The sequence below is a fragment of the Paraburkholderia guartelaensis genome (assembly GCF_004353905.1).
Taxonomy (GTDB): Bacteria; Pseudomonadota; Gammaproteobacteria; order Burkholderiales; family Burkholderiaceae; genus Paraburkholderia; species Paraburkholderia guartelaensis.
On record NZ_SMOD01000050.1, the window covers coordinates 1 to 52,912 of the forward strand.

A 52,912-nucleotide genomic window follows, 5' to 3' on the forward strand; every position below is an offset into this window, starting at 1 on the left:
CCGCTCTTGCCGTTGCGCTGGTTGGTCGCGTTCTCGGGCCGCACGGCGCCGGCCGGATAGCCCAGATGGTGTCCAAGTTCGGCGCCCAGCGCCCGCTCGATCAGCGCCTTCTTGAACGCCGCTGAGGCGGCATGCACCGCTTCGGCCGTCATCGGCCCCTTCACGAACTGGTCGATCAGTTCCTTCGGAATGGACGGCAACGCCGTCAGGGCCTCGGGGGACGTCTTGGGTTTGCGTGGCATACATGCTCCTTGAGCTACATGTTATGCCTTACACACAAAATTTATGACAGGCCCGGGCCGGCTGTTCCGAACACCCGCTTCCGGGTCGAACCGAGCCCTACCCAAGCAATCTGCGAAGAGCTATGTTTGCTGCCCCAGCACGCCAACGCGCTACGCGTCCCGCCGATCATTCACACGATCAACTCACCGTCACGCACGACGACACATCCGTTCGCAACAACCAGCTTGCGCTTCGGCCGCGAAACGACGGCATGCGCGACGCTCTCCGCCTCCACGACCACCAGGTCCGCACGCGCGCCAACGCGCAGGCCATAGTCGGAGAAACCGCAGCCACGCGCGGCGGCATCGCTCACGCAATCGAATGCGATCGCGATATCGTCGTCGCGCCGCAAGTCGTAGCGCAAGCCGATCAACATGGCGCGCTCGAGCATGTCAGGCACGCCATACGGCGACCACGTGTCGCGAATGCCGTCGTTGCCGCCAAACACCGTCACGCCCTTGTCGCGGCAGACCTTGAGCGGCGGCACCGTGCACGAAGCCGGCGCGCTCGTCAGCAGCGCCACGTGCAGTTGCGCAATTCGGTCGATCAATGCGTCGCGCTCGCGCTCGGGCAACGCGCCCAGACAAAACGCGTGGCTCACGACCACCTGACCTTGCATGCCGTGCGCCTGCACGCGATCGAGCAGCAGTTTCAGCGTAAACGCCCCAACCTCGCCGGGTTCGTGCAGATGAATATCGATCGGCTTGCGATGGCGTTCCGCCAGTTCGAACGTGGCATTGAGCGAGGCTACGGGATCGCCGTCGATCAGCGCCGGGTCGAGCGCACCGAGCACGTCGGCGCCGGCCGCCAGTGCGCTGTCGAGCAGTTCGACCGTACCCGGCCGGATCAGCATGCCCGACTGCGGAAACGCGACGATCTGCATGTCGAGGACATCGCGCATCGTCTGGCGCGTAGCGAGCACGCCTTCGAGGTAGCGCAAACGCGCGTCGGTGTCGATATCGACATGGGTCCGCAGGCGCGTCGTACCGGCCTGCACGAATGCGCGCGCCAGCGCGAGCGACTGGGCGGCGGCATCGTGTCCAGAGGTCCTGCGCCATTCGCGCTCGTTGGCGATGCGGTCGGTGAGCCGCGGCCCAACCTCGTTGCGATACCACGGGCGGCCCCAGTTGCTCTTGTCGAGGTGCGTGTGGCCTTCGACGAAACCGGGCAGCAGCAGCCCTGCGCCGCCGTCCACGACCGGCACGCCTGGCTGTGCCGCGACATGGGGTCCGATTGCCTCGATACGGCCGTTGGCGAGTGCAACGCAAACGCGTTGGCCACCGGCCAGCCTGACGTTGGACAGATGAAGTGCGGAAGTCGTGAATGTCATGCCGATTCTCCTTGGAGCATCGCAGGATCTTATCGATTCGGCCGGATATTCAAAGATTAGATGTTCTACTACCTCTGCCCGCAAAAAAAACGGCGGTGCCGGTTATCAACCCGGCACCGCCGAACATACTGCTTTCGGAGCGTGAAGACTTCGATGTGTACTTAGAAGCGGTGAACGATACCGACCGCGCCCGCAACCTGGCTGCGCGACGATGACGGTGCGCTGTTCTGGCCGTCGCCGATGTCGGCAGTCGCGTTGATGATGCTGCTCGCGCCGGTCGTGCTAGGCGTGCCGAGCGTCTGGCCGCCCGCGCGCTGGTACGCTTCGACGAAATAAATACCCGTGCGCTTCGACAGCGTGTAGTACTGCGACATGTTGTACTGTGCGTACGAAGCCGAACTCTGGATGCCGTTGGCCTTGGTCGCGCGCGTGTAAGAGAAACCCGCCGCGAGGTCGAGCACGGTGAGCGGCTTGTAGTGCAGCACGACGCCGCCCGTGTTCCAGATCTGCGTGTCGACGAAGCGCGAGTTCACGCCCGGAATGTACTGGACGTTCGAGTAGGCCACCGAGATGTCCCACTGCGAGTTGAACTGGTAGCCGGCCGTCACGGCGAGGCGCTGTTGCGTCTGCGCCCACTGGAAGCCGTTGGTGAGCGCCGAAACGCCCGGCTCGCCGGCGCTGTTCGCCGTCGAGTTCGCATCCCATGCGCCGCCGCCGCTCGCCGCGTTGCTCAGGCGCTCGAAGCCCACTGCGATGCCTGCCGGACCGTGCAGATACTGCGCGGCCACGCTCCACGTCTGGCCAGCGCCGAGGCTGCCCGGCACGCCGCCCAGTGCGTACATGCCGCTCACGGTCAGGCCCGCGATGTTCGGCGACGTATAGACCAGCGAGTTGTTGATGCGATAGATCGTGTCCATCGAGTCGATGTCGCCCGGGTGCGCGCCGTATGCGCCGGTCAGCCACGTGGTCGGGCTGTACGGCGAGAGCAGCGTGTAGTACGGTGCGTACTGGCGGCCAGCCGTCAGCGTGCCGTAGTTCGCGTTCGCGACGCCAACCCACGCGGCACGGCTGAACATCAGGTTCGTGGTCGATTGCGCGCCGGTTGCCGAGTTATAGCCTTCTTCCAACTGGAAGATCGCGCGCGTGCCGCCGCCCAGATCTTCGCTGCCCTTCAAGCCGAAACGCGAGCCGGCCCACACGCCCTGCACCATCTTGACGACAGAAGCGCCGCCGGCATTGCTGCCGAGCTTGGCCGAGCTGCTCTGATAACCAATACCGGTATCGACGATACCGTACAGCGTGACGCTGCTTTGCGCGTGTGCGCCCAGCGCGGCGAGTCCAAGCGCGGAAGCGAGGATAGTTTTTTTCATCGGTAGTCCTATCTTTAGTCGTTGTGGTTTGATACTCGTTAAAACCCTGGTTGCTACATTGCCTCCTGTCCGGCAAGGAGCGCAACACCCCTGAAGCGCTCCTTGCCGAATTCGTCTCCTTAGTGAATCTCGGGTTCTCCGCCCGCGCTGGCGCACGAGCCGCCCACGCCGTCACGCTGCATGAAGTCGAACTCGCAGCCGTTGTTGGCCTGCATGACGTGCATCTGGTACATCGCGCCGTAGCCGCGCTTGAAACGCGGTTCCGGTGCGACCCACGCGGCCTTGCGGCGCGCCATTTCCTCGTCCGAAATCAGCACGTTCAGGCGGCGCTCCGGCACGTTCAGCTCGATCAGGTCGCCGTCCTGCACGAGTGCGAGCGGACCGCCGATGAACGATTCCGGCGCCACGTGCAGCACGCACGCACCGTAGCTCGTACCGCTCATGCGCGCGTCGGAAATGCGCAACATGTCGCGCACGCCCTTCTGGAGAATCTTTTGCGGAATCGGCAGCTGGCCCCACTCGGGCATGCCCGGCGCGCCAACAGGACCCGCGTGCTGGAGCACGATCACGCTGTTCTCGTCGCAGTCGAGGTCTTCGCTGTCGATGCGCGCAGCCATGTCGTTGTAGTCCTTGAACACCACGGCCTTGCCCGTGTGCACGTGCAGGCGCTTTTCCGCCGCGCCCGGCTTGATCACGGCGCCGTCCGGCGCGAGATTGCCGCGCAGCACGGCGAGACCCGTATCCGGCATGAGCGGCTTCGCACGGCGATAGATCACCTCTTCGCTGTAGATTTCCGCGTCGGCGATGTTCTCGCCGAGCGTCTTGCCGTTCACGGTCATCTGCGTGCCGTCGATCAGATCGCCGAGTTCCTTGAGCATCGCGCGCAGGCCGCCGGCATAGTAGAAGTCCTCCATGAGGTACTTGCCGGTCGGGCGGATATTCGCGAGCACCGGCGTGCGGCGCGCGATTTCATCGTACTGCGCGAGCGTGAGGTCGACACCGGCGCGGCGCGCCAGCGCGATCATGTGGACGATCGCGTTGGTCGAGCCCGAGAGCGCGAGACACGTGGTCACGGCGTTGTCGACCGACTTGCGCGTGATGATGTCCGAAGGCTTCAGGTCTTCCCACACCATCTCGACGATGCGCATGCCCGTCTTCGCCGACATCTGCGCATGGCGCGAGTCCGGCGCGGGAATCGAGGCGAAGCCCGGCAGCGTGAAGCCCAGTGCTTCCGCAGCGCTCGTCATCGTCGATGCCGTGCCCATCGTCATGCAGTGGCCCGGCGAGCGTGCGATGCCGCCTTCCACGCCCTTCCAGTCTTCTTCGGTGATCTTGCCCGCGCGCAGGTCGGCCCAGTACTTCCAGGTGTCCGAGCCCGAACCGAGCGTCACGCCGTTCCAGTTGCCGTTGAGCATCGGGCCCGCGGGCAGGAAGATCGTCGGCAGATCCATCGAGATCGCGCCCATCAGCAGCGCGGGCGTGGTCTTGTCGCAGCCGCCCATCAGCACGACGCCGTCGGCCGGGTACGAGCGGATCGTCTCTTCCGCTTCCATGGCGAGGAAGTTGCGATAGAGCATCGTGGTGGGCTTCTGGAACGGCTCGGAAAGCGTCTGCACCGGCAGTTCGATCGGGAAACCACCCGCCTGCCAGATGCCGCGCTTGACCTCTTCCACGCGCTGCTTGAAGTGCGTATGGCAAGGGTTGATCTCGCTCCACGTATTGAGGATGGCGATCACCGGTTTGCCCGCGTACTCTTCGCGGCTGTAGCCCATCTGCGCGGTGCGCGAGCGATGGCCGAACGACCGCAGGTCGTTCACGCCATACCAGCGGTGGCTGCGCAGTTCTTCGGGGGTCTTTCGCTTCTTGCTCATCTTGCGTTGCTCCAGGTGTTTCCAGTAAAGCCGCCGGCGTTGGCCTAGCGTTGCTCCTTCACGCGCGACACGAGTTGTGTCGGGCTGACGAACTGCAGGGCGACCAGCACCCACGCAAGCGTGATGGCCATGTAGATCATGGCCATCGCGTCGATGGATTGCGGCGCACGTACGCCCGTCGAGAAGACGGCGTAGTACAGCGCAACCACCAGCGTTTGCGTGTCGGGTCCGGCGGTAAAGAAAGTGAGTTCAAACATGCCGATCGTGCGCACCAGCACGAGCAGCCCCGCCGCCAGCATCCCCGGCACGAGGAGGGGCAGCAATACATAACGGAAATAGCGAAACGTGTTTGCGCCGAAAATGCGCGCGGCCGACTCGAGGTTCGGATCGATCTGCTCGATGAACGGCGTCATCACGAGGATCACGAACGGCAGCGCGGGCACCAGGTTCGCGAGGATCACGCCAGGCAACGTGCCCGCGAGGCCGATCTGGTACATGGCAGTGGCCATCGGAATACCGTACGTGACGGGCGGCACCATGAGCGGCAGCAGGAACACGAGCATGGCAATGCGCTTGCCAGGGAACTGCGCGCGCGCCAGCGCGTAGGCGGCGGGCACGCCCAGCGCGATGGAGAGCAGCACGACCGAGCCGACCACTTCGAACGTCACCCACAGCACGCTCGACAACTGGAAGTCGCGCCACGCCTGCGCATACCAGTGCAGCGTGAAGCCTTGCGGCAGCGGCGTGCCGAACCAGCGCGTGGCGATCGAGTTCACGCCCACGGTAGCGATCAGCAGCACCACGTTGAGCAGGAAGAACACCACGCCGCCCCAGACGAAGACTTTCCAGAGCACATCGGGCAGGCGCGAAGCGGGCTTGGCCTGCTCGACGTTGGCGGCGGATGCGGAACGTTGCTCGCTCGTCGTCGCTTCCGTGCCGAGGCCGGCCGCGTTGCGTTGATGGGCGGTCATCAGCCTTTCCCTCCGCTCACGGGCCCGGAGTAGAAGAAGCGCTTGGCGCTCAACATCGCGGCCACGACGATCAACTGCACGAAGCCCATCACGATGGCGATGGTCGAGGCGAGCGAGTAGTCATAGCTCTCGAACGCCGCCTCCGCTGCCGCAATGGAGATCACGCGCGTGGGACCCGCGGGCGCACCGAGCAGCACCGCCGAAGGGAACACCGAATACGCCTGCACGAACGACAGGCACGCGGCCATCGTGAGACCGGGCGCGAGCAGCGGTAGATAGATTTGCCGGAACTGCTGCCACGGGCCTGCGCCAAGCGTGGCTGCCGCACGCGCGAGCGTCGGGTCGATGCCGGTGACGTACGAGAGCGTGAGCAGAAACGCGAACGGGAAACCCGACACGATCAGCGAGATCAGCACGCCCCAATAGTTGTGCGTGAGACGAATCTCTTCGTTCGTATACAGATGCAGCGCGTGCAGCGCTTGCGGGAACCAGCCGTTCGGGCCGAAGTAGCTGAGCATGCCGTCGGCGATCAGCACGGTGCCGAGCGTGACGGGAATCACGAGCAGCGTGGTCACGAGCTTCTGGTACGGCGACTTGCGGCGCAGCGCGAAGGCCACCGGCAGCGAGAGCCCGACGTTGATGATCGTTGCGGGCACCGCCAGCTTGAGCGTGACGAACACCGTGGGCCACAACGAGAGGTCGTGAATGAACTGCAGGTAATTCGCGAACATGCCGCCGCCGTTCATCGGCTTGAACGACAGCACGAGACCGTAGGCGAACGGATAAAGGAACATCGCGATGATGAAACCGAGCGCGGGCGTGATGAGCCAGCCGCGCGAATCGCGCGGCGCCTTGACCAGCGACGGAATGAGCGTGCTCATGACGCACGCTCCGCGTAGGCCAGCACGTGCGAAGGCGCGACGCGCAGCGTGGCGCGCTCGCCGGCTTCGAATTCGCCTTCCACGCGCGCCCACAGCTTGCCGAATGGTGCGTTAGCGAGCAGCAGCGAATCGCGGCCGCCGTATTCGACCATTTCCACTTCGACGTCGAAGGCGTTCGCGTCGCCCGCGTTGGCGCGCTCGAAATCTTCGGGGCGCATGGCTACGGAAATTTCGCCGCCGTTGAGTTCGCCCATTGGCACGCCTGTGAGCGTGATGCCCGACGACGACATCGCGACATGGCCGCCCTGCTCGCCCGTAATGGCGAACGGCAGCACATTGCGAAAGCCCATGAAGCGCGCAACGTGCAGATTCGAGGGGCGGCTATACACTTCCTTCGGCGTCGCGACCTGCTGCACGACGCCCTCTCTCATCACGACGATGCGGTCCGCCATCGAAAGCGCTTCGTCCTGATCGTGGGTCACGTAGATCGTGGCGCGTTCGAGCTGCCCGTGAATGCGGCGGATTTCCGCGCGCATTTCGATGCGCAGCTTGGTATCGAGATTCGAGAGCGGCTCGTCCATCAGCACGAGCGGCGGCTCGATGACGATGGCGCGGGCAATCGCCACGCGCTGCTGCTGGCCGCCCGAGAGCTGGCCCGGCAGCTTGTTTTCATGGCCGACGAGCTGCACGAGCTGCAGCGCCTCGCGCGCGCGGCGCTTCGCCTCTTCGCGCGGCACACCTTGCATCTTCAGGCCGAAGCCGACGTTTTCCAGCACCGTCATGTGCGGGAACAACGCGTAGTTCTGGAACACCATGCCGAAGCCGCGTTTCTCGGGCGGCAGCACGTCGATACGCAGGTCGTCCAGCCAGATGCTGCCGCTCGTGAGCGGCTGCAGACCGGCGATGCAATTGAGCGCCGTGGATTTGCCGCAGCCCGAAGGCCCGAGCAGCGCGATGAATTCGCCGCGGCGAATGTCGAGGTCGAGACCGCGCAGCGCGGCGAGCTGCGTCCCCTCTGCGCTGGTGAAGCTACGACAAACCGAGTCGAGGCGCAGACGATCGAAAGAATGCTTCATGACACGTTCCTGACCAACAAGATCAACCTACATGAGCAGGGATCGGGGACGGCGCTCCCAAGGCGAAACCACGCAAGCACCGTCCGTCCATTGCTGATTCTTCCTCTCGTTACTGCGACTTCTGCGAACCGACTTCGCGGTCCCACTTCTGGAACGCCGCGACCATCGCCTGCGCCGAAAGCGGCTGGACATGCGGATAAGCCGCGAGCCACTTCGCGTACTCGGGGCGGCCGTATTTCGCGATCACGTCCTGGCTTTCCTTCGGCGCCATCTGCAGCGTGACGTCCTTCACTGCCGGGCCCGGATAGAAGTAGCCGTCGTCATACGTCATGGCCTGCTGCTGCGGCTCGAGCATGAAGTTCATGAGCTTGAGCAGCACCGCGAGCTTCTCTTTCGAAACGCCCTTCGGCACGACCATGTAGTGGGCGTCGTTCACCCACGTCATGTTGTTGAATGCCTGCACCTTGAAATCGGCCGGCACGATGCCGAGCGCGCGCGGGTTGATGTCCCAGCCCGTCACGGTCACGGTCATGTCGCGCGTGCCTTCGCCCAGTTCCTTCATCACCGCCGACGTGCCGCCCGGGTAGTACGGCACGCACGAGTTCAGTTCCTTCAGGAACGCCCAGGTCTTGTCCCAGCCGTTGATCGGGTCTTGCGGGTTCTTGTCGCCGAGCAGGTACGGCAGGCCCATCAGGAACGTGCGGCCCGGACCCGAATTGGCCGGGCGCGCATAGATCAGCTTGCCGGGGTTCGCCTTGCACCACGCCAGCAGTTCCTGCGGCGTTTGCGGCGGCTTCGCGACCTTGGCCGGGTTGTATTCGATCAGCGGACCGGCCGGCATGTACGACACTTCGAGGCCGTAGCCTTGCGCGAGATCCTGCATCTTGCGCGGGCCCGGCGCGTACTTGTCGAGCACGCCCGGCAGCGCTGCCTGCTGATCCGGCAGCAGCTTCATCCACAGATTCTGTTCGATGCCGGCGGCAAGCGCGTCCGTGCCCGTCAGCACGAGATCGATGTCGGCGCGGCCGGCTGCCTGCATCGCCTTGATCTTGCCAGGCAACTGCGGCGCGGGCGCGTTGGTGTAGGTGATGTTGGAGACGAGATTCGGGTTTTTCGCCTTGAACGCTTCGAAGGCCTTCTGCGTGAGCTGCAGGTTACCGGCCACGTCGACTATGTTTAGCGAAACGGGATCGGCCTTTGCCGCGCTCATGCCGAGCGCCGCGGCGGCCGCCACACACACGGCCAGCACGCTGGCCTTCAAACGTCCATCGAACATCGCATCTCCTCACATCTCTGTTTATGGAATTTGTTCTACGCGACCCGTTGATTCTTGTATTTTCAAAGCCGGACACAGGATGCCGAACCACGCATCAAGTTGTCAAGCAACGTCAGGCTCTTTGTGAGACTACTGTGAGCCTCTTGTCGGACTCCTCTTGGAGAAAGCGCCTGCAAGGCTTCTGCAGGCGCTTTCCTGACCGCTTTCGCGGGATTACTGCTTCACCAGCTCGCCGTCGCGCAAACGCCACAGCGCGAGCGGATTGTCGTTCTGCAGTGTGACCGGCAGAAGTTCGGCCGGCAGGTCCTGGTAGCAGACCGGACGCAGGAAGCGCTCGATCGCCATCGCGCCCACGGAAGTCGTGCGCGCGTCCGAGGTGGCCGGGAACGGGCCGCCGTGAACCATCGCATACGAGACTTCGACGCCCGTCGGGAAGCCGTTCGCCAGAATGCGGCCGGCCTTGCGCTCGAGAATCGGCAAGAGGCGCGCGGCCATCGCATAGTCATCGCGGTCGATGTGCAGCGTCGCCGTGAGCTGGCCTTCGAGGTGCTCCGCCACGCGCGCGAGTTCGGCTTCGTCGCGGCACGCCACGACAACCGAGGTCGGCCCGAAGATCTCGTCCGACAACGCGTGCTGGGCGAGGAACTGCTCGGCGCTCGCCTTGAAGAGGACCGGCAGCGCGTCGCAATGCGCGTCCGTCTTCGTGCCTTCGGCCAGATTCTCGATGCCCGGCAGCTGCTTGCGCGCCGCAACGGCTTCGCCATACGTCGAGGCGATGCCGGCCGTCAGCATGCTTTGCGAGGGCTTCTGCGTGAGCGCGGCGCTTGCCGCCTTCACGAAGCGGTCGAGTTCCGGCGAGTCGATCGCGAGCACGAGGCCCGGGTTCGTGCAGAACTGACCCACGCCCATCGTGAGCGAATCGACAAAGCCTTGCGCGAGCGCTTCACCGCGTGCAGCCAGCGCCGCGGGCAGCACGAACATCGGGTTGATGCTGCTCATTTCGGCGTAGACCGGAATCGGCTCAGGGCGCGCAGCCGCAATGTGCGAAAGCGCGAGACCGCCACGGCGCGAGCCCGTGAAGCCCACGGCCTTGATAGCCGGGTGCGCCACGAGCGTTTCGCCCGCTTCGTTGCCGCCGCCGAAGACGAGCGAGAACACGCCTTCGGGCAGGCCGACGTCAGCCACGGCCTGCTGGATCGCGCGGCCTACGAGTTCCGAGGTGCCCGGATGGGCCAGGTGCGCCTTCACGACGACCGGGCAACCGGCAGCCAGCGCCGAAGCCGTGTCGCCGCCCGCCACCGAAAACGCCAGCGGGAAGTTGCTCGCGCCGAACACGGCCACGGGGCCGAGCGGGATGCGATGCGCGCGCAGGTCCGAGCGCGGCAGCGGCTTGCGCTCCGGCAGCGCTGAGTCGAGCACGGCGCCGCACCAGCGGCCGTCGCGCACGAGCGATGCGAAAAGACGCAGCTGGCCGACCGTACGGCCACGCTCGCCTTCGAGGCGCGCCTTGGGCAGCGCCGATTCGAGATGCGCGCGCTCGATCAGCGCGTCGCCGATGCCGAGAATGCGTTCGGCGATCGCTTCGAGCAGGCGCGCACGCGTTTCGTGCGGGGCAGCGCGGAAGGCGTCGAACGCCTGCGCCGCGAGTTCACAAGCGCGCGCGACTTCGGCCTTGCCGCCGAGGCCGAACGACGGCTCGATTTCCTCGCCGAGCGCGGGCGCGAAGGCGCGCATCTCGCCTGCCGCGCCGCGCACCGCTTGCGCGCCGAGCAGCATGGCTCCAGTAATCTGCATGTTCGCTCCGTTCAATTGCTATCTGCCGATTTACGCGTTGGCGGTCTGGGCCGTTGCGGCCAGCTTCTGTTCGAATGCGAGCAGCGCCTTGGCTGCGTCGCCGATCGCCGGCAGCGCCTCAGCGGGCGACTGCGAGAGCAGCGGCAGGATCGGACCCATGTCGGCAATGCCCGAGAGCGTCACGGCGTCGTGCAGCACGCGGATGAGCGAGATGTTGTCGCGCAGCGTTTCGAGCGGCATGAAGGCATCGTAGAGGCGTTGTGCTTCTTCCGCACGGCCTTCCTTCGCGGCCTTCAGGAGCGCCATGATGGCGTTCGATGCGATACAGCCCGAGCCCGTGGTCCAGGCAGCCAGACCGAAGTCGCGCACGTGAACCAGCGCCGGACGCTCGCCCATGCCCGAGACGACCTTCGAGGCCGGCACGCTTTCCAGCAGGCGGCGCAGATACGGGTCGTTCGCCGGATCCTTGCGCACGATGGCGTACTTGACCGCAATGAGCGTGCCGCGGTCGATCAGGCGCACGAGCGTGTCGACGTCGACATAGTCTTCGCTCTTGATATAGAGCGTGAGCGGAATGCCAGCGGTGTCGGCGATACGCGTGAGACCGGTTTCGACGCCTGCGGGCGTGGTGAAGCCGGAAAGCGGCAGCACCATGGCCGTCTTGTACTGCGTTTGCGCGAGGATGCGCGCCTGGTCGAGCATCTTGCCGTAGTCGGGACCGATGGCCGGAATCACGCGCGTTTCGGGCGCGGTGAGGTCGGCGAGCATGTCAAGCAACTCGCGGAATTCGCTCACGGCGACGTGGTACAGGTTCGCATTGCCGCCGTACAGCAGCGTGCGGATACCGCCCGCTTCCATATGGCGGATCAGCTTGCGGTTCTCTTCGACGGCGAGGGAGAAGTCGGGGCGGCGTGCGAGCGGCGGCACTGCCATCACAGTCGAGGCGAATTCGCTCTCGACAATCGGGGACACGTTCATGAGGCCTCGTGCTGGGATGGTGGGTTGTCAATACCGAGCACAGTAGCACCGGCTCACCGTAGTTGTCAAACAACTTGTTCCATTTGTTAGGGTTTGTTCGGAGGGTATGACAACCGCGGTCCGGCCGCCCTTGCGCGGCCGGTACCGGCCCCGTAAAGGAATATTGTAGAATCGCGTTCCAATCGTGGAACCGGTTCCATTTGACATCTCCGTTCCGTGGCCGCCACGGCGGCGTGTCACGCGCAGCGCGCAGGATGGCTACGCGGACACGGTCGAATCACACCGCGCCGAACTCATACAGAATCCCACAATGTCTGAATCTCCTCTCACGACACGCCGCGGCTTCCTGCGCACGGCAGCGGTGCTCGTGCCCGCCAGCGCACTGGCGGGCTGCGAGGGCGGCAAAGCGCCGTCGAGCGAAACCGCCGCGGCGGGCAGCGCCGCCTCTGCGCCCAACACCAGGCCTGAAGCCGCGCAGGCCGCCTACAAGCCCCGCTTCTTCGACGCGCGCGAGTGGGCCTTTGTCGAAGCCGCCACCGACCGTCTGATTCCCGCCGATTCCGAAGGCCCCGGCGCGCTGGAGGCCGGCGTGCCCGAATTCATCGACCGGCAGATGGACACGCCCTACGCGCACGGCGCCCTCTGGTACATGCAGGGGCCGTTCCAGCAGGGTGTGCCCGAACTCGGCTACCAGTTGAAGCTCGTGCCGCGCGACATCTACCGGCTCGGCATCCAGGCCGTGAACGCGTACTGCGCGAAGGCCTACGGCAAGGACTTCGACGCGCTCGACGCCAGCACGCGCGACAGCGTGCTCAGCGCGCTCGAGGCGGGCAAGGTCGAACTGGACGGCGTGCCTGCCTCCGTGTTCTTCGGCCAGTTGCTGCAGAACACGCGCGAAGGCTACTTCTGCGATCCGATCCACGGCGGCAACCGCAACATGGCCGCGTGGAAGATGATCGGCTTTCCCGGCGCACGCGCCGACTTCATGGATTTCGTGAACCAGAACGGCAAGCCCTATCCGTACGGCCCGGTCTCGATCAACGGGGAGCGTACGTAAATGGCGATCAAAAAACCTCATGTCGATGCCGTCGTGATCGGCTTCGGCTGGACCGGCGCGATCCTCTCGAAGGAACTGACCGAAGCCGGCCTGAACGTGGTGGCGCTCGAGCGCGGCGAGTATCGCGACACCTACCCGGACGGCGCGTACCCCAACACCATCGACGAGCTCACGTACAACATCCGCAAGAAGCTCTTTCTCGATCTTTCGAAGACCACTGTCTCGATCCGCCACGGCGTGAACGACACGGCCCTGCCCTACCGCCAGCTCGCCGCGTTTCTGCCCGGCGAAGGCGTGGGCGGCGCGGGCCTGCACTGGTCGGGCGTGCACTTCCGCATCACGCCCGAAGAATTGCGCCTGAAGAGCCACTACGAGGAGCGCTACGGCAGGAAGTTCATCCCCGAAGGCATGACGATCCAGGACTACGGCGTCACGTACGACGAACTGGAGCCGCATTTCGACTTCGCGGAAAAGGTATTCGGCACCTCGGGCCAGGCGTACAAGGTGAAGGGCAACGTGGTCGGCGACGGCAATGTGTTCGAAGCCGCGCGCAGCGACAATTTCCCGTTGCCCGCGCAACTGAACACCTATTCGGCGCAGCGCTTCTTCGACGCGGCGAAGTCCATCGGCCTGCATCCCTACCGCCTGCCTTCGGCGAACACGTCGGGGCCGTACACGAACCCCTATGGCGTACAGATGGGCCCGTGCAACTTCTGCGGCTTCTGCAGCGGTTACGCGTGCTACATGTACTCGAAGGCTTCGCCGAACCTCAACATCCTGCCCGCGCTCAAGCAGGAAAAGCACTTCGAACTGCGCTCGAAATGCCACGTGCTGCGCGTCGAACTCGACGACACCAAAAAGCGCGCCACGGGCGTCACGTACATCGATCCGGCGGGCCAGGAAGTGTTCCAGCCCGCAGACCTCGTGATCGTCTCGGCATTCCAGTATCACAACGTGCACCTGCTGCTGCTTTCGGGCATCGGCAAGCCCTATGACCCGGTTTCGGGCGAAGGCGTGGTGGGCCGCAACTTCGCGTACCAGAACCTCTCGACCATCACGGCGTTCTTCGACAAGGACACGTGGACGAATCCGTTCATCGGCGCGGGCGGCAATGGCGTGGCCGTGGATGACTTCAACGCCGACAACTTCGACCACGGCCCGCTCGGTTTCGTGGGCGGCTCGCCGCTCTGGGTGAACCAGGCTGGCGTGAAGCCGATCAGCGGCATCGCCACGCCCGCGGGCACGCCCAACTGGGGCGCCGGGTGGAAGAAGGCCGTGAAGGACCACTACGCGCACACCATTTCGATGGATGCGCACGGGTCCAACATGTCGTACCGCGACGTGTACCTCGACCTCGACCCGACCTATCGCGATTCGTACGGCCAGCCGCTCCTGCGCATGACCTTCGACTGGAAGGACAACGACATCAAGATGGCGCAGTACGTGACGGGCCAGATGCAGAAGATCGCCGAGGCGATGGGCCCGAAGGCGATCAACGTCTACACGCGCGAATTCGGCGTGCACTTCGACTCGCGCCGCTACCAGACCACTCACCTCGTGGGCGGGGCCGTGATGGGCACCGACCCGAACACCAGCGTCATCAACCGCTATCTGCAGAGCTGGGACGCGCCCAACGTGTTCGTGATGGGCGCCTCCGCGTTCCCGCAGGGGATCGGCTACAACCCGACCGGCCTCGTCGCCGCCCTCGCTTACTGGAGTGCGAAAGCCATTCGCAACCAGTATCTGAAGAATCCCGGTCCCCTGGTGAGCGTGTGAAGAGCCGCATGAAGAAGAACATTTTTTCCATCGGCGCGAATGTTGCACGCGCAACTTTCGCGTGCGCGGCGTTCATGGCATTTTCGGCGCACGCGGCCGAGCAACCGAACGCGCTCGTCGCGCATGGCGAATACCTCGCTCGCGCCGGCGACTGCATCGCCTGCCATACCACGCAGGGCGGCAAGCCCTTCGCGGGCGGCCTGAAGTTCGATACGCCCATCGGCGCGATCTACTCCACGAACATTACGCCAGACGCCCGGAGCGGCATCGGCAAGTGGAGCTACGACGACTTCGCCAGGGCCGTGCGCCAGGGCGTGCGGCCGAATGGCGACACGCTCTACCCCGCGATGCCCTACCCGTCGTACGCACGCCTCTCCGATGACGACATGAAGGCGCTCTACGCGTACTTCATGCACGGCGTCGGGCCCGTGCAGGCGCAGAACCGCGCGGTGGACATTCCCTGGCCGCTCTCGATGCGCTGGCCGCTCGGCGCCTGGCGCGTGCTGTTCGCGCCGAAGGTGCAGGCGTTCGACGGCTCGCATTACAACGATGCGATCATCGCGCGCGGCGCCTATCTCGTGCAAGGCCTCGGCCACTGCGGCGCGTGCCACACGCCGCGCGCACGCACGATGCAGGAACTCGCGCTCACCGACCTCGAAGGCGACGACTTCCTCGCAGGCGGCGGCCCGATCGACGGCTGGGTACCTTCCAGTCTGCGCGGCAACCCGCGCACGGGCCTCGGCAGCTGGAACGAGGACGACATCGTGCAGTTCCTCAAGTCGGGACGCAATCTGCATACGGCCGCCTTCGGCGGCATGACCGACGTGGTCCAGCACAGCATGCAGCACATGAACGACGCGGACCTGCTCGCCATCGCGCGCTACCTCAAGACGCTGCCCTCTAGCGCCCCGAAGGAAACCACGTACGCCTACGATCCCGCCACCGCGAACAAGCTGCAAAACGGCGATGCGAGCGCACGCGGCGCAGCGGTCTATCGCGACAACTGCATGGCCTGCCACCGCAGCGACGGACGCGGCTATACGCGTGTATTTCCGGCACTCGGCGGCAACCCGGTCGTGCAGGGCAAGGACCCCACTTCGCTGATTCACGTGCTGCTCGCAGGCAGTGCGCTCGAAGGCACGAAATCCTCGCCCTCGTCGTTCACGATGCCGGCGTTCGGCTGGCGTCTGTCCGATCAGGAAGTGGCCGACGTGTCCACCTTCGTGCGTGCGAGCTGGGGCAACACCGGCGCGCCGGTCAGCGCCGATGACGTCGCCAAGGTCCGCAAGACCGTCACCGTGAGCACGCCGGAGCTGCCGCCCGGCGCAACGCTCAAGCGCTAACGCGCCCCGCGTAGCACTTTTCCCTCCCCGCGTTTCACGCCTGCCGTCTCGTTCGCGAGGCCGCAGGTGTGTGCGCGCATAACCAGAAATCGCTCACCAGGCGATCTTTAGTCGTTGAAACAACAAATGATGAGAAAACACCTGCTCGCCGCACCAGTCCTGTTCTCGCTCGCCGGCATCGCATCGGCGCAAGGCTCGGTCACGCTGTATGGCATTGCCGACGCCGGCATCACGTATCGCAGCAACGAGCGCACCGGCACCACCGGCGCTTACACGGGCCATTCGAACGTGGGCCTCTCCACCGGCAACCTCTCGGGCAGCCGCTGGGGCATCAAGGGCAAGGAAGATCTGGGCAACGGACTCGCGGCCATCTTCCTGCTCGAAGACGGCTTCGACATCACGAACGGCACCTCGGGCCAGAGCGGACGCCTGTTCGGCCGCCAGGCCTTCGTGGGCCTCTCGGACCAGCGTTACGGCTCACTCACCATGGGCCGCCAGTACACCTCGCTCGACGACTTCGTCGGGCCGGTCGCGCCCGTGAACTTCATCGGCGGCTTCGGCGCGCATCCGGGCGACATCGACGACCTCGACCAGACCACGCGCGTGGACAACTCGATCAAGTACACGAGCGCGAACTACGGAGGCTTCACGTTCGGCGCGCTGTACGGATTCGGCGGCCAGGCGGGCAGCATGAAGCGTAAGAACACCTGGAGCGTGGGCGCGGGCTATGCAAACGGGCCGCTGCGCATGGGCGTGGGGTATGAGCGCTCGGACAACAGCAAGACGGGCCTCGACGATCCCACCTACGGCAAGTGGCAAGGCACGTACGACGGCACGTTCAACTCGTCGATCAACGAAGGCTACGCGAGCGCGCAATCGCAGCAGGTGGTGGCCGCGGGCGCCACGTGGGACTTCGGTCCTGCCGTGGTGGGCGTGAACTACAGCAACGTGCAATATCGCTCGGGCGCGAATTCGCTGTTCTCGGGCAATGCGATCTTCAATATCGCAGGCATTTTCACGCAGTGGAACGTGCAACCGCGCACGCATCTGTTCGCGGGCTACAGCTATACGCGGGGCAGCGCCGTGGAAGGCGTGGATGAAGACGCGCAGTACCACAACGTTTCGGTGGGCGCGACCTACGACCTCTCGACACGCTCGACGGTGTATCTGCTCGCGGGCTACCAGCATGCATCGGGCATGACGCTCGACGCCGCCGGCAATCCGGTCGCGGCAACCGCTTCGGTGTCCGACAAGGGCAACGGCCACTCGTCGGCCACGCAGTCGCAAGCCATCGTGAGCGTGGGCTTGCGTCAGAAGTTCTAATACCCTGAATCTTCGTTGCTCGCGCAACGACATCCGCGGGTGCTCATGCGTTGAGCGCCCGCTTCTTTTTGGCGGCCGCGTGGCCGCTCAGTGCAACACCTCGGGCCGGTCCAGCAGGCCGTAAAACTCGTCGATCGTCACGGTCGGTGCGAACTGCGAGAGTGTGGCGACGATCACGTCGTCGGTAATCGCCGATCCTGCCGCCGATTCGAGCTGAACCCCGGCCGCGGCGGCCTGGCTCTCGGCCAGCTCGAGGGCGATCGACAGGATGAAGCGTGCGTCGGTTTGGGTGAGTAGGGCTTTCATGCCTGCACTAACGGCGCGCGCACGGGGAATCTTTAGGGTTTTGTGGGGTTTCGTAAGGCTTGGTAATCGATGCGCGCAGCCCTATGCTCAACGCGTACGCGCCACGAACTGTCCGGGACTCGTGCCCGTCAATCGTCGGAACATTGCGATGAAAGCCGACGAGGTGGCGTACCCCAAATCCAGCGCCACGGCCTCGACGCTGCGCCCCGCATGCAGCATCGGCAGCGCATTGACGAGCCGGATGCGCTGGCGCCATTCCGTCAACGACATGCCCAGCTCGTTTTGCGCGCGGCGCATGAGCGTGCGCTCGCTCATGTGAAACGCATCGGCAAGCTCTGCAAGCGAGCGATTGTCGGCGGGATTCTGGCGCAGCACCTGGAGGATCGCGTTGAGATCGGCGTCGTCGGTATGCGGCACGAAGCTGCCGGTGGTCGCGCAGGTCGACAGCTGATCCACTAGCACGCGCAACAGACGCGCGCGCTGCGTTTCGCCCTCCTCCTCCGCCGGCGTCACGCGCAGATGCTCGAGGATCGCGCGCACGAGTGGCGACACCATCACCGCGCAGCTCGTTGCCGGCATGCGCGTGCACAGGTCGCGGCTGATGTACACCGAGCAATGCACCGTCTCCTGCTCGTTGAAGCCCACGTGCTCGGTGCCCGGCGCGATCCAGAGCCCGAGATGCGGCGGCGTGATGTAGTGCTCGTCCCCCGCCTTCACCTCGGTCGTGCCGCTGAACGCGTAGACGAACTCGCCCCACGGGTGGCACATCTGCGGATAGGTGGCGTGCGAAGGCATGTGCTCCATGCGGAAGAACACGGGCGATGGCAGCACGTCGGTGAAGGGCGGCAGGCGCAGGTAGCGCGCCGGGCGAGCACGGTCAGGTGTTTTGGGCATGGCGGTCTGGGGCTATCGATTGTCAGTTTCGCGCTATATGCGCGCATCCCGACGCATCAATACTACGCCCACTGCCACCAAACTTCAGCCGAATCCTTCAAGTCAGTGAGTCCGCAATGAGAAAGCAAGTCGACGCAACGGCCGTGGCCATCATGGTGGCGCTCTGCCTCGCATGGGGTCTGCAACAGGTCGCGATCAAGGCAGTGGCCGGCGATATCCCGCCCATGCTGCAGATCGGGCTGCGCTCGGGCGTGGCCGCGGCACTCGTGTGGCTCTTCAACCAACTCGTTTCGCGCGAGCGCTGGCTGCCGGGCGTGGCGCGCGGCGCGGGGCTCGTCACAGGCGGCCTGTTTGCGCTCGAATTCGTGTTCGTCGCCATGGGCCTGCGTTGGACCAACGCCTCGCACATGGCCGTGTTCCTCTATACCGCGCCGATGTTCGCGGCAATCGGCCTGCATGTGCGTCTGCCCGACGAACGCCTCGCGCGGCTGCAATGGGGCGGCATTGCGATCGCCTTCACGGGCATTGCCATCACGTTCCTCGGCCCCGCGCTGCTGGGAGCCGACATACCTGGCTCGCCGTTCTGGCTGCTCGGCGACTTCATGGGTCTTTGCGCAGGCGCGGCGTGGGGGCTCACCACCGTCGTCGTGCGCACGAGCCGCCTGAGCGAGGCGCCCGCCACGCAGACGCTCTTCTATCAACTGGCGGGCGCTTTCGTCGTGCTGGTGCCGTTCGCGTTTCTGACCGGCCAGGCGCACTTTCATGGCACGCCGCTCGCCCTCGCCTCCCTCGCGTTCCAGACTCTGCTCGTCTCCTTCGTGAGCTATCTCGTGTGGTTCTGGTTGCTGCGCCGCTATCTGGCCGCGCGCATCGGCATTCTGTCGTTCATGACGCCGCTGTTCGGCGTAGCGTTCGGCGTCGTGCTGCTGCACGAGCGCGTGGAGCCCGCGTTCCTGTTTGGCTCGGCGCTCGTGCTGATCGGCCTGCTGGTGGTAAACGCGCAAAGCTGGGTCCGCCAGGCTTTCGGCCGCCGTGCCGCCAACGCAAACGGCGCTCGGGTTTCCTGATTTGATCGACGGCCGGGCGAGTACCGTCTTGCGCGATCAAGCCACCGCATCACCGCGCTTTCCCACCGGCAGTTCGCGCACGCCCACGTACTCGGGGTCGCGCTGCTGGCGCGCGAAGATCGCAAGAATCTCGCGCCATGCGGGCCACAGTCCCGCATAAGGCTTCGGCATTTGCGAGGCCACCGCGTCATGGAAACCGGGCAGCGCGTGAAACGGCACGCTCGGAAACATGTGATGCTCGATGTGATAGTTCATGTTCCAGTAGAGAAAGCGCACCACGGGATTGAGCATCACCGTGCGGCTCGACACGCGGTGATCGAGCACATTCTCCTTGAGCCCCGTGTGCTGCGTGAGCGCGCAGAGTTCGTGCAGCCAGGTGCCGTAGGCGCGCGAGACAAACAGAAACAGGATCGGCAGCCAGCTATGCGCGACGATCGCCCAGGCGAACACGGCCACATAACACGCGAGCAACACGCGTGAATTCGCGCACATCTTTCTGTACTCGGCCTCCGGCACCACCTCCTTCGCGCCCTTCGTGACGATGCCGAAGCTGTGCAGCACGATCGCGCCGAGAAACTGGATGCCATGCGAAATGCGCAAGAAGTCGGTCACAAGCTTCACGTAGCTGAGCGGCCGCCTGAACGCCAGTTCGGGATCCTTATAAGGTTCGGCGGTCAGGTGCGTGAAGGTGTGGTGCCGGGCATGCAGCCAACGGCTATACACCTGCTCGCGCCACGACATGAAGCAGATGATCCAGTAAGCGGTCTCGTTCATCCAGCGCGTCTTGAACGCGGTCCCATGCCCTAGCTCGTGCGCGGCAGCCTCGCTGAACGCGAACACCGTGCCGTACAGCAAGAAGGCGGGAATCGCCCAGGCCGTGCCGAGCGAGTACCACGCGAGCACGCCGGTCGCCACGACGAGCGCGAGGAAACCGCCCACCTGAATCAGCCCCCGCGCGTCGGTGCGAGTGGAGAATGCCTTGAGGCGCTTGCGGTCGATTTCCACCCGGTACCACGCATTCATGTCGATGTTCATTTGCCGTGCTCCGCGAGAGTTGGTCTCCTGCATCCCTGCCTTCACCGGTACGAACCCGCGTACTTCTGCACGGGCGCGAGGTTGTCGCGCGTGACGAAGCTCGGGCCGGAACTCACCGTCGACCCGGTATAAACGGGCTTGAGGTCGTACTTCGCGAGACGCGCCGCGACCTTCTTGTCGCCCTTGAGCGCGGCGACGATATGGGCCGGGTCATTCGTCTTGTCGCGCACCGCGATCGCCATGGCCGCCACTGAAAGGTAGCCTTGAAGATAGGGCTGCTGATCAATTGCGAACTGGATTTGCCCTGCCTGAATCGCCTTGAGGATGTCCGGCGAAAGATCGAACGTTGCGACATAGAGCTTGCCGGCCTTGCCCGCGTCGTTCACGCCGCGCAGCACGCCCATGGCCTGATCAGGGCCGAGCGCGAGAATCGCCTGGGTGTTGGGATGCGAACGCAGAAAGGCGGCCACCTTGCTTTCGATGACGGTCGGGTCTTCGCCGCTATCCATCGTGGACTTCTTGTAATCGGCGCCGATGGCATCGGCAAAGCCCTTGCAGCGGTCCCACAGCGCCTGGATGTCCGCACCGTGATTCACGCAGAGAAAGTCGTGAATGCCGGCCGCCTTTGCGCGCTCGCCCGCTGCCTTGCCGGCTTCGTATTCGGGCTGGCCGATGTGCAGGATCGCACCGAGCTTCATGCCCGCCTCCGGGCCGCCGTTGATCGTGATGAGCGGAATGTGCTTGGCCTTCACGCCTGCCAGCCCCGTCTGGATCATCTCCAGATTCGGCACGGTGGTGATGACGCCCGCGTAATTGCGCGCCGAGGCCTGCTCGAGAATGCGGACCATGTCGCCGGTGTCGCCCGTCGGCGGATTGCGGTAATCAACGGGCACGCCGAAATCTTCGCTCGCGTCGCGCATGCCGTTTTTCACGGTGTTCCACCACACGTTCGAATCCGAGCCGTGACTCACCATCACAAAGCGCTCCTCGGCGCGCGCCGTATTCGCCACGAATCCGCTACAGAGCGCCACTGCCGCGAGCGCGGCCGCGCACACACGGCCCACGCGAAATCTCGTCATGTTCATGGGGATGTCTCCAGTTTGTGTAGTGTCGATTCCCGTTCGGGCTAGGCCGTCTGGGATGGTTAAAATGTAGTTGAATGAATTTCCGCTCTCAAACGGATTCTTGAGGAAAATTCCTCAAGACCAATCCTCTAATGAAAAGTACGGAAAGCGCGCATGAACACGAGACGCAAACCCACGATGGAAGACGTCGCGAAGGCCTCGGGCGTGAGCTATTCCACGGTCGAGCGTGTGTTGAACGGGCGAGGCGGCGTGGCGCGAGACAAGGAAGCGCGCGTGCTCGAATGGGCGCGCAAGCTCAAGATGGACCGGGCGCTGGACGAAGTGTCCGTACGCTGGCTGCGCATCGCCATCGTCACGCAGAAGCCCGATTCGCCCTATTACATCGCCTTGCGTCACGGCTTCGAACTGGCGCAGAAGTCATTCGAAACTTACCGCGTGATGTGTCAGCTCACGTTCTTCGACGACCTCGAACCGAAGTCGCTCGCGCGCGTGATCGAGCGCGCCGCGCAGAAAGCAGATGCCATGATCGTCGTGGCTTATGAGCATCCCGTAGTGGTGGACGCGCTCTCGCGCGTGGCGCGCAAGATGCCGCTCGTCACCATTGCGAGCGATCTGCCCGATACGGGCCGCCTCGCATACGTGGGCATCGACAACCGCTGCGCAGGGCGCACCGCGGGCGAACTGATGGGCCGCTTTCTGGGCGATACGGGCGGCCAGGTCATGGTGATCGCGGGCCTGCGCACCTATCTCGGCCACGAAGAACGCGACGGCGCATTCCGCTCGGTGCTGCGCAGCCGCTTTCCGGCATGCGAGGTCGTGGCCACGGTGGAAAGCCGCGAAGACGCCGCCTCGACCGAACGCCTCACACGCGACGCCTTCAAGAAGTACCCCGCATTGCGCGGCATCTACAATCTTTCGGTGGGCGACGAAGGCATTGCGCGCGCGCTGAAGGCGCTCAAGCGTGAGCACGCAACCATCCTGATCGGCCACGAACTCACCGAAATCAGCCGCTCGCTGCTCGCCGAAGGCGTGATGGACGCCGTGCTGGACCAAAGCCCTTTCGTCGAAGCCGTGCGCGCCGTGGAGGTCATCCTCGCCCACTACAACCGCGGCGCGGCTGCGAGCCTGCCGTTGCAAACGCCGATGTCGATTTATCTCCAGGCGAATTTGCCGCCTGTCGCGCCTTGAGGTTCACTTCAGCCGCCAGGGTGATGGGCTCGCGCCGCAGATTTCGGCTTTCTAAGGTAAAGTCGCTCGGGTTCCGACTCACCGCGAATCCAGCATACGATGCAAACCCTCTCGACTTTTACGCCCGTGGCGCTCGAACATGCGAGCCGCCTCATCAATCACGGCCCCACCGTGCTCGTCACCAGCAGCGACGGCAAGCGCCGCAACGTCATGGCGGCAGCGTGGTCGATGCCCGTTGAATTCACGCCGCCGCGCATCGCCATCGTGATCGACAAGCGCACGTTCACGCGCGAACTCATCAACGCGAGCGGCACGTTCGGCGTGATCATCCCGGGCGCCGCCGCAATCGATCTGACCTACGCCGTGGGCAGCGTGAGCGGCCGCGAAACCGACAAGTTCCAGCGCTTCAATATCGCCGCCATTACGGGCCCGAAGCTCGGCTTGCCCCTGCTCGAAGCAGGCTGCTCTGCGTGGATGGAATGCCGCCTGATTCCCGAGCGGCATACCGAAGACGCCTACGATACGTGCTTCGCCGAAGTGATCGCCGCTGCCGCCGACCCGCGCGCCTTCCGCAATGGCCACTGGGAACTCGACAGCAGCAACGCCGACCTGCACACGATCCACCATCTCGGCGCCGGCAATTTCGTGCGCGCCGGCGACACGATCAAGGCGCGTGAACTCGCCTAAACGCGCAATCACAATCGAGCCGCTATGATCGCGTGTGGCGTGAAGTCGCCACAAATATTTCGCATTGCAGATATTTGAAAACATCCAACGGTGTGTTTTCAAACGGCCAGGAGCCACGCATGAGCGATCTCGATACGCCGGCCTCATTTGGCAGCCCCAAGGCGACCGCGCAAGCCGGACGACTCGGTTACCTGCCCGTCGCGCTGTTCGGCTCGGTCATGGGGCTTGCCGGGCTCTCGTCGGCATGGCGGCTCGCGCACCGCATGTACGGCATGCCGCTGTGGATCGCGCAGTTGATCGGTGTGCTCGCCGTGCTGGCCTTCTTGATGATCGGCTTCGGGTACGCCGTGAAATGGCTCACCGGCCCCACTGCCGTGAAAGCCGAGTTCGATCATCCCGTAGCGGGCAATCTCTTCGGGACCCTGTTCATCAGCCTGCTTTTGCTGCCCATCCCGCTTGCCGACTTGAGCGTGCCGTTCGCGCGCGCGGTGTGGATCATCGGCACCATCGGCATGATCGTGTTCGCGTGGTTCGTCATCATGCGCTGGCTCAGTCAGCGTCAGCAACCGTCCCACGCCACGCCCACGTGGATCGTGCCCGTCGTCGGGCTCATCGATATCCCGCTCGCCACGCCCGCCATCCAGATCACGGGCGTGAACGGCGTCCTGATGCTCGCGCTCGCCGTGGGGCTCTTTTTCGCTGTGCCGCTTTTCACGCTCATTTTTTCGCGCCTCATGTTCGAGGAGCCCATGGCCAACAATCTGCAGCCGACGCTCCTCATTCTGCTCGCGCCGTTCGCCGTGGGCTTTTCGGCCTATGTGACCGTGACGGGAGAAGTTGACCGCTTCGCCGATGCGCTCTATATGCTCACGCTGTTCCTGCTCACCGTGCTCGTCGGCCGGTTGCGCTATCTCGCGATCACCTGCCCCTTCCGGCTCTCGTGGTGGGCCGTGAGCTTTCCGCTCGCGGGCTCGGTGAGTTGCGCCGAGCGTTACGCCGATCATGCCCCGGGCCCCATCACGCACGGCATCGCAATCTTTCTGCTCGCGACAGTCACGCCTCTGCTGCTCTTGCTGGCCGCCCGCACGTTGTGGGGCGTGCTGCGGGGAGAACTGGAAGCGCTGGCCCACTAGCGGCTCAAGATACAACCGCGCGCTTGAATTTTATAGACGATCGGTCTAATATCGGCGACATGGACTCGACCATCGCCAAACCGCGCCGCGGCAGGCCGCCGAAAGACCCGCGCGCGCACGCCGACACACGCGACACGCTCATTCGCGCCGGCATGGAAATGCTGACCGAACAGAGCTTCGCGGCCACGGGGCTCGATGCCGTGCTCAAGCGGGTAAACATTCCCAAGGGCTCGTTCTATCACTACTTCGACAGCAAGGAAGCATTCGGGCGCGAATTGATGACCGCGTACGATGCCTACTTCTGCGCGAAGCTCGACCGCTGGCTGCAGGACGACACGCGCCCTGCCCTGGAACGGCTTGGCGCCTTCGTCGAAGACGCCAGCAAGGGCATGGCCCGCCACCGCTACACACGCGGCTGCCTCGTCGGCAACCTCGGCGTAGAGGTCGACATCCTGCCCGACGACTTCCGCGAAACACTCGAACGCATTCTGCAGGGCTGGCAAGCGCGCATCGTGGCATGCCTGCAAGATGCCCAGCGCGAAGGCGTGCTCGCAAAGCGCATCGACCTTGCGTCACTGGCCGCTTTCTTCTGGATAGGCTGGGAAGGCGCCGTGCTGCGCGCGAGGCTCGTGCGCAGCGCCGCTCCACTCGATACATTTTTTAGAGGTTTCATCGCGGGGTTGCCGCGCGCGTAAGCCGCGGCAACGCCAACCGTTCACCGTTTCAGGAGCAGGATGCATCATGTTCAAGGCCATACTTATTGATAAGGAATCCGGATCGTATGAAGCCCGCGTTGCCGAAATCGACGAAGCGCGCCTGCCGGAAGGCGACGTGCTCGTCGATGTCGGCTACAGCACGCTGAATTACAAGGACGGTCTCGCGATCACGGGCAAGGGCCCGGTCGTTCGCAGCTTTCCCATGGTTCCGGGAATCGATTTCGCAGGGACAGTCGCGCAGAGCGCGAACCCTGCCTACGCGGTAGGCGACGCGGTCGTGCTCAACGGTTGGGGCGTTGGCGAACAACATTGGGGCGGGCTCGCGCAGAAAGCGCGCGTCAAGGGCGACTGGCTCATTCCGCTGCCGGCGGGCTTCACGCCGCGGCAAACGATGGCAGTCGGCACGGCCGGATACACGGCCATGCTCTGCATTCTCGCGCTGGAACGGCACGGCATCACGCCCGCGCACGGCGACGTGCTCGTCACCGGCGCGAGCGGAGGCGTGGGCAGCTTCGCCATTGCACTGCTCACGCGCCGAGGGTATCGCGTGGTGGCTTCGACCGGCAGGCTGCAAGAGGCGGACTACCTGAAGCAACTCGGCGCCGTCGAAGTCATCGATCGCGCTTCGCTATCGGAGCCGGGCCGCCCGCTGCAAAAAGAACGCTGGGCTGCCGCGATCGATTCGGTCGGCGGCCACACATTGGCAAATGTCTGCGCGAGCCTGCGCGCGGATGGTGCGGTGGCTGCTTGTGGCCTCGCACAGGGCATGGATCTTCCCGCGACGGTCGCGCCATTCATTCTGCGTGGCGTGAGCCTCCTGGGCATCAATAGCGTGACGCGACCGTTTGCTCAGCGGCAGCAAGCCTGGCACGCGTTGGGAGAAACGCTCGACCTGAAGCAGCTCGATACGATTACGCGGGAAATCGGCCTGGCCGAGGCCATTCCAGCCGCCAGCGATCTGCTCGCCGGGCATGTGCGCGGGCGGCTCGTGGTGGATGTCAACCGGTAACGCGCGCGGCAGCGGCGATTCAACGCCTCACGATTTCGCCGCTTTCACGAACGATTCGCGAACTCGCGCGGCGTGACGCCGAGAAGCCGCGTCATCCAGTGCGCCATATGGCTTTGATGCGCGAACCCCGCTTCGAGCGCCACCTGGCTCAGGCCGAGTTTGCCTTCGATGAGCAGCGCCCTCGCGCGTTCGACGCGCCGCCGCACGACATATTGATGCACCGGCATACCCAGCGTTTCACGAAACAACGCCTTGAAATGCGGCACGCTCAGGTCGACGAGCGCGGCGAGTTCGCCGAGCGTGAGGCGTTGATCGAGATGGCTCTCGATGTAATCGGTCACGCGCGCCGCCTTGTGCGCTGCCAGCACGGCGGCGCGGCCTCGTAGCGGCGAATCCGCTGCACCAAGCAACCGCACGACCATTGCGGTGGAAATGCTCTCGGCAAATAGCGGGTCGCAAGCCGTTCCCGCTTCGATTTCGGCCAACAGCGCGCCCGCCAGCGAATTGATACGCGGGTCGCGCAACTGGAGATGCGGCTGGATCTCACGCCTGCCCCACGGGTTCTCCATTTGCTCCGCAATCGATCGCACGAAGCGGTCATCGAACCACACGCGCAGAATCGTGCAGTCCGACTCGTCAGTCCATTCGCCTTCGACCCCGGCAGGCACCACATCCGCGTCGCCGTGGGCCTGGAGCCGCGATTGACGTCGGCCGTCGCAAGCGCATCGCGCACGCACCGGCGTGCCGACATGAATACCAATACGGTGATACGTCATCGCGGGAAAGCGATGCTGCCCTGCACTAACACGCAGCAATTCCGCACCGCCGCCCTGCCAGCCCAATCCAGCGCTCGAACGCAAGCTAACGCTCGTTCCAGCATTGCGGATCGAATCTGCAGTCAGTGCGCTCATGGCATTCCTCTTCGACGCTCAAGCCGTGCGGGAAATCGTGCGATGTTTGCGGCCAGTTTACTGGAATACGGAAGCGCTCGCGCACCGCGCAATAGTGGGCGTATTCAATCATCCGTTTCTGCGCAACGCCATCCGTTCCTGCGCGCCATGCGGCGTTCGTCTGCCTACGATGAGGCAGACCACGCAAACCAGGAGAAAGCGATCATGTATGTGATTTTTGGAGCATCGGGCAAAGCCGGGCGCGTCACCGCCGCCGCGATGCGTCGTGCAGGCAAGCCCGTGCGCGCCGTCGTGCGCCACGCTCGCCAGGGCGAAGCTCTCGCTGAGCTGGGCTGCGAAATTGTCCTCGCCGATCTGACCGACGCGCAATCGGTCGCGGCCGCGATCAAAGGCGCTCACGCCGTTCAACTGCTATGCCCCGTCCCATCCGGTGATAGCGATCCCGAAACAACCATGCGCAAGATGATCGACGTCGCGACCGACGCCCTGCGCGAAAACCCACCCGCCACGCTGCTCGCCATTTCCGACTATGGCGCGGAACTGCCGTTGAATACGGGCATCACGCGGCTATATCACTACCTGGAAAAGCGGCTGAAACCCATTGCAACCCAATTGACGTTGCTGCGCTCGGCGGAACATATGCAGAACTGGGCGGCGTTCATTCCCGGCGCGCTCGCAACCGGTACGCTGCCAAGCCTCCATCTACCCTTGGAGCGCCGCTTTCCCACTGTCGCCGCACAGGACGTTGGCGCAGCGAGCGCCGAGTTGCTGCTCGAATCGCATCGGTCTGACACGACGAGAATCGTGAGCATAGAAGGGCCGCAGAGAGTCAGCGTGATCGACATCGCGGCGGCACTGAGCGAGGCGAGCGGCCGCACGATCATGCCTCTTGCGCTGCCGCGCGAAGCGTGGACACCCATGCTTCTCAAAGCCGGACTCAGCGACAATCACGGCCGGCTCATCACCGATCTGTACGACGTTTACAACACCGGCCGCATCGACGTGGAAGCAAGCCGCAGCGAGCGGCGCTTCGGCACGACCGCGTTACGCGACGTGTTCTGCCCACTCGTTGCGAAATTCAACAGCCAATAGCGCAAACGCCGCCGTGACAAAAAACCGGGCGCTGCAAGCGCCCGGCCGTTCCTGCATGACTATGCAGGCCATCTGTAGCATATCCGTAAGGAAGCGCAAGCATTTTGTCACGACGAACTCGGGGCCGATCCCGCTTGCCGTAACGAAATCTTATGAAAGATTCGCATTGCGAAGATGCGGCTTCGTTCACGCGTTTTCCTCTGCGGAAATCGAATGGCTCAGCCTCTTTTCCGATTCGGCTATTTCGTTTGTTATCCTCATCAACTGCTCGCGCAAACGCACACAACGCCTCGTTGGAAAACGGCAACACGATAGCTGGATTCAATTTGAATCCAGCCTGTCACCATCCTGTAATTGAAACTACGCGGACCAGACAGACTCCGCGACATCCCATAGAACATGAATAACGGGAGAGGCTCGTGAGACCATTGCGCCCCCTGATTACCGCGCTCGTTTGCGGCGTTTGTGCGTTGACGGCCCATGCCGAAGACGTGACTGGATGCGGCAGCACGCTCGCCGCTCCCCTCTACACCCACTGGGCCACCGCCTACCAGAAATCCGGCGGCGGCAAGGTCATCTACCGCAGTACCGGCTCCACGGACGGCATCAAGCAAATCGTCGCGCACGCGGTCGACTTCGCCGGCTCCGATGCCCCGCTCACGAGCGAGCAATTGAGCAAGGATGGATTACGGCAGTTCCCCACCGCGATCGGCGGCGTGGTTCCGGTCGTGAATCTTCCAGGCATCAAGGCCGGGCAGTTGATGCTGAACGGCGAGGTGCTGGGTCAGATCTTTCTCGGCAAGATCCTGTACTGGGACGACCCGGCCATCGCGCGGCTCAATCCGAAGATCAAGATGCCCGACACGCCGATCGCCGTCGTGCGGCGTCTCGATGGTTCGGGCACGACGCTGATCTGGACGCACTATCTCTCGCAGGTGAGCCCCGAATGGAAACGCAGGGTGGGCGAAGGCACCAGTGTTCACTGGCCCCTGGGGATAGGCGGTAATGGTAATGAAGGCGTCGCCACGTTCGTGGGCTATCTGCCCGGGGCAATTGGCTATGTCGCCTGGGACTTCACGAAGCAGAATCATCTGACCTACACGGCCATGACGAACGCGGCGGGTGAGATCGTGGAGCCGGGCATCGATACATTCACCGCAGCCGCCGCGAATGCGGACTGGTCAAGTTCGCTCTTTCAGGTGCTGACCAATCAGCCGGGCAAGGACGCATGGCCCGTGATGGGCGCGACCTACGTGCTGTTGCAGGCGACACCGGACCACTCGGCGCGTAACACGGCGACGCTGAAGTTCTTCGATTGGGCGTTCGCGCACGGCGAGCCGACAATTCAGGCACTGGACTATATTCCGCTGCCTGCCGTTGTCGTCACGAAAATCCGCGCGCAATGGCAAGGCGATAAAAGCGACGACCCCGCACCCAAAACCGTAACCGCTCAGTAGCGTCCACAAACGCCGCTGAAAATCGTCGCGTTGATGGGGGATGAGCAAACGTGGGCGGAGTTCAATGACGGCGCGCGTGCATCAACGCCTGGCAGCTTTGCGCCTGCGGGAATCGGATTTACGGCAGAGGTCCGTCAACACCCAGCGGGCGATGATCTCGGGACGATTCGTTCCGTACTGCGCGAACTTGATTTCGTTTTCGAAGTAGACGATGACGCTTCCGGTCATCACGCGGTAAGCGCCCGCGTAGTTCACACCATCCAGTTCGACGCTCAGTGGATGGGTGGTTTCGTATTCTGCAAGAGCCAAGGGTAAGCGCGAAAATGTCTAAATTATGACAATATCGTTTCGCGCCCCTATCGGTCAATTAAATATGCGTTTTGTTTCATATTGACGATTGTCGTCCCGATTTCAGCACATTACGGGGACCTGACGAACCCTTTAACGGGGCGCGCATTAATGCCGCCTGGCTCAGCCTGCCATACGGGCTTGCCGCGAACCACCGCTCGCCGACGGAAGCGCTCCAGGCATTCACCCAACGCGTCGCCATCAATATTTCGCTCTCTGCTTCGGCATTCATCAGCCGCTTCATTGCCAGGCCAAGGCGGTGCATTGCATACCGCTTACGGCGCGCTTCAGCATCCACTCGCGCGTTCATCGTCTCGCCTCTTCCGGTTGGGTATTGCGTAGAAAAAACCTGGAGACCCACCTGCACCGATACCTTGCGAAGCCGGAGCACCACTCCCGCCGAACTACGCGAGAGCACTCATTAAGGCACGGAAATAAAGGCGGAAACATCAGGGAGAGTATTGAGGGCCGCCGCCATGAAAGCGCTTTCGCCGGACGACGGGAAAAAGGGCGCGCCACGCACGACGATCTGGCTCTCTGCTCAACACTACGCCGGCCATATGACACTCGTTAGTAAGCCACGGATTCGTGCCATTTTGTCGAAATCCAACCGATGAATGGCGGCGACCTGACGCCGCACCGGGCGATCATGATGGATCGGCAACCCCTCACCAGAAGGTTCACAGCGCATCGATCCATGCGAACAACGACACAAGGCGGCCCCCGATTCGCGCTCGGACGCGCACTGAAGCAACCGTTGCTCAATGCAGTCGCCCGGTTGCCCGACAGTGTGCAGCGAGTGATGTTTACACCGCCCATACGCCGCATCTGCATTCGCGTCCCGGTATTGCGCGCGGTGTATTCTGGGTGCCTGCGGCGCCACCCCATCGATCTTCAGTACGGGACGGACACGAGTGGGCTCGTCGATGCCAATGCGCTGCAGCGCGACGCCCAACTTGCCGCCCAACTCAGGCCTTACATGGGCTCGCAGCCGACGATCATCCGCCGTGCGCTCGACACCCTGGGCGATATCACCGGCTACACGTTCATGGACATCGGTTGCGGCAAAGGCCGGCCGATGATCGTCGCCTCCGAATACCCATTCTCCCTGGCGCTCGGCTACGACATCAGCGCGGACCTCGTGAGAACGGCAAACGCGAACGCGACCGTCATGGCGCGGCGCTTTCCGCAACGGCCGCCCATTCGCGCATTGCACGCCAATGTCGCCGATTTGAAGGTGCCGTCGGGCAATGTGGTCGTGTTTCTGTTCAATCCATTCGGGCCCGAGTTGATGGCGTCGTTGCTGGAGAAGCTCGAAGCGGGCCTCGCGAGCGGTACCATCCAGCATCTTTTCATCGTCTACGATAACCCTGTGTGCGGCGAAGTCTTCGACGGCTCCCCGCATTTGAAGCGCTGGTTCGCCGGCGTATTTCCGTACGATCACGGCGAAGTCGGCTTCGGGCCTGAGGACCACGAGAACGTCGTCGTCTGGCAAAGCGTGCGCGGCGCGCGCCCTGACACATTCGCGGACCGCAATCGCCGCATTACGACTAAAGACCGCCTCAGCACTTCCATTGAAGGCTGAATCACAAGCACCACGAATTCTTCAGGAGACGCAAGTGCCGACCTCCGTCGTGGCGATATACGATTCGTCGCCGGCTGCTTCCTTCCGGTACGCGTTGCGCACGTGCGAGACCGTCGATGCGTTTCGTGCATTCGAGCCGCAATGGCGTGCGCTTTTAACGGGATCCGAGGCGTATTCGCCTTTCATCAGCTTTGCCTACTGCGAGGCTGCCGTGGCGGCCGCGCTCAAGAGCGGCGCGAAGGTCGAAATCGCGACAGTGCACGACGCGCGTGACCTTCTGGCGCTATGGCCCGTTGTCATCACGCGCGAAGGCGCGTGGCGATCGGCCCGGGCGCTGGGCTGCGGATGCGGCGAGGAATACGGCGGCCCGCTGATCGCCGACACCCGCCGCGCGGAACTTTACGATGCGGCAGTCCAGGCAGTCTTGCGGATTCACGCCGACGTACTCCACATTCCGATGCTGGAAAACGGCAGCGCGCTGCAACATGCGCTCGACGCCGCGCCGCAGTCATGGGTGCAGCGCGCGCTGCCGCAGCGCTGGCGTGTGATGCCCGGCTATTCGATCAACCTGCGCGCCGCGGCCACATGGAATGACTTCCTCGCAACACGGCATTCGACGTTGCGCAGCGCGCTGCGTTCGAGCGCGAAGCGGTTGCGGCGCGAAGGCGAAGTGAGTTTTGGGTGGTGCAACAGCGCCGAGGACACCGAACGCGTATTGAGGTGGCTATTCGCCAACAAACGCCAATGGGCGCTCAAGCGTGGAATCGAATCGCCCTATTTGATGAACGACAGCGTACGCGACTTCTTCATCGACCTTGCGAAGCGAACCGACCTGGCCAGCCTGCCGCTCGTCGCCTATGTGCAGGTCAACGGGCAGCCGGTGGCGGCATCGGTCAATCTCGTCGGCACGCGCAGCGTCGAGTATTTGATCACCACCTACGACGAGGACTTCAGCGTGTTCTCGGTGGGGAACCTGCTGATCGAATACATCGCGCAATGGGCTCAAGAGCATGGCCGCGACTTCGACTTTCGGCCGCTGCACGGCGACTACAAGGTGCGCTGGGCGGATCGTGAGACAAAGCACGAATCGCGCATCGTCGTGCTCAATGCGCGCGGGCGGCTCATCGAGTTGGCGCTCTCATGGGCACAGGTCAGGCGCGTTTATCGAAAAGTCACGTCGCTTGTCCTGGCCCGCCTGAAATGAGCGAATTGCGTGCATCGGCACCATAGGCACCGCTCACTGCCTCACCACACCGCCCTCCCCGTGCGTTTCGGTTTGTGGCGATTCGTCGAGCGTTTCGAGCGCCGGGTTGTGGTGGAGGACGAGTGCCGCGCCCGCGCCCACGAGGCCGGCTCCCGCAAGACATAGCAGGCCCGCGCCGAAGCCGCCCGTGCTGTCCTTGATCCAGCCCATCGCGTAGGGGCCGAAAAAGCCCGCCAGATTGCCGAGCGAATTGACGGCGGCAATGCCGCCGGCCGCGGCCGCGCCCGAAAGGAACGCGGCCGGCAGCGTCCAGATCACCGGCAGGCAACCGAAAATGCCGAAACCCGCGATGGAAAGCGCCAGCATCTTGAGCACCGGATTATCGAGTCCAGCCGCAGCCGCGATACCGGCGGCCGCAACGGCCAGCGCAAATGCGACGTGGCGCTTGCGCTCCAGACGGCGGTCGGAATGCCGACCCCATAGCACCATCGAAACGACGCCCACCGCGTAGGGCAGCGCAGTGACGAAGCCTGTTTGCACGTTCGTGAGCCCGAACGCCTTGACGATCTGCGGCAGAAAGAAACTGAGACCGTAATTGGTTGCATTCGCACCGAAATAGATCAGCGCCACCGCCAGCACGCGCGGATTGATCAGCGCCTCCAGCACACTGAACGTGCGCACCTTCTCCCGATGACGGCGCTCCTGCGCCTGGCGGTCGACGAGCCAGCGGCGCTCGTCGTCGGCGAGCCAGCTGGCATCGGCGGGTTTGTCGGTCAGATAAAACAGCACGCACACCGAGAGCACGAGCGCGGGTATTGCCTCGATCAGGTAGACCCACTGCCAGCCCGCAAGCCCCCCTCTGCCGTCCAGCGAAAGCAGCGAGCCGGAAACCGGGCCGCCGATTACCGTCGACAAAGGAATGGCCGCCATGAAATAGCCCACCACGCGCGCGCGGTATTTGGCGGGAAACCAGAGCGTCAGCAGAAAAATGATGCCGGGGAAGAAACCCGCCTCGGCGATGCCCAGCAAAATACGCAGTCCATAGAATACGTGCGCGTTCGACATGCCGGTGATGCGGGCAAGGTCCGGAATGAACGCCATCGCACCCGCGATAATGCCCCACGTGAACATGATGCGCGCGATCCAGCGCCTTGCGCCGAACCGTTCGAGCAGCAAATTCGAAGGCACCTCGAAGAAGAAATACGCAATGAAGAAGATCCCTGCGCCAAAGCCGAACGCGCTCGCGGAGAGATCGAGTGCCTTGTTCATCTGCAGTGCCGCAAAGCCGACGTTGACCCGATCGAGATACGCCACGAAGTAGCAAACGATCAGGAACGGCACGAGCCTTGCCGTCACGCGCGCCATGGTGCGGGTTTCAAGCTCCATATCTGTCTCCTTCGAGGCCGGCTGTCCGGCGCGGTGCGCCAGTTGCAGGCCGGACCTTTCGTCCGTTTGGTATCGTTAAAGACTAGTCGCTCGCGGCGCGATACGAAAGGACGGTTCACATGGTGGGATATGGGCCGAAAGCGGAATTAAGGCGCCATTAAAGCTTCGGACACGAAAGCACTTGCAATGGCTGCGTGGCAACGCCGGGCTGGGCGCCACCGGCCGGTGTGCCCTGCGGCGGCGTCGAGACGAGACGCACGCTGTCTGGACCCGCGTTGGCGAGCGCGTACTTCTCCTCGCTGCCTTCGGGTTGCCAGTACGCGCGAAATACGGATCCATCGCTGAAAACGAGCAGCGTGCCGTGCGTGGCCTGCCCTGCGGAAACGAAATCGACCGGTTCGCCGGTGCGCAATGCGAAGCCGCCGGCGGCGTTTGTCCCCACGAGCTTGCCGCACGGCGGCGAGGCGTCGGGGGTGGGAGTGGGATCTGCGCCATGCGCTGGCTGGGTCGCGAGCAACGCCACGCCGAGACACGACGACAACGCGAGCGTAAGAACCGTTTTCACGCGCAACCTCATGAACTCGTCTTCGGTCGCTGCGAAGCGCGCAATCGGCATTCCCGCGCGTGGAGGGCATGAACAGCCGCCCGGCGGGGATAGCAAGCCTTAAAAGCCGCCGGAGCCCTTGCCGAGGGTGTCGATATCGATCTCGAGGGCGCGGCAGACGTCGCGCACGAACTCATCCATGGCAGCCGTGCACTCGGGGCTCCCCGCCGGGAAGTCCTCGGGATTCTTCTTGCCCTGCGCACGGCGGATGATGCGAATGCTCGCCTCGAGCGCGCGCGCCTCAGCCCAGATGGGAAGTTTGTCGGGATAGTCAGGATGTTTGCGCGCCATGACTGGTATTTCGGCAACGGCTACGCGAACTTTAGGCCGGAGCAGCGAGCACACGGCGGCACGCGAATGCATGCCAACCGATCAACACGGATCCCCGTCAGCGGGACATCCACATAGTTGAGGAAGCCAAACGTTTGCGCCGGCATCATTCCGTTGAGACTGGCCGCACTGCTGTTGGCAAGCCCCCCTTTATCCGATGCGCATCATCAAGCGTGCCGCTGAAATTCGGCAATGGCCCGCCACATAGCGACCGGGCTCGAATACATGGGGAAATGCCCGCAATCCGCAATTTCGGCCAACACCACGCCCTGCTCGCGAATGTGATCGAGGTACGAAAGCGAAGCGTTCTGCTCCCCGTACATGAACATCCGCGGAAACGGCAAACCGAGGAATTTCTGCATCAAGTCGCCGTTATCGGAGAGATCGACCATCGACCGGAAAATCGGCCCCACTGCCTCGGCCCTGACCTTGTAGCGCAAACTCGCAGCATAGAGCGCACTCGCATAAGCCGGAGCATGGCGCGTGCGCTCTATGAAATCGCTGAAAAAGCGCTCGGCGTCCGCGCGCGGATAGTCCACGATCTGCCTGCTGAGAAAGCAGTCCTCGGGGGCGATATTGCCTTCGATATCCACGAAGCTGAGCACGCGCTCCGGGTGCCGGTGGGCGAGCATGAGCGCGGTCAGGCCGCCCATGGAGTGTCCGACCAGATGGAAGCGACTAAAACCGACCCGTTCCAGCACCGCGAGCGCGGTATCGACGAGAAACGGAATGTCGATTTTCGAAAGATCGGCACACTGCGTTTCGCCGCAGCCCGGGGCGTCGTACGCGACAAACGGGTGCCCCTCGAACGCCGCGTAACGCACGATATCCGCGTAGTCCTCTTTCGTGGACCCGAACCCGTGAAGGAACACGATGGGAGCCTTATCGCCCTCGCGATGAATGGCGGAGATTTCGAGCGCCGTGCCGTCCACATCGAACGACAACGCCGAATGGGTAAATTCCTGAGGCATCGTGGTCACTCCGCAAGCGTGTGGCAGAAATTCTGGATGGCAGCGCAAGCATGCCGCAACGACACATCGTCCAGCGCATAGGCAATACGAATATAGGGGCCCAGTCCGAACGCGCTGCCGTGCACCGTGGCGACACCGGTTTCGTCGAGCAACGCACTGGAAACTGCTTCGTCATCCTTGAGATATGTGCCGCCTCGCGTCGTCTTGCCGATCAGGTCATCGCACGAGGCAAAGGCGTAGAACGCGCCTTGCGGCGTCTCGCAGCGCATGCCCGGCGCCTTGTTCAGTTGATCGACCACGAGATCGCGCCTTTGCTGAAATACCCTGCGCGAGCGCTCGACGAAATCCTGCGGCCCGCTTAGCGCAGCCAGCGCGGCATGCTGCGAAATGGTCGATGCGCCGGACGTTTGCTGGCCCTGCAGTTTTTCCATCGCGTCGATCAGCCAGCGTGGACCGGTACAGAAGCCGATGCGCCAGCCCGTCATCGCATACGCCTTCGATACGCCGTTCATCGTCAGCACGCGCTCACGCAACCGGGCTTCGACCTGGGCAACCGTAAAAAATTCGAGGCCGTCGAAAATCAAATGCTCATAGATATCGTCGGAAAGTACGAGCACCTGCGGATGGGCGAGCAGCACTTGCGCAAGCTGCTGCAACTCAGCACGGCTGTAGACCGCACCGGTCGGATTGGATGGCGAATTCAGAATCAGCCAGCGTGTGCGCGGCGTAATCGCGGCGTGCAGCGCATCGGCGGTCAGCTTGAAGCCACTTTGTGCGCCGCACGGCACGATTACCGCGCGGGCGCCGCACAACTGCACGATCTCGGGGTAGCTCACCCAATACGGCGCGGGGACGATAACCTCGTCGCCCTCATTGAGCGTCGCGGCGAGTGCATTGAAGATCACCTGCTTTCCGCCGCTGCATACGAGCGTATCGCGCCAGTCCACGTCGAGCCGGTTTTCACGCTGAAACTTGCCGGCGATGGCTTCACGCAACGCCCGCAGCCCTGCGACTTGCGTATAGCGCGTATGGCCGGCTCGAATGGCGGCGATGCCGGCTTCGCACACGTGCTGGGGGGTGTCGAAATCCGGCTCGCCCGCGCTGAGCGAAATGACGGCCGCGCCGCTCGCGCGCCGCGCGGCCACACGGTCCATGACCTTGTACGTGGCCGAAGGCTTCGCTGCCGCGAGGAAGCGGTTCAGTGGGGGGAGTTTTGTGTCGCTCATCGAACCGCGATCGCCTCGAATTCCTTGTCGTGCATGACGTCCGCAACCGGGCGCCCTGCGCGCACGGCCGCCACCATACCGTCTTGACGGCGCGCGATCCGCTCACCGAGCGCCAGCACCGCTTCTATGTGGCCTTCGGAAACGAACACCGTGCCGCATCGATCCGCGATCACATAGTCGTTTTCGTGCACGGTGACGCCCGCCATTTGCACCGGCTCGCCCGAGTCGATCTGGACCACGCGATTGCGCGCGCTGATCATCGTGACGCCCCGGCCGTAGACCGGGTAGCCGATCGCCTCGCTGCCTTCGATATCGCGGCTCATGCCGTCGATGACGGAGCCGCGAATCCGCTTCGTCGTGGCGGCATTGGCAAGGATGTCGCCCCAGCAGGAAACGCCCTCCACGCCGCCCGCGATCACCAGCACGCGATCGTTCGTCGTGACCGCGTCGACGACGGGAGAAATAAGGTGCACGCCGGGCTCGGTATCTTGCTTCGGCCCGAGCAAGACGGTGCTGGCGCGGCCGACGATCTTCGGGCAGTCCCAAAGCGGACGCAGGCCATAAGTCGCGCCGCGCAGACCGAGAAAGTCGAGCGCATCGGAAACCGTGTTGGTGTCCAGTGATGCAAGTCGATCGAGGAAGGAAGGCGTGGTCATCACACTCGGCTCCGTTGGAAAGTGCAGTAATCCTCGCGTCGATAGTCTGATATGTAAATTTCCCATTTCGTATCTCGGTGATACGATTTCCGGAACAGCAATCGGCCACCGGAAAATACGACCACCATGAACAATACGATCGACTTCAGGCTGATACGGCAGCTATGGATGTTCCTCGCAGTCGCCGAGGAACAGCATTTCGGACGCGCAGCCCAACGCCTGAACATGTCACAGCCGCCGCTCACGGAACAGATCAAGGTGCTCGAGCAATCGCTCAAGCTGGAACTGTTCTACCGCTCCCGTCAGGGCACACAACTCAGCCCGGCCGGCGCCGCGATACTGCCGGCCGTTCGGCAATTCGCCGGGCAGGTCGAACGGCTGGAGCGCGTCGTGCGCGAAGTCGCCGCCGGTCAGTCGGGTGTGTTGCACGTCGGGGCCATCACCTCCGCAATGCTCGAAACGGTGCCACCCGTGCTGGATGCGCTCAAACGCGCTCACCCGCAACTGACCGTGCTCGTCAAGGAAATCGATAGCGTCGACGCCATTCACATGCTCGAAGCCGGCGAACTCGATCTCGCGTTCGTGCGCATCGACGGCGAGGTGGGAAGCGGCATCGCCACGATGCCGCTGGCCGAGGACCGGCTGGCTGTGGCGCTGCCGAAGGACCATCCCCTGGCCGCCCTGCCCCGCGTGCGGCTGCAAGCGCTCGCCGGCGAGCAACTGGTGATGTCGTCACGACAGGTCAGCCCGGTTTATTTCGATTTCCTGACTTCCGTTTGCCGCTCGCACGGCCTGACGCCGCACGTCACGCACGAAGTGCGCACGGTCACTTCGCAAATTGCCTATGTCGGCTGCGGCCAGGGCGTGGCGCTCGTCCCGTCGTCGATGCGCAGGCTCGCGCCCGGTAATGTGGTCGTACGGCCGTTGAAAGAAAAAATTTCGGTGGTCACGGCGGCACTGCTTTGGAACACGCATCGTCACCACCCGATGGTCGATGAAGTCGTCGCATCGTTGAAGAAACGAAAGGCGCGAACACCGACAGACACGTTGAAAGCCTGATGAAAAATAGGGACCGCGACGACGACAATAATGAAAAGCGCGCGGTTTCCTCCAGAAATAATGCGAGCGGTCGTAAACGAAGCTATTCCATTTCATTCCCGGCAGTTGCGACGGGACGGCATCGACTCGCAAGACAATGTTCAATGTTGTGGCCCAGTATTGGGGAACGATTCGGCGCACTTTCATCGCCGGAAACAGCACGGCACTGAAGCTGGCGCAGTTGCGCGTGATGATCTATCAGTTACCCATGATGTATGGGCTGCTGGTCGTCAACACGTGGGGCATGGTGCTGCCCCACGAGAACGAGATTCCTGCCTGGCAAGGCGTGATCTGTCCGCTCGTGCTCACGGCATTTTGCTCCGTACGCGTGCTCTCCTGGTTGCGGCTCTCCAGGATCCATGTCAGCGCGGAAGATGCGGCCACGATCCTGCGCAATTCCGGCAGGCTCGCCTGGGTCTTCTCCATCTCGTTCACGGCATGGTCGCTCTCCCTGCTGCCTCATGGCGGCGCGGCGTTCAAGCTTCATGTCGCCTTTTACATGGCCATTACGGTCATCGGCGTCATCTTCTGCCTGATGAACGTCGTCAAGGCAGCGTTCACCGTCACGGCCATCGTCAACGGCGCGCTCGTCATCACGTTCCTGAGTTCGGGAAACGGCGTATTCCAGGCGATCGCAATCGATACGTCACTGGTTTCGCTGGCGATGCTGGTCGTTGCATTCACGCAATTCAAGAATTTTTCGGATCTCGTGGCAACGCAACGCGAAAACAAGCGCCTCGCGAATGTCGACAGCCTCACGAATCTCCCCAACCGGCGGGCCTTTTTCGCCTCGCTCGACAAGCATTTCGATGCCGCCATGGCATCGGGCGGCCAGCTCGCGGTGGGCCTCATCGATCTCGACGGTTTCAAGTCCGTCAACGATATTCACGGCCACTCGCTGGGAGACCACGTGCTGGCCGAAGTCGCGTCGCGCTTCGCCAAAGCGGCGCGCGGCACGATAACCCTCGCGAGGCTGGGCGGCGACGAATTCGGCGTCATTGTCACGGACGACTGCACGGACGCCGGCCTCTCGGAACTCGGTCGCACCATCTGCGATGTGTTTCATTGTCCCGTCCTTGTTGGCGAAATTTCCGTTCGGCTCGGGGCGACGATCGGTTTCTCCACCTATCCGCACATTTCGCGCAACAAGGCGGATCTGTTCGAAACAGCGGATTACGCGCTTTACGAAGGCAAGCGCCGTTCGCGCGGCTCGGTGACCATCTTTTCGGAAACGCACCGCAACGCCATCATTCGCGAGTCGCAGATTGCCCAGGCGCTGCGCTCCCCCGATCTCGCCAGCGAGCTTTACCTCGCTTTCCAGCCGATCTACTCGCTCGACCGCCAGCGCACCGTCGGTTTCGAAGCCCTGGCGCGCTGGCGCAGTGCGTTGCTTGGCACGGTCCCACCCGGCGAATTCATTCCTGCCGCAGAGCGCAACGGGGTCATCAACGGCTTGACCCTCGCGCTGTTTGCCAAGGCCCTGGCCTGCGCGAAGCAATGGCCAGCGCATATCGGCTTGTCCTTCAACCTCTCCGCGCACGATTTCGCCAGCGAGTCCGCGGTGAAAGAGTTGGCGCAGTGCATTGTCAGCAGCGGCATCGACCCGGCCCGGCTCGACTTCGAGATCACCGAAACCGCGATGGCCAAGGACTTCGAGCAGGTCGAGAAAGCGGCCAAGGTACTGCGTGCGCTCGGCTGCGGTTTGTCAGTCGACGATTTCGGCACCGGCTATTCGAGCCTCTCTTACCTGTGCAAGCTTCCACTCACGAGTCTGAAGATCGACAGGATGTTCGTGAGCGGTCTCAAGGAGCGCACGACGGCATTCACCGTGGTTCGGACGCTGCTCAATCTCAGCCGGCAGATGTCACTCGACTGCATCGTCGAAGGGGTGGAAACGGCGGCCGAACTGCAAACGGTCGCGGCGCTCGGGGCGACACTCATTCAGGGCTACTATTGTTCCCGCCCGATGGAGGCGTCGGCAGTGGCGGCTTATCTGGAGCGCGAGAATGAGGGCGAAGCGGTGCCTCAGTGAGCGAAGGGCTGACGAGTAGTCCGCATACCAGAATGGCTGCTGAACTGGTTATGCGGCTGCGCCCGGCCTACGATGTGCCGAACTATCACGGAGCCCATCATGAAGCGCTTTCACATCGCACTGGCCGTTTCGGACCTCGAAGCGTCGATCGCAGACTATAGCCAGCGGCTCGGACAGCCACCGTCAGCCGTCGTGCCAGGCCAGTACGCGATGTGGCGCACCGACCTCCTCAACTTTTCGATCAACGAGAAGCCGGCGCAAGCGGGAATGCTGCGCCATGTCGGATTCGAAGACGACGCGGCAACCGGCTATTCGAGCAGTGTCGATGTGAACGGCCTCGAATGGGAGTTGTTTTCGGCAGCCGAGCAAGACGAGCGCATCGTCAATGCTTACGGGGTGCCAGTCAAGTCATGACGAGTGCGCATCGCTCAGCCGGTTAAAGCGCCCAGGCAGCGGCCACACGAACGCGCCTGGCCCAGCCGCAGGCGCCCGGCGCTCACGGTCACCTCATTGCCGCAATCGCACCGGCAAACCCACATGCCGTCGCCCGCATAGCGATCCGTCGTGAGCTGGCCGAACACCTCGCCGCCCTTCAGCGCAGGCGAGCCCGGCCGCGAGCGCCACACGCGGCGCTGCTCACGGCAACCGCAATCGCGCGTTTGGCCGCCCTCCACGGCAGCCAGCGCGACCGTGACGTGGGCGCCGCACCGGCACCGCCAGAGCCACACGCCGGCGCCGCGATATTGCAGCGCGACGAGATCGCCGAAGGCGCGTCCGGAAACGTCGCGATACGGCGGAAAGGGCCATTCAGGCGGCAAGGGGGGACGAATACGCTGGTTCACGACAGGTAGATGGGATTCGGCGTCCTGGTCTCAAGGGTATCCGGCCGTCTTCGCTATGCGGGCGCGCGGCCCGGCAAAGAGGGGCGGATCATCCCGCACGGTCGGCGGGTCGCCGACTCGTTACGGGTTATCTGAGTATTTTGGCATCTCACGTCACGAATGATAAATCGTGAACGTCCAGGCAGTTGGGGTGGACGCTGGTGGACCCGGCCAGGTTGGACCCGGCCAGGCCCGGACTATGCGCCTCATCAGCGTCAACGCAGACAGACAGACATCCGGCCTGATCTGATGAGCCAGGAGCAAAGTGATGCTTACCTTACCGATCTTTCTAATAGCTTTCTTCGCGATCATCGTGGCGATGCACCGCGGCGTGACCCGGAAGGCAGACACGAAACTCCGCGAGCAATTCGACGCGCAAGGCAGAGGCGCAGAGGTGTCGCGCGAGTTGATGCGCAATTCGGGCTATAGCGTCTGAGTTTCTGACTACGCCGAAGCGAACTGAACCGCATCGGTACTGAATACGGCCCGAACCAGTTTCGTCGACCCGGGCGACTCGAACCACGCACAGGAAAGCTGCGGACCGAATGCCGTCGGGACGACCTGGTTCACCGTCATCAACGGGCCGCCTGAACACAGGCGCACCGTCCTGCCTTTGAATCGCGCAGCGACCGAACTCAATGTTTCGGAACGCAAATCCCTGTGGATCGCACAAACTGCGGACATGTTTCCTCCCGGATTCCCGCGGCTCGCTGACGAAGCGCCCCCGCTTTCGACAACGTCTGGAACCCGTATATTCGCCCGTGTCCGCATGCGCCGAATATAAAGTTTTCGCCTTCATATCGGAACAAATTCGACATCGAACGTCATTCCTGGACATCCCGTTCGCACGATGCACTGCGGGCCAGCAAAGGGGCATCCGCCGAATCTCTCCGCAGCCTTCGGCGCTCCAGCGCGTTGCGCAACTGGCCCAGGAACAGCGTGCTGACAATCAGGGCGAGATAGAGCGTGACGAGATCGTGACGTGCGCCGTTGAGGGCGGACTGATGGACGACCAGTGCGGCATCGACAGGCGGAAGCACGCGACCCGCCCCCCCGACGGCTCGCATCATGTGGATGAAGCCCGCTGCGGAAAGCAGCGGCAACAACACGACGAAGATCAGCAGCGCCAGCCGCATGCGACGCGCCCACGCATAGTGTCGCAACCGGAACCACAGCCCGAGGCATCCGTGTATCCAGCCGGGCGCCAGCAGCGCGAGTTGCAGGCCCTGCGTGCCGCTCGTGAGCAGCACGACGATGACGCGCTCGTAGGTGGGTTCGAAACCATAGAGCGAGGACGCAAGCCGGGTCGTCACTGCGTGGCGGATCAGCAGAAGCGGCAGACTGAGCCCTGCCCACAGACGGAGCCATTCCGCGGGCGGCAACGCCCAGTGGCGCCGCCCGTAAATCGTGTTCAACGCCAGCACGAAATGCACCGATGCGGCGCCATACAGCGCGATCGTTCCAGGCGTGCTGCGCCAAAGCCGCAGCGCGAGTACGAGACCGCGCCCGGCAAGCTCGAGCGACCAGACGCCGAGCGCGTGATTGACCAGATGCAGAAAGAGATAAGTCAGCATCACGAGGCCCGACACGAGTTGAAGCCGGCGCAGAAAGAAGTGCACGTTGTCTCTCACTGCGCTGGCGCTGCGACGGGTCATGCCGACGATGTCCATTCCTGGTTCCGCCATTTCGTGTGTCACGCCTGCCATACCGTGAACCCACGCCAGTTATTCCCGCGCTCGACTCACGAAAAAATTCGGGAATAAAACTTCAGCGCTCGCGGTATTGCACGTGAAGCCCGCCCTGGAGGCGCTCCGTACTGCGCCGGCGGTCGACTTCCTAAAACCAGTCGAGAGGACATCATGTCGTCAGATCTTCCTTCCCAACCGTCACGCCGCAACGCCCTGAAATGCCTCGCCTTTGGTGGCGCCGGCACCGTGTTCGTTCTGGCCGGGGGCGTCCTCACGCCCGTGGAGCTGGCACTGGCGGCGAGCAGCAAAGAAAACGCCGGCGTTCCGCTCTTTTTGCAGATCAGCGACTCGCATATTGGCTTCAACAAGGAAGCCAATCCCGACGTCGCGGGCACGCTCAAACAGACGATTGACTATGTCAACGCCATGCCGGTCAAACCCGCTCTGGCGATTCACACGGGCGATATCACCCATCTCTCCAAACCTGAGGAATTCGATCTGGCGGCGCAATTGCTCTCCGGTCTCAGCATTACGGAGTTGCACACCACGCCCGGCGAACACGATGTGACGGATGGACCGCAGGGCGAATACTTCAAGCGTTTCGGCAAGGCATCGGACAACCGCGGCTACTACAGCTTCGACCACAATGGCGTGCACTTCATCGCGCTCGTCAACGTCATGCATTTCAAGCCAAACGGGCTGGGTAACCTGGGCGAGGACCAACTCGCCTGGCTCGAAAACGACTTGAAGGGCCGCACGTCGAGCACGCCGATCGTGGTGTTTACGCACATGCCAATGTGGACGATCTACGAACCATGGGGCTGGGGTACTGGCGATGCGGGCCAGGCAATGGATTACCTAAAGCGCTTCGGCTCGGTGACCGTGCTCAACGGCCATATTCATCAGATCGTTTCCAAGGTGGAGGGCAATATCACGTTCCACACGGCGCGCTCGACCGCCTATCCGCAACCGACGGCCGGCGATGGACCCGGACCCGGGCCGCTCAAGGTGGCAAGCGATCAGCTACCGAAGATGCTTGGCGTAACCAGTATCCGGATCACGCGCCACCCCCTCGCGGCGACGCTTTCCGACACGTCCCTCGCCTGACCTTGCGTCTCGCTCACTGAACAAGGATCCGAGCCATGCTCTCCATTCACTTTCGTCGCGCGTTCGCCCTCTTCTACGGGATCGGGATGCTCATGGCGGGGGCCTCCCTTGGCGTGCCTGCCGCGCAGGCGCAGGAGCCCAATGAGATCGACATCAAGAATTTCATGTTTTCGCCGATGGCGCTCACCGTGAAAGCGGGCACCACGGTCACCTGGAAAAATATGGATGGCGAACCGCATACGGTCGTCAACGATGCAGGCGTATTTCACTCCGCCGCGCTCGACCAGAACGACACGTACCAGTTCAAGTTCGACAAGCCGGGGGTATATAAAGTGTTTTGCGGCATCCACCCGTATATGAAGGCGACCATTACGGTGCAGTAGAAACCCAGGCACTGATACGGAGCGTCGTCGCGCGCGTGTGCAACTCACTTGCACTGCGCGACGACGCCTGGTCGCGGCTCAAGGATTCGGCAGCAGGGTCGGAGAAATCTGCGCCGCATTGCTGATGAAGACGTTCGTCGCATCGTCCTGCAGCAAGTAGCCTTGTTTGACGAGTGCGTTCGCCGCCTTCGCAACCGCCGCCTGATAGCGCGAGCGGCTGCCGCCATAGAGCGTGTTCAGCGTGGTGCGGCTATCGAAGCCTCCCGACTGCGCGGACGCGCTCACCGCGAAGGGAATCGCCGCGCCGTTGGAGATGCAGCCTTCGCCGATCGCATGGCCCGCACCGCGATAGTTCCACCCGGTGTAGGTCGCGAGCGGCACGCTCACGTCCGGCACGAGCACGCCCGTGGTTTCGTTGCCGTTAGCGTCGACCTTGGGCACAAGTATCGTGTAGGGCTGCGCAGTGTTCACAACTGGCACGGCCTTGCTGTAGTCGGTCACGAAGACCTGATTGTATTCGCCGTTGAAGGTGAGACTGAGCGCTGTCGGCGTTGCGGCAGGACCGCTCGGCACGGTCACGCTCTCGAGGTTAGGAAAGCCTGTCGCCGCTTGCGTCGGCGCGACCAGATTGCCCGATGCCACGGTCGGATATTGCGAGGCGGGCGGCTCCGTGCCCTTGCCGGCCCACGCGACGAGCGCGGGAATCAACGCGCGCTCGACGGGCGCTTCCTCCACGGGCGAGCCCGGCAACTGACACAGACTGCCTATGGCCGGCACCGTGAAGTTACCCGTGGTCACGCCGCTGCCACCGCCGTGCTGCGTGCCAGGCACGAGGTAGTAGCGCACGTTCGGCGGCAAATGGACGTCATTGCCCCGTCCGTCCGTGACGACCAGCGACGCGGCCCCGCCCCACCATTCAAACGCACCGTCGAGTTGCATGATCTTCGGACACGTACCGGAGGCCTCGCAACGCTTCAGCAGTCCATCGGTTGCACCGCTGACCGGATCGGTGGTGACCGCGTAGGTAAAGGGGAACTGGAAACCCGGCATGAAGTGATCCTCATGCTGTTTCGACCACCGTCCCGGCTGTGCGAACGCAGCGTTGGTCCACGTGCGGCGTGCAGCGGAAATGATCGGGAATAGTCCGTCGAAGACGATCCTTCCGCGCTTGTCCTCGTTGAATCCCTGATAGAGGAAGTCCTTGATGAAGCGGCCCGACTGCGAAATGCCTTCGCCGATCGCGACGTCGAAGTTCTCATCTCTGGAGCATCGCGACGCTGCACAGGCCGCATCCTTCAGATCGTTGAGCGGATTCTGTACGCCTCGCGCATCGGACCTGTCGTAGCGCAGCCATGAAACGAGATCGCGCAACGCCGCAAAGCCGATACCGTCAATGGTCGGCGCCGCGGCCTTATAGACGAAGCTGTAAATCGTCCCGGCATCGGGCGCGACGGTCCTGCCGTTGGGACCCGGCACCGACGCGGGCGGCGTGAACTTGACCGAATAGTTGCCTTCATAGACATTGTTCGGCGTACTGATATAGCTCCACGAAGTCACCTTCGTTGACGGCGCGGTATAGGTTTGCACGCCGCCCGGAATGCTGCCGTATGCCGACAGCCACGATTGCCGTGCGGTGAAGGTAACGCTGCCCGTGTCGTTGAGATTGGCGGGCGGGTACGTGAGGGGAATCGTCGTCGGATCGCCTCCCGCGTAGTCGGGAATGAACTCTTCGCGCGACAGCGCCGTCACCGGCGACCCGTCCTTGTTGGTCGCCACAGGGAATTTCGTGCCGACCAGACCCGTGCCGGCCAGCGTGCTCGTGCCGTTGAGCGGAATGTCGCCTTGCCAGCCGCTCCAGAGAATCGTATAGCCATGGCGCAGCAACGATGGGAACGTGGACGGCGGCGGTGCGCCGGTATCGAGCGCGCCGCCACCGATGAACGACCCATCGGCGAGCTTGTTGCCGCGATTCACAACGTCGTAGAAGAGCACACGCGTAGCGTTCGCCGCGCTCTGCGGACGCAGGATCACGACATCGGTCCAATAGTCGACGTAGCCATCGACTCCGATAGGTGCGTTCCTGATATTGACGATGCCCGCGTTGAGCGGGGAGCGCGGGTCGAGAGCGCCATGCACGACGGCGGTGATGACCTCATATGGCCCAGGCGCACCCGCGGGCGTCGCACCGCCAAACGCCGGTGCGGAAGAAATGATCTGAAAGCTCTTGATGAAACCCGCGCCCCGTTGGCCAGCTTGAGGGCCGTGCGGATCGCCGTGTGCGATGCCGCCGACGAACATTCCACTCGCACCGAAAATCAGTAGCATTCCTATATTTCGAGTCTTCATCATAGAATCTCCTAACCGTGGCGAACGTGGCAGAAGCGGAGCCTCGCGCTGCGTCCTTTGAAGAACGGCGAGCCCGAGAGATGCAAGGCTTTCACGCGGATTGGTCAGCATCGCGCAACGCATGCTGGACCGACACACGGAAGTAGGCGTGGCTGAAGTCGGATGTTTACAATTGGCCGAAATAGTTCGTTAAATTTTGTGCGGCCTTGTGTATTTATAATTCGCGCAAACACGATTCCAACTGTCGTTTACGCGTACGCTGCACCCGCTTGCGCGGGCTTCGCAAGTCAGCGTTTCGTGATGTCGTCGCCGGGCGAGTCCTTGTGGACGACCTCGACGTCGACGGTCCGTCCGTCATCGTCGAACTCGCGCGCTTGCCGGCGCAACGCGCGGATCCTCCACCAGAGATAGCCGGCAACAATTACCCCCACTGCGAACAGCACGGCAAGCAGCACCACCGACAGCATCGCTGCCGCCACCAGCACGATTGTGCTCACGACGACGGCAGACAGCCGGCCGAACCATCCATATTCGCCGATCCGGATCCCTTTCTCGAATGTCGCGCGCCGCGGCGACGGTTTCTCGTTGCCCATCCCTCTTCTCCCTGCCGCCGTCCAGCTGAACCGCTCGCGCGAGCATGGACTTGCCTGTGGACGGCGAACCATCAATTACGCCGACGAATCCCGCGATATGCGTGGCGCATTTGCAGGATCAACATCTTGCTGGCAAACGTGAAGCGTTCCGAAACATCTCCGCCTACGCATGCCGATCGTCGTCGCTCGGTTAACTCAAACTTACCCTTTGCCAACTCGCGCCTGTGTCTATTCTAAAGAAGTAAGGCAAGCCGAATCGAGTCGTTTCCAGTCACAGACGAATGGGACAACCTATCATGGCTGACACGAGCTACACGGCACGCAAGTCCGTCGCCGACATAGTGGGAAGCGCCGAAGCCGAAGGCGTTCGAACTCTGTCGAAGACCCTGGGGGCGCCCAGCATCACGGCGATGGGCATCGGCGCCATTATCGGCGCGGGTATTTTCGTCCTCACTGGCACGGCGGCGGCACAATTTGCCGGACCGGGCATCATCCTGTCGTTCGTGCTGGGCGGAATTGCGTGTGCGTTTGTCGGCCTTTGCTACTCGGAACTGGCCGCCATGCTCCCCGTATGCGGCAGCACTTACACGTATACGTATGCGACGCTCGGCGAAGTGTTTGCCTGGATCATCGGCTGGGACCTGATTCTCGAGTACGCCATGGGCGCCGCGACGGTCGCAGTCGGTTGGTCAGGGTATATCGTCAGCCTGTTGCGTAACGTCGGGATCAACATTCCGCCCACGCTCGCTGCCGCACCCGGCACAACAGTCCAGCTGGCTGACGGCACGACTGCCACCGGCACGATCAATCTGCCCGCCGTGCTGATCATCGCTATTCTCACGACGATGCTGGTGCTCGGCACGCGAGAGTCGGCGCGCGTGAACAACGTGATGGTCGTCATCAAGCTGGCGGTCGTGGCGGCCTTCATCGCCATCGGCGCGTTCTTCGTGCATCCCGCCAACTGGCATCCATTCGTGCCCCCCAACACCGGCGCGTTCGGCAGCTTCGGGGCGAGCGGCATTCTGCGTGGCTCAGCAGTCGTGTTCTTTGCCTTCATCGGCTTCGATGCAGTATCGACCGCCGCTCAGGAGGCGAAACGGCCACAGCGCGACATGCCCATCGGGATCCTCGGATCGCTCATTATCTGCACGGTGCTCTATATCCTGGTGGCCGCCGTGCTCACCGGACTCGTTCCGTACGCACAACTGAACGTTCCCGACCCGATCGCCAAGGGCGTCGACGCCATTGGTTTCACCTGGTTCTCCGTAATCATCAAGATCGGCGCGCTCACCGGGCTGACCACCGTGATACTCGTGCTGCTCTATGGGCAGAGCCGCATCTTCTACACGATGTCGGAGGACAGGCTGCTTCCCCATCTGTTCTCCACCGTCCATCCGCGCCTGCACACGCCGCATCGAAGCCAGATCATGATCGGCACGGTCGTCGCCATCGTGGCGGCCCTCACGCCGATCGGCGTACTAGGCGAGATGGTCAGCATCGGGACGCTGTTTGCGTTCGTGCTCGTGTGCGGCGCAGTCATGTACCTGCGGCGCAGCGACTCCGACGCGAGCCGCCCATTCCGCGCGCCGGGCGTGCCGATTGTCCCCATTCTCGGCATCGCGTTTTGCGTATTGCTGATGGCGGGGCTGCCGTTCATCACCTGGGTACGGCTGATCGTCTGGCTGTTGATCGGCATGCTGATCTACATGTCTTATGGCCGGCATCATTCGCGACTGCGTCATCCGGAGCGTGAATGAAGGAAACGGCGGGCAACCATGGACGCTCACCACGCACGTTTCGTTCGCCCGGCGCTGGCTGGAATTTGCCTGGCTTCCCTCGCGACGCTTGCCGCTTGCGGCGGAAACTCATGTATCGGCCTCAACGGCTGCGGCGGCACCACCGTGACACCAAACGTCACCATCTCCGGCACGGCCGCCACCGGCACCGCGATCGCCAGCGCGACGGTCAACTTCAGCTGTGCCCAGGGCTCGGGGTCCACCCTGTCCGACGGCGGTGGACACTACACGATCACGTTCGACGCCACGCCTCCTTGCATCCTCACCGCAAGCTCCGGCGGCATGAGCCTGCATTCGCTGGCATTTGCCGGCGGCACATTCAATACGACGCCCGAAACTGAGTTGATGCTCGTCTACCTTGCTTCACAACTCGGCACGAGCGAGAGTGGTTTGATAGCCGGCTTCCCGACCAACTCGCAGTACCAGCAGGTACTGGGAAACGCGGCTGATGTGCAGGCTGCGCAATCGGCGGTCGTCACGAATCTGCAGCAGCACTATGCGGTCACGCTAACGGCACCGGCATTTCTAACGACGTCCTTTACGGTAGGTCAGGCAGGCGTCGACAGCGATCTGGGCACGCTAGCGGCAGCAGGAGCGATCGACGCCAATGGCATGCCCGATCCTGCGGCCGTCTCGCTGCTGTCCGCCGCTGGCGCTGCGCATCCGCTTACCGGGACGTCTGCACCTTCCTCAGGGACTGGTGGTACTGGTTCTGGGAGCGGGACGATGTGACGTGGACTTAACCGCCAGAACATCGAGTGGGCAGCCCGTCACACCCGCTAAACTCACTTGAACGCGGGTGAAATAATCGTCGAAATGAGTTGCGCAACTGCGAGGTGCGTTGCCTCCGGGATACCGTCGACATTGCCGTCGACCACATTCGCCACGGAATTGATGAGACCGATGTCGACGCCTCGCCGCAACAACGCGGCTTCCATCAATGGCGTATGTGCAAGCGACGCCTTCCTGCATCGCGCTGCGTAAGCCCCCGCGATTGCGTAACAACCCCAGTTCGAACATGCGGCAGTGACAAGTACGTCAGTTCCCGTGACTGCGCCAATGCCAGCGCTGCCATCGGGCCGCTTGTCGCCGAACTTCACGTAGCCCTTGACCGCTTCAGCGACGACGCCCATACCGATTTCGTTGCCGCCATCACCAACCGCAACGGTCGGGACTTTCCGCTCGATGCACTCGTCGAACAGATAGTCGATGCGTGCGCGGCCCATGCCATAGTCGATGCCTCGCATGCTGCAGTAGATGCCATCGACATTACGGCCAACACGCTCAGTCGAAAAGAACAGCCCAGGCTTGTACTTCTCGATGAGCGCAGGCGAAACTGCTTTCGCCTGCGCGTCATCGATCGGGAAGGCTTCGACACAAACGACAGCGAGACTTCCGTCATCGCGTGCAATCTTTGCCTGTTCGTACGGCAGGACGGTCAATCCCGCAGTGGTGAGAATCGCCGCGGTGGTTTCAATCAGCGTCTCCTCCACGAAGGTGATGCACAGCGCGTTCTTAGAAAGCGCCAAAGCACGAACGACCGCGGCAAGGCCGGCAGGACCGTCGTTCTCCCCAATGGAAGGCGAAATCCATGCACGGGACACGGAGCCAGTCGTGACAAATACGTTAGCCTTCTCCGGGATGCCCAAGAGAGCATCTGCGGCAGCACCGACGAGAGAACTACCCTGGTGCTCACGCGCCGCACGGTACAGGTGCTCCACGCCGCGTCCGCCGAGGTCTAGAGAGACCAGCGCGTCGAGCCGGTCGTCGATCTGACTGAATTCTTTATTTGCCATTTTTCACTTACCGAGAATCAGTTGCGCGATTGCATCGCGGTCGTGAATTACCGCCGCGACCTTGTCGAGTGCCCGCATCACTGCGGAAACGACAGCATCGAATCCGCCCGTCCGTCCGAGAGCGTCCAGCGTCGGCTTGAGGCGCAACGAAACGCGAGCACCCGGTTGACCATGCGTATTGACAGTGAGGATGCCGTGGTCTTCCAGGAGGACCATGCCGAGTGCCGAGGTCGCCTCACAGGGGACGACGGCAGGCTGCTCGCTCTCGCGTCCAGCAATCTTGAGGAGGACCCGAAGCACAGCATCTTCTTCGACCATCGGCCCAAGGTCGCTGCGCTGCACGAGGTCGGCGCCCATCTTCTGGGCGAGCGCGTCAGCCAGCTTCTGGCCTGCAGCGGACTCCTGACGCAGGTCTTCCGGCTGATACTTCTGCAAGGAGCGCAGTACCGCAGCAGTGATGGGGGCACGCGCTTCCATTCCGAATTCCGCGCCCTTTGCGGCAGCAGCGGTGACGAGTTCCGCACGGCCGACGAGCACGCCCGCTCGCGGCCCGGACAATCCCGCCTTGTCGCAATTCGTCACGGCTATGTCCGCGCCGAGTTGCAGACTCAAGCGGCCATCGTGGAGTACCGTGCGCAGACGCGCACCATAGGCTTCGTCGAGGAAGACCTTCGCGCCTAGCAGGCCGCTGAAATACCGCTTAAACACGTCATCGCGCAGAGCTCGTGAGGCGTTGATAGATGGACCACTACTTGTCCCCTGGAGATCATGCGCGGCGCCGACACATTCACCGAGAGTCTGTTTTCCATGCGCAAGCTGGACGACTTCGTCCCCAAGTCGCATCCGTTGCGTTCGATCCGCGTGATGGCGAATGAAGCGCTGGCGAAGATGGATCGACAGTTCGCCCAGATGTACGAAGCGGACATAAAGGGCGGGCGGCCGAGCATCGCGCCAGAGAAGTTGCTGCGAGCCAT

The 52,912-nt window shown here is 63.2% G+C and carries 52 protein-coding genes and 1 pseudogene; 23 read left to right on the forward strand and 30 right to left on the reverse strand.

Features of this window, described 5'->3' with window-relative positions:
* The 10 genes and pseudogenes from E1N52_RS37245 to E1N52_RS37290 form a co-directional block, all read right to left on the reverse strand.
* Positions 1-242 (reverse strand): annotated as a pseudogene (locus E1N52_RS37245) (IS256 family transposase); the annotation flags it as partial.
* Positions 243-412: 170 nt separating this feature from the next.
* Entirely contained in the window at positions 413-1,612 is a 1,200-nt protein-coding gene (locus tag E1N52_RS37250; protein ID WP_133189373.1) for an amidohydrolase family protein, read from the reverse strand.
* A gap of 161 nt (positions 1,613-1,773) precedes the next feature.
* The gene (locus E1N52_RS37255; RefSeq protein ID WP_133189375.1) at positions 1,774-2,982 is read right to left on the reverse strand and encodes a porin; all 1,209 of its coding nucleotides are present in this window, start codon (positions 2,980-2,982) and stop codon (positions 1,774-1,776) included.
* Between the two features lie 119 nt (positions 2,983-3,101).
* The gene (gene araD, locus E1N52_RS37260; protein ID WP_133189377.1) at positions 3,102-4,853 is read right to left on the reverse strand and encodes an L-arabinonate dehydratase; all 1,752 of its coding nucleotides are present in this window, start codon (positions 4,851-4,853) and stop codon (positions 3,102-3,104) included.
* 44 nt (positions 4,854-4,897) lie between these two features.
* A complete protein-coding gene (locus E1N52_RS37265) occupies positions 4,898-5,824 on the reverse strand; it encodes an ABC transporter permease (RefSeq protein WP_246089392.1) in 927 nt (308 codons plus the stop codon).
* Positions 5,824-6,705 carry an ABC transporter permease gene (locus E1N52_RS37270; protein ID WP_133189379.1) on the reverse strand — a complete coding sequence of 294 codons (882 nt, stop codon included), beginning with the start codon at positions 6,703-6,705 and terminating at the stop codon, positions 5,824-5,826. Before E1N52_RS37270 ends, E1N52_RS37265 begins: the two co-directional genes overlap by 1 nt.
* Positions 6,702-7,781 (reverse strand): ABC transporter ATP-binding protein, encoded by a 1,080-nt coding sequence (locus tag E1N52_RS37275; protein WP_133189381.1) that lies wholly within the window; start codon positions 7,779-7,781, stop codon positions 6,702-6,704. Before E1N52_RS37275 ends, E1N52_RS37270 begins: the two co-directional genes overlap by 4 nt.
* A 109-nt stretch (positions 7,782-7,890) precedes the next feature.
* Complete coding sequence (locus E1N52_RS37280; protein ID WP_246089394.1) at positions 7,891-8,991, reverse strand: ABC transporter substrate-binding protein; 1,101 nt, start codon at positions 8,989-8,991, stop codon at positions 7,891-7,893.
* Positions 8,992-9,270: 279 nt separating this feature from the next.
* On the reverse strand, positions 9,271-10,851 hold the full coding sequence (locus E1N52_RS37285; protein WP_133189385.1) for an aldehyde dehydrogenase (NADP(+)): 1,581 nt from the start codon (positions 10,849-10,851) through the stop codon (positions 9,271-9,273).
* Between the two features lie 30 nt (positions 10,852-10,881).
* Positions 10,882-11,829, reverse strand: coding sequence for a dihydrodipicolinate synthase family protein (locus tag E1N52_RS37290; protein WP_133189387.1), 948 nt, complete (start codon positions 11,827-11,829; stop codon positions 10,882-10,884).
* Between the two features lie 310 nt (positions 11,830-12,139).
* Between E1N52_RS37290 and E1N52_RS37295 the strand changes: the two genes are divergently transcribed.
* The 4 genes from E1N52_RS37295 to E1N52_RS37310 all read left to right on the forward strand — a co-directional run bounded on the left by E1N52_RS37295 (position 12,140) and on the right by E1N52_RS37310 (position 17,328).
* Complete coding sequence (locus E1N52_RS37295) at positions 12,140-12,886, forward strand: gluconate 2-dehydrogenase subunit 3 family protein (RefSeq protein WP_133189389.1); 747 nt, start codon at positions 12,140-12,142, stop codon at positions 12,884-12,886.
* Positions 12,887-14,662 carry a GMC family oxidoreductase gene (locus E1N52_RS37300; protein WP_133189391.1) on the forward strand — a complete coding sequence of 592 codons (1,776 nt, stop codon included), beginning with the start codon at positions 12,887-12,889 and terminating at the stop codon, positions 14,660-14,662.
* Positions 14,663-14,670: 8 nt separating this feature from the next.
* Entirely contained in the window at positions 14,671-16,005 is a 1,335-nt protein-coding gene (locus E1N52_RS37305) for a cytochrome c (RefSeq protein ID WP_133189393.1), read from the forward strand.
* A 129-nt stretch (positions 16,006-16,134) separates the two neighbouring features.
* A complete protein-coding gene (locus E1N52_RS37310; protein ID WP_133189471.1) occupies positions 16,135-17,328 on the forward strand; it encodes a porin in 1,194 nt (397 codons plus the stop codon).
* Between the two features lie 87 nt (positions 17,329-17,415).
* Here the strand turns inward: E1N52_RS37310 and E1N52_RS37315 are convergent, their stop codons facing one another.
* Both E1N52_RS37315 and E1N52_RS37320 read right to left on the reverse strand, forming a co-directional pair.
* The gene (locus E1N52_RS37315) at positions 17,416-17,634 is read right to left on the reverse strand and encodes a hypothetical protein (protein WP_028207581.1); all 219 of its coding nucleotides are present in this window, start codon (positions 17,632-17,634) and stop codon (positions 17,416-17,418) included.
* 87 nt (positions 17,635-17,721) lie between these two features.
* On the reverse strand, positions 17,722-18,528 hold the full coding sequence (locus E1N52_RS37320; protein ID WP_133189395.1) for an AraC family transcriptional regulator: 807 nt from the start codon (positions 18,526-18,528) through the stop codon (positions 17,722-17,724).
* Positions 18,529-18,644: 116 nt separating this feature from the next.
* On the opposite strand from E1N52_RS37320, the gene E1N52_RS37325 reads away from it, so the two are divergent.
* The gene (locus tag E1N52_RS37325) at positions 18,645-19,595 is read left to right on the forward strand and encodes a DMT family transporter (protein ID WP_133189398.1); all 951 of its coding nucleotides are present in this window, start codon (positions 18,645-18,647) and stop codon (positions 19,593-19,595) included.
* Positions 19,596-19,631: 36 nt separating this feature from the next.
* On the opposite strand, the gene E1N52_RS37330 is transcribed toward E1N52_RS37325, so the two are convergent.
* Positions 19,632-20,630 (reverse strand): fatty acid desaturase, encoded by a 999-nt coding sequence (locus E1N52_RS37330; protein WP_133189400.1) that lies wholly within the window; start codon positions 20,628-20,630, stop codon positions 19,632-19,634.
* A gap of 41 nt (positions 20,631-20,671) precedes the next feature.
* Entirely contained in the window at positions 20,672-21,715 is a 1,044-nt protein-coding gene (locus E1N52_RS37335; RefSeq protein WP_133189403.1) for a sugar ABC transporter substrate-binding protein, read from the reverse strand.
* 153 nt (positions 21,716-21,868) lie between these two features.
* Here E1N52_RS37335 and E1N52_RS37340 point away from each other — a divergent pair, with 153 nt between their 5' ends.
* From E1N52_RS37340 to acuI, 5 genes are all read left to right on the forward strand, one after another.
* Positions 21,869-22,903, forward strand: a complete 1,035-nt coding sequence (locus E1N52_RS37340; RefSeq protein ID WP_133189413.1) for a LacI family DNA-binding transcriptional regulator — start codon at positions 21,869-21,871, stop codon at positions 22,901-22,903.
* A 99-nt stretch (positions 22,904-23,002) separates the two neighbouring features.
* Positions 23,003-23,590, forward strand: a complete 588-nt coding sequence (locus E1N52_RS37345) for a flavin reductase family protein (protein ID WP_133189415.1) — start codon at positions 23,003-23,005, stop codon at positions 23,588-23,590.
* A 119-nt stretch (positions 23,591-23,709) separates the two neighbouring features.
* Positions 23,710-24,723 carry an SLAC1 anion channel family protein gene (locus E1N52_RS37350; protein ID WP_133189417.1) on the forward strand — a complete coding sequence of 338 codons (1,014 nt, stop codon included), beginning with the start codon at positions 23,710-23,712 and terminating at the stop codon, positions 24,721-24,723.
* A 59-nt stretch (positions 24,724-24,782) separates the two neighbouring features.
* A complete protein-coding gene (gene acuR, locus E1N52_RS37355; RefSeq protein ID WP_133189419.1) occupies positions 24,783-25,418 on the forward strand; it encodes an acrylate utilization transcriptional regulator AcuR in 636 nt (211 codons plus the stop codon).
* Between the two features lie 46 nt (positions 25,419-25,464).
* Complete coding sequence (acuI, locus tag E1N52_RS37360) at positions 25,465-26,448, forward strand: acrylyl-CoA reductase (NADPH) (RefSeq protein WP_133189421.1); 984 nt, start codon at positions 25,465-25,467, stop codon at positions 26,446-26,448.
* Positions 26,449-26,492: 44 nt separating this feature from the next.
* Here the strand turns inward: acuI and E1N52_RS37365 are convergent, their stop codons facing one another.
* Positions 26,493-27,359 carry a helix-turn-helix domain-containing protein gene (locus E1N52_RS37365; protein WP_133189423.1) on the reverse strand — a complete coding sequence of 289 codons (867 nt, stop codon included), beginning with the start codon at positions 27,357-27,359 and terminating at the stop codon, positions 26,493-26,495.
* A 204-nt stretch (positions 27,360-27,563) separates the two neighbouring features.
* On the opposite strand from E1N52_RS37365, the gene E1N52_RS37370 reads away from it, so the two are divergent.
* Positions 27,564-28,451, forward strand: coding sequence for an NmrA family NAD(P)-binding protein (locus E1N52_RS37370; protein ID WP_133189425.1), 888 nt, complete (start codon positions 27,564-27,566; stop codon positions 28,449-28,451).
* 419 nt (positions 28,452-28,870) lie between these two features.
* Complete coding sequence (gene pstS / locus E1N52_RS37375) at positions 28,871-29,908, forward strand: phosphate ABC transporter substrate-binding protein PstS (protein WP_133189427.1); 1,038 nt, start codon at positions 28,871-28,873, stop codon at positions 29,906-29,908.
* Positions 29,909-29,989: 81 nt separating this feature from the next.
* Here pstS and E1N52_RS37380 read toward each other — a convergent pair whose 3' ends face one another.
* Both E1N52_RS37380 and E1N52_RS37385 read right to left on the reverse strand, forming a co-directional pair.
* Positions 29,990-30,217: a hypothetical protein gene (locus tag E1N52_RS37380; protein WP_133189429.1), complete on the reverse strand. Its 228-nt coding sequence runs from the start codon at positions 30,215-30,217 to the stop codon at positions 29,990-29,992.
* Positions 30,218-30,293: 76 nt separating this feature from the next.
* Positions 30,294-30,566 carry a hypothetical protein gene (locus tag E1N52_RS37385; protein WP_133189431.1) on the reverse strand — a complete coding sequence of 91 codons (273 nt, stop codon included), beginning with the start codon at positions 30,564-30,566 and terminating at the stop codon, positions 30,294-30,296.
* Positions 30,567-31,058: 492 nt separating this feature from the next.
* Between E1N52_RS37385 and E1N52_RS37390 the strand changes: the two genes are divergently transcribed.
* Positions 31,059-31,841, forward strand: coding sequence for a class I SAM-dependent methyltransferase (locus E1N52_RS37390; RefSeq protein ID WP_133189433.1), 783 nt, complete (start codon positions 31,059-31,061; stop codon positions 31,839-31,841).
* A 34-nt stretch (positions 31,842-31,875) separates the two neighbouring features.
* Positions 31,876-33,045 (forward strand): GNAT family N-acetyltransferase, encoded by a 1,170-nt coding sequence (locus E1N52_RS37395; RefSeq protein ID WP_133189435.1) that lies wholly within the window; start codon positions 31,876-31,878, stop codon positions 33,043-33,045.
* A 33-nt stretch (positions 33,046-33,078) separates the two neighbouring features.
* On the opposite strand, the gene E1N52_RS37400 is transcribed toward E1N52_RS37395, so the two are convergent.
* From E1N52_RS37400 to E1N52_RS37425, 6 genes are all read right to left on the reverse strand, one after another.
* Positions 33,079-34,431, reverse strand: coding sequence for an MFS transporter (locus E1N52_RS37400; protein ID WP_133189437.1), 1,353 nt, complete (start codon positions 34,429-34,431; stop codon positions 33,079-33,081).
* Between the two features lie 157 nt (positions 34,432-34,588).
* Positions 34,589-34,996, reverse strand: coding sequence for a hypothetical protein (locus E1N52_RS37405; protein ID WP_425468196.1), 408 nt, complete (start codon positions 34,994-34,996; stop codon positions 34,589-34,591).
* A gap of 99 nt (positions 34,997-35,095) precedes the next feature.
* Complete coding sequence (locus tag E1N52_RS37410; protein WP_133189439.1) at positions 35,096-35,326, reverse strand: hypothetical protein; 231 nt, start codon at positions 35,324-35,326, stop codon at positions 35,096-35,098.
* A 206-nt stretch (positions 35,327-35,532) separates the two neighbouring features.
* Complete coding sequence (locus tag E1N52_RS37415) at positions 35,533-36,336, reverse strand: alpha/beta fold hydrolase (protein WP_133189441.1); 804 nt, start codon at positions 36,334-36,336, stop codon at positions 35,533-35,535.
* A 5-nt stretch (positions 36,337-36,341) separates the two neighbouring features.
* Positions 36,342-37,562, reverse strand: coding sequence for a pyridoxal phosphate-dependent aminotransferase (locus tag E1N52_RS37420; protein WP_133189443.1), 1,221 nt, complete (start codon positions 37,560-37,562; stop codon positions 36,342-36,344).
* Positions 37,559-38,218: an RraA family protein gene (locus tag E1N52_RS37425; RefSeq protein ID WP_133189445.1), complete on the reverse strand. Its 660-nt coding sequence runs from the start codon at positions 38,216-38,218 to the stop codon at positions 37,559-37,561. The genes E1N52_RS37420 and E1N52_RS37425 overlap by 4 nt, the downstream gene beginning before the upstream one ends.
* A gap of 126 nt (positions 38,219-38,344) precedes the next feature.
* On the opposite strand from E1N52_RS37425, the gene E1N52_RS37430 reads away from it, so the two are divergent.
* The 3 genes from E1N52_RS37430 (at position 38,345) to E1N52_RS37440 (ending at position 41,762) form a co-directional block, all read left to right on the forward strand.
* Positions 38,345-39,277 carry a LysR substrate-binding domain-containing protein gene (locus E1N52_RS37430; RefSeq protein ID WP_133189447.1) on the forward strand — a complete coding sequence of 311 codons (933 nt, stop codon included), beginning with the start codon at positions 38,345-38,347 and terminating at the stop codon, positions 39,275-39,277.
* Between the two features lie 136 nt (positions 39,278-39,413).
* Positions 39,414-41,348, forward strand: a complete 1,935-nt coding sequence (locus E1N52_RS37435; RefSeq protein ID WP_205965733.1) for a putative bifunctional diguanylate cyclase/phosphodiesterase — start codon at positions 39,414-39,416, stop codon at positions 41,346-41,348.
* Positions 41,349-41,447: 99 nt separating this feature from the next.
* Complete coding sequence (locus tag E1N52_RS37440) at positions 41,448-41,762, forward strand: VOC family protein (protein WP_133189449.1); 315 nt, start codon at positions 41,448-41,450, stop codon at positions 41,760-41,762.
* A gap of 14 nt (positions 41,763-41,776) precedes the next feature.
* Here E1N52_RS37440 and E1N52_RS37445 read toward each other — a convergent pair whose 3' ends face one another.
* The gene (locus tag E1N52_RS37445; protein WP_133189451.1) at positions 41,777-42,190 is read right to left on the reverse strand and encodes a hypothetical protein; all 414 of its coding nucleotides are present in this window, start codon (positions 42,188-42,190) and stop codon (positions 41,777-41,779) included.
* A 307-nt stretch (positions 42,191-42,497) separates the two neighbouring features.
* On the opposite strand from E1N52_RS37445, the gene E1N52_RS44380 reads away from it, so the two are divergent.
* Positions 42,498-42,665, forward strand: a complete 168-nt coding sequence (locus E1N52_RS44380; RefSeq protein ID WP_165979539.1) for a hypothetical protein — start codon at positions 42,498-42,500, stop codon at positions 42,663-42,665.
* A gap of 8 nt (positions 42,666-42,673) precedes the next feature.
* Here the strand turns inward: E1N52_RS44380 and E1N52_RS45620 are convergent, their stop codons facing one another.
* On the reverse strand, positions 42,674-43,000 hold the full coding sequence (locus E1N52_RS45620; RefSeq protein WP_133189453.1) for a DUF2158 domain-containing protein: 327 nt from the start codon (positions 42,998-43,000) through the stop codon (positions 42,674-42,676).
* Between the two features lie 53 nt (positions 43,001-43,053).
* Positions 43,054-43,884: a hypothetical protein gene (locus tag E1N52_RS37455; protein ID WP_133189455.1), complete on the reverse strand. Its 831-nt coding sequence runs from the start codon at positions 43,882-43,884 to the stop codon at positions 43,054-43,056.
* Positions 43,885-44,088: 204 nt separating this feature from the next.
* Between E1N52_RS37455 and E1N52_RS37460 the strand changes: the two genes are divergently transcribed.
* The gene (locus E1N52_RS37460) at positions 44,089-45,024 is read left to right on the forward strand and encodes a metallophosphoesterase family protein (RefSeq protein WP_133189457.1); all 936 of its coding nucleotides are present in this window, start codon (positions 44,089-44,091) and stop codon (positions 45,022-45,024) included.
* Positions 45,025-45,059: 35 nt separating this feature from the next.
* Positions 45,060-45,407 (forward strand): cupredoxin domain-containing protein, encoded by a 348-nt coding sequence (locus tag E1N52_RS37465; protein WP_165979541.1) that lies wholly within the window; start codon positions 45,060-45,062, stop codon positions 45,405-45,407.
* A 78-nt stretch (positions 45,408-45,485) separates the two neighbouring features.
* Here the strand turns inward: E1N52_RS37465 and E1N52_RS37470 are convergent, their stop codons facing one another.
* Together E1N52_RS37470 and E1N52_RS37475 are read right to left on the reverse strand one after the other, a co-directional pair.
* Positions 45,486-47,732: an alpha/beta hydrolase domain-containing protein gene (locus E1N52_RS37470; RefSeq protein WP_246089393.1), complete on the reverse strand. Its 2,247-nt coding sequence runs from the start codon at positions 47,730-47,732 to the stop codon at positions 45,486-45,488.
* Positions 47,733-48,040: 308 nt separating this feature from the next.
* Complete coding sequence (locus E1N52_RS37475; RefSeq protein WP_133189459.1) at positions 48,041-48,346, reverse strand: hypothetical protein; 306 nt, start codon at positions 48,344-48,346, stop codon at positions 48,041-48,043.
* 296 nt (positions 48,347-48,642) lie between these two features.
* On the opposite strand from E1N52_RS37475, the gene E1N52_RS37480 reads away from it, so the two are divergent.
* Together E1N52_RS37480 and E1N52_RS37485 are read left to right on the forward strand one after the other, a co-directional pair.
* Complete coding sequence (locus E1N52_RS37480) at positions 48,643-50,103, forward strand: amino acid permease (RefSeq protein ID WP_133189461.1); 1,461 nt, start codon at positions 48,643-48,645, stop codon at positions 50,101-50,103.
* Between the two features lie 18 nt (positions 50,104-50,121).
* Positions 50,122-50,874: a hypothetical protein gene (locus E1N52_RS37485; RefSeq protein WP_133189463.1), complete on the forward strand. Its 753-nt coding sequence runs from the start codon at positions 50,122-50,124 to the stop codon at positions 50,872-50,874.
* Positions 50,875-50,927: 53 nt separating this feature from the next.
* On the opposite strand, the gene E1N52_RS37490 is transcribed toward E1N52_RS37485, so the two are convergent.
* A complete protein-coding gene (locus E1N52_RS37490; RefSeq protein ID WP_133189465.1) occupies positions 50,928-51,938 on the reverse strand; it encodes a glutamate cyclase domain-containing protein in 1,011 nt (336 codons plus the stop codon).
* A 3-nt stretch (positions 51,939-51,941) separates the two neighbouring features.
* On the reverse strand, positions 51,942-52,646 hold the full coding sequence (locus tag E1N52_RS37495; protein WP_133189467.1) for a hypothetical protein: 705 nt from the start codon (positions 52,644-52,646) through the stop codon (positions 51,942-51,944).
* 60 nt (positions 52,647-52,706) lie between these two features.
* Here E1N52_RS37495 and E1N52_RS37500 point away from each other — a divergent pair.
* On the forward strand, positions 52,707-52,912 hold a 206-nt coding region (locus E1N52_RS37500; protein ID WP_484217453.1), incomplete at its 3' end, for a transposase.

Coding starts and splice junctions, on each gene's coding strand:
- acuR (WP_133189419.1), top strand. CDS start 24,783: ATGGACTCGACCATCGCCAAACCGCGCCGCGGCAGGCCGCCGAAAGAC.
- E1N52_RS37400 (WP_133189437.1), bottom strand. CDS start 34,431: ATGGAGCTTGAAACCCGCACCATGGCGCGCGTGACGGCAAGGCTCGTG.
- E1N52_RS37435 (WP_205965733.1), top strand. CDS start 39,414: ATGTTCAATGTTGTGGCCCAGTATTGGGGAACGATTCGGCGCACTTTC.
- E1N52_RS37490 (WP_133189465.1), bottom strand. CDS start 51,938: ATGGCAAATAAAGAATTCAGTCAGATCGACGACCGGCTCGACGCGCTG.
- E1N52_RS37430 (WP_133189447.1), top strand. CDS start 38,345: ATGAACAATACGATCGACTTCAGGCTGATACGGCAGCTATGGATGTTC.
- E1N52_RS45620 (WP_133189453.1), bottom strand. CDS start 43,000: ATGCGGACACGGGCGAATATACGGGTTCCAGACGTTGTCGAAAGCGGG.
- E1N52_RS37335 (WP_133189403.1), bottom strand. CDS start 21,715: ATGAACATGACGAGATTTCGCGTGGGCCGTGTGTGCGCGGCCGCGCTC.
- E1N52_RS37390 (WP_133189433.1), top strand. CDS start 31,059: ATGTTTACACCGCCCATACGCCGCATCTGCATTCGCGTCCCGGTATTG.
- E1N52_RS37300 (WP_133189391.1), top strand. CDS start 12,887: ATGGCGATCAAAAAACCTCATGTCGATGCCGTCGTGATCGGCTTCGGC.
- araD (WP_133189377.1), bottom strand. CDS start 4,853: ATGAGCAAGAAGCGAAAGACCCCCGAAGAACTGCGCAGCCACCGCTGG.
- E1N52_RS37485 (WP_133189463.1), top strand. CDS start 50,122: ATGGACGCTCACCACGCACGTTTCGTTCGCCCGGCGCTGGCTGGAATT.
- E1N52_RS37305 (WP_133189393.1), top strand. CDS start 14,671: ATGAAGAAGAACATTTTTTCCATCGGCGCGAATGTTGCACGCGCAACT.
- E1N52_RS37410 (WP_133189439.1), bottom strand. CDS start 35,326: ATGGCGCGCAAACATCCTGACTATCCCGACAAACTTCCCATCTGGGCT.
- E1N52_RS37340 (WP_133189413.1), top strand. CDS start 21,869: ATGAACACGAGACGCAAACCCACGATGGAAGACGTCGCGAAGGCCTCG.
- E1N52_RS37475 (WP_133189459.1), bottom strand. CDS start 48,346: ATGGGCAACGAGAAACCGTCGCCGCGGCGCGCGACATTCGAGAAAGGG.
- E1N52_RS37285 (WP_133189385.1), bottom strand. CDS start 10,851: ATGCAGATTACTGGAGCCATGCTGCTCGGCGCGCAAGCGGTGCGCGGC.
- E1N52_RS37275 (WP_133189381.1), bottom strand. CDS start 7,781: ATGAAGCATTCTTTCGATCGTCTGCGCCTCGACTCGGTTTGTCGTAGC.
- E1N52_RS37420 (WP_133189443.1), bottom strand. CDS start 37,562: ATGAGCGACACAAAACTCCCCCCACTGAACCGCTTCCTCGCGGCAGCG.
- E1N52_RS37310 (WP_133189471.1), top strand. CDS start 16,135: ATGAGAAAACACCTGCTCGCCGCACCAGTCCTGTTCTCGCTCGCCGGC.
- E1N52_RS37325 (WP_133189398.1), top strand. CDS start 18,645: ATGAGAAAGCAAGTCGACGCAACGGCCGTGGCCATCATGGTGGCGCTC.
- E1N52_RS37480 (WP_133189461.1), top strand. CDS start 48,643: ATGGCTGACACGAGCTACACGGCACGCAAGTCCGTCGCCGACATAGTG.
- E1N52_RS37370 (WP_133189425.1), top strand. CDS start 27,564: ATGTATGTGATTTTTGGAGCATCGGGCAAAGCCGGGCGCGTCACCGCC.
- E1N52_RS37460 (WP_133189457.1), top strand. CDS start 44,089: ATGTCGTCAGATCTTCCTTCCCAACCGTCACGCCGCAACGCCCTGAAA.
- E1N52_RS37255 (WP_133189375.1), bottom strand. CDS start 2,982: ATGAAAAAAACTATCCTCGCTTCCGCGCTTGGACTCGCCGCGCTGGGC.
- E1N52_RS37365 (WP_133189423.1), bottom strand. CDS start 27,359: ATGAGCGCACTGACTGCAGATTCGATCCGCAATGCTGGAACGAGCGTT.
- E1N52_RS37465 (WP_165979541.1), top strand. CDS start 45,060: ATGCTCTCCATTCACTTTCGTCGCGCGTTCGCCCTCTTCTACGGGATC.
- E1N52_RS37320 (WP_133189395.1), bottom strand. CDS start 18,528: ATGCCCAAAACACCTGACCGTGCTCGCCCGGCGCGCTACCTGCGCCTG.
- E1N52_RS37250 (WP_133189373.1), bottom strand. CDS start 1,612: ATGACATTCACGACTTCCGCACTTCATCTGTCCAACGTCAGGCTGGCC.
- E1N52_RS37265 (WP_246089392.1), bottom strand. CDS start 5,824: ATGACCGCCCATCAACGCAACGCGGCCGGCCTCGGCACGGAAGCGACG.
- E1N52_RS37385 (WP_133189431.1), bottom strand. CDS start 30,566: ATGAACGCGCGAGTGGATGCTGAAGCGCGCCGTAAGCGGTATGCAATG.
- E1N52_RS44380 (WP_165979539.1), top strand. CDS start 42,498: ATGCTTACCTTACCGATCTTTCTAATAGCTTTCTTCGCGATCATCGTG.
- E1N52_RS37470 (WP_246089393.1), bottom strand. CDS start 47,732: ATGCTACTGATTTTCGGTGCGAGTGGAATGTTCGTCGGCGGCATCGCA.
- E1N52_RS37455 (WP_133189455.1), bottom strand. CDS start 43,884: ATGACCCGTCGCAGCGCCAGCGCAGTGAGAGACAACGTGCACTTCTTT.
- E1N52_RS37415 (WP_133189441.1), bottom strand. CDS start 36,336: ATGCCTCAGGAATTTACCCATTCGGCGTTGTCGTTCGATGTGGACGGC.
- E1N52_RS37295 (WP_133189389.1), top strand. CDS start 12,140: ATGTCTGAATCTCCTCTCACGACACGCCGCGGCTTCCTGCGCACGGCA.
- E1N52_RS37280 (WP_246089394.1), bottom strand. CDS start 8,991: ATGAGCGCGGCAAAGGCCGATCCCGTTTCGCTAAACATAGTCGACGTG.
- E1N52_RS37290 (WP_133189387.1), bottom strand. CDS start 11,829: ATGAACGTGTCCCCGATTGTCGAGAGCGAATTCGCCTCGACTGTGATG.
- acuI (WP_133189421.1), top strand. CDS start 25,465: ATGTTCAAGGCCATACTTATTGATAAGGAATCCGGATCGTATGAAGCC.
- E1N52_RS37330 (WP_133189400.1), bottom strand. CDS start 20,630: ATGAACATCGACATGAATGCGTGGTACCGGGTGGAAATCGACCGCAAG.
- E1N52_RS37315 (WP_028207581.1), bottom strand. CDS start 17,634: ATGAAAGCCCTACTCACCCAAACCGACGCACGCTTCATCCTGTCGATC.
- E1N52_RS37350 (WP_133189417.1), top strand. CDS start 23,710: ATGAGCGATCTCGATACGCCGGCCTCATTTGGCAGCCCCAAGGCGACC.
- E1N52_RS37440 (WP_133189449.1), top strand. CDS start 41,448: ATGAAGCGCTTTCACATCGCACTGGCCGTTTCGGACCTCGAAGCGTCG.
- E1N52_RS37345 (WP_133189415.1), top strand. CDS start 23,003: ATGCAAACCCTCTCGACTTTTACGCCCGTGGCGCTCGAACATGCGAGC.
- E1N52_RS37270 (WP_133189379.1), bottom strand. CDS start 6,705: ATGAGCACGCTCATTCCGTCGCTGGTCAAGGCGCCGCGCGATTCGCGC.
- E1N52_RS37425 (WP_133189445.1), bottom strand. CDS start 38,218: ATGACCACGCCTTCCTTCCTCGATCGACTTGCATCACTGGACACCAAC.